36 protein-coding genes and 1 tRNA gene (1 of these 37 only partly in view) are annotated in these 40,820 nt (G+C 71.9%); 16 read left to right on the top strand and 21 right to left on the bottom strand.

Features of this window, described 5'->3' with window-relative positions; genetic code table 11:
• Positions 1-968, bottom strand: a 968-nt coding sequence (locus tag ABZ193_RS13200) for a serine/threonine-protein kinase (protein WP_354710019.1), incomplete at its 3' end; no start/stop codon positions are given.
• Between the two features lie 67 nt (positions 969-1,035).
• Complete coding sequence (locus tag ABZ193_RS13195) at positions 1,036-1,764, bottom strand: TVP38/TMEM64 family protein (protein ID WP_354710018.1); 729 nt, start codon at positions 1,762-1,764, stop codon at positions 1,036-1,038.
• Positions 1,765-1,818: 54 nt separating this feature from the next.
• Here ABZ193_RS13195 and ligD point away from each other — a divergent pair, with 54 nt between their 5' ends.
• The 3 genes from ligD to ABZ193_RS13180 are packed head-to-tail and all read left to right on the top strand — an operon-like array spanning position 1,819 to position 4,944.
• Complete coding sequence (gene ligD / locus ABZ193_RS13190; protein ID WP_354710017.1) at positions 1,819-2,838, top strand: non-homologous end-joining DNA ligase; 1,020 nt, start codon at positions 1,819-1,821, stop codon at positions 2,836-2,838.
• Positions 2,839-2,864: 26 nt separating this feature from the next.
• A complete protein-coding gene (locus ABZ193_RS13185) occupies positions 2,865-3,926 on the top strand; it encodes an AI-2E family transporter (protein ID WP_354710016.1) in 1,062 nt (353 codons plus the stop codon).
• A gap of 7 nt (positions 3,927-3,933) precedes the next feature.
• Entirely contained in the window at positions 3,934-4,944 is a 1,011-nt protein-coding gene (locus tag ABZ193_RS13180) for an LLM class flavin-dependent oxidoreductase (RefSeq protein ID WP_354710014.1), read from the top strand.
• Between the two features lie 274 nt (positions 4,945-5,218).
• Here ABZ193_RS13180 and ABZ193_RS13175 read toward each other — a convergent pair whose 3' ends face one another.
• From ABZ193_RS13175 to ABZ193_RS13155, 5 genes are all read right to left on the bottom strand, one after another.
• On the bottom strand, positions 5,219-6,508 hold the full coding sequence (locus tag ABZ193_RS13175) for a glycosyltransferase 87 family protein (RefSeq protein WP_354710013.1): 1,290 nt from the start codon (positions 6,506-6,508) through the stop codon (positions 5,219-5,221).
• A 68-nt stretch (positions 6,509-6,576) separates the two neighbouring features.
• The gene (locus tag ABZ193_RS13170) at positions 6,577-8,094 is read right to left on the bottom strand and encodes an alpha/beta hydrolase (RefSeq protein ID WP_354710012.1); all 1,518 of its coding nucleotides are present in this window, start codon (positions 8,092-8,094) and stop codon (positions 6,577-6,579) included.
• Positions 8,095-8,177: 83 nt separating this feature from the next.
• On the bottom strand, positions 8,178-8,729 hold the full coding sequence (locus ABZ193_RS13165; RefSeq protein ID WP_354710011.1) for a hypothetical protein: 552 nt from the start codon (positions 8,727-8,729) through the stop codon (positions 8,178-8,180).
• Entirely contained in the window at positions 8,729-9,802 is a 1,074-nt protein-coding gene (locus ABZ193_RS13160; RefSeq protein WP_354710009.1) for an ATP-dependent DNA ligase, read from the bottom strand. Before ABZ193_RS13160 ends, ABZ193_RS13165 begins: the two co-directional genes overlap by 1 nt.
• A gap of 9 nt (positions 9,803-9,811) precedes the next feature.
• Positions 9,812-10,567 (bottom strand): pyrimidine reductase family protein, encoded by a 756-nt coding sequence (locus tag ABZ193_RS13155; RefSeq protein ID WP_020419988.1) that lies wholly within the window; start codon positions 10,565-10,567, stop codon positions 9,812-9,814.
• A gap of 55 nt (positions 10,568-10,622) precedes the next feature.
• Here ABZ193_RS13155 and zapE point away from each other — a divergent pair, with 55 nt between their 5' ends.
• The gene (gene zapE / locus ABZ193_RS13150; RefSeq protein WP_020419987.1) at positions 10,623-11,651 is read left to right on the top strand and encodes a cell division protein ZapE; all 1,029 of its coding nucleotides are present in this window, start codon (positions 10,623-10,625) and stop codon (positions 11,649-11,651) included.
• Here zapE and ABZ193_RS13145 read toward each other — a convergent pair.
• The 7 genes from ABZ193_RS13145 to ABZ193_RS13115 all read right to left on the bottom strand — a co-directional run bounded on the left by ABZ193_RS13145 (position 11,554) and on the right by ABZ193_RS13115 (position 16,921).
• On the bottom strand, positions 11,554-12,189 hold the full coding sequence (locus ABZ193_RS13145) for a phosphatase PAP2 family protein (protein ID WP_354710008.1): 636 nt from the start codon (positions 12,187-12,189) through the stop codon (positions 11,554-11,556). The two genes, zapE and ABZ193_RS13145, sit on opposite strands and share 98 nt — an antisense overlap.
• Positions 12,190-12,192: 3 nt before the next feature.
• A complete protein-coding gene (locus ABZ193_RS13140; RefSeq protein ID WP_237336876.1) occupies positions 12,193-13,566 on the bottom strand; it encodes a DUF2252 domain-containing protein in 1,374 nt (457 codons plus the stop codon).
• Positions 13,567-14,154: 588 nt separating this feature from the next.
• A complete protein-coding gene (gene rocD / locus ABZ193_RS13135; protein ID WP_354710007.1) occupies positions 14,155-15,360 on the bottom strand; it encodes an ornithine--oxo-acid transaminase in 1,206 nt (401 codons plus the stop codon).
• A gap of 106 nt (positions 15,361-15,466) precedes the next feature.
• A complete protein-coding gene (locus tag ABZ193_RS13130; RefSeq protein ID WP_020419982.1) occupies positions 15,467-15,739 on the bottom strand; it encodes a YciI family protein in 273 nt (90 codons plus the stop codon).
• Positions 15,736-16,218, bottom strand: a complete 483-nt coding sequence (locus ABZ193_RS13125; protein ID WP_237336878.1) for an SRPBCC domain-containing protein — start codon at positions 16,216-16,218, stop codon at positions 15,736-15,738. The genes ABZ193_RS13130 and ABZ193_RS13125 overlap by 4 nt, the downstream gene beginning before the upstream one ends.
• Positions 16,215-16,565 (bottom strand): metalloregulator ArsR/SmtB family transcription factor, encoded by a 351-nt coding sequence (locus ABZ193_RS13120; protein ID WP_020419980.1) that lies wholly within the window; start codon positions 16,563-16,565, stop codon positions 16,215-16,217. Before ABZ193_RS13120 ends, ABZ193_RS13125 begins: the two co-directional genes overlap by 4 nt.
• Positions 16,566-16,573: 8 nt before the next feature.
• The gene (locus ABZ193_RS13115) at positions 16,574-16,921 is read right to left on the bottom strand and encodes a VOC family protein (protein WP_354710006.1); all 348 of its coding nucleotides are present in this window, start codon (positions 16,919-16,921) and stop codon (positions 16,574-16,576) included.
• A 102-nt stretch (positions 16,922-17,023) separates the two neighbouring features.
• On the opposite strand from ABZ193_RS13115, the gene ABZ193_RS13110 reads away from it, so the two are divergent.
• The 6 genes from ABZ193_RS13110 (at position 17,024) to ABZ193_RS13085 (ending at position 25,977) form a co-directional block, all read left to right on the top strand.
• A complete protein-coding gene (locus ABZ193_RS13110) occupies positions 17,024-19,108 on the top strand; it encodes a prolyl oligopeptidase family serine peptidase (RefSeq protein ID WP_354710004.1) in 2,085 nt (694 codons plus the stop codon).
• The gene (locus ABZ193_RS13105) at positions 19,105-20,055 is read left to right on the top strand and encodes an LLM class F420-dependent oxidoreductase (protein ID WP_020419977.1); all 951 of its coding nucleotides are present in this window, start codon (positions 19,105-19,107) and stop codon (positions 20,053-20,055) included. Before ABZ193_RS13110 ends, ABZ193_RS13105 begins: the two co-directional genes overlap by 4 nt.
• A 147-nt stretch (positions 20,056-20,202) precedes the next feature.
• Positions 20,203-21,621 (top strand): pyridoxal-dependent decarboxylase, encoded by a 1,419-nt coding sequence (locus tag ABZ193_RS13100; RefSeq protein ID WP_354710002.1) that lies wholly within the window; start codon positions 20,203-20,205, stop codon positions 21,619-21,621.
• Positions 21,618-22,898 carry a SidA/IucD/PvdA family monooxygenase gene (locus ABZ193_RS13095; protein WP_354710001.1) on the top strand — a complete coding sequence of 427 codons (1,281 nt, stop codon included), beginning with the start codon at positions 21,618-21,620 and terminating at the stop codon, positions 22,896-22,898. Before ABZ193_RS13100 ends, ABZ193_RS13095 begins: the two co-directional genes overlap by 4 nt.
• The gene (locus ABZ193_RS13090; protein WP_354709999.1) at positions 22,895-24,655 is read left to right on the top strand and encodes an IucA/IucC family protein; all 1,761 of its coding nucleotides are present in this window, start codon (positions 22,895-22,897) and stop codon (positions 24,653-24,655) included. Before ABZ193_RS13095 ends, ABZ193_RS13090 begins: the two co-directional genes overlap by 4 nt.
• 59 nt (positions 24,656-24,714) lie before the next feature.
• Positions 24,715-25,977: a glutamine synthetase gene (locus ABZ193_RS13085; protein ID WP_354710022.1), complete on the top strand. Its 1,263-nt coding sequence runs from the start codon at positions 24,715-24,717 to the stop codon at positions 25,975-25,977.
• Here the strand turns inward: ABZ193_RS13085 and ABZ193_RS13080 are convergent.
• Together ABZ193_RS13080 and ABZ193_RS13075 are read right to left on the bottom strand one after the other, a co-directional pair.
• Positions 25,937-27,172 carry a glycosyltransferase family 87 protein gene (locus tag ABZ193_RS13080; RefSeq protein ID WP_354709997.1) on the bottom strand — a complete coding sequence of 412 codons (1,236 nt, stop codon included), beginning with the start codon at positions 27,170-27,172 and terminating at the stop codon, positions 25,937-25,939. The two genes, ABZ193_RS13085 and ABZ193_RS13080, sit on opposite strands and share 41 nt — an antisense overlap.
• A gap of 71 nt (positions 27,173-27,243) precedes the next feature.
• Positions 27,244-28,197 (bottom strand): zinc-binding dehydrogenase, encoded by a 954-nt coding sequence (locus tag ABZ193_RS13075; protein WP_354709996.1) that lies wholly within the window; start codon positions 28,195-28,197, stop codon positions 27,244-27,246.
• A 72-nt stretch (positions 28,198-28,269) separates the two neighbouring features.
• Here ABZ193_RS13075 and ABZ193_RS13070 point away from each other — a divergent pair, with 72 nt between their 5' ends.
• Entirely contained in the window at positions 28,270-28,659 is a 390-nt protein-coding gene (locus tag ABZ193_RS13070) for a hypothetical protein (protein WP_354709994.1), read from the top strand.
• A 213-nt stretch (positions 28,660-28,872) separates the two neighbouring features.
• On the opposite strand, the gene ABZ193_RS13065 is transcribed toward ABZ193_RS13070, so the two are convergent.
• A complete protein-coding gene (locus tag ABZ193_RS13065; RefSeq protein ID WP_354710021.1) occupies positions 28,873-29,829 on the bottom strand; it encodes a helix-turn-helix domain-containing protein in 957 nt (318 codons plus the stop codon).
• A 99-nt stretch (positions 29,830-29,928) separates the two neighbouring features.
• Here ABZ193_RS13065 and ABZ193_RS13060 point away from each other — a divergent pair, with 99 nt between their 5' ends.
• The 4 genes from ABZ193_RS13060 (at position 29,929) to ABZ193_RS13045 (ending at position 34,311) form a co-directional block, all read left to right on the top strand.
• Complete coding sequence (locus ABZ193_RS13060; protein ID WP_354709992.1) at positions 29,929-30,621, top strand: DJ-1/PfpI family protein; 693 nt, start codon at positions 29,929-29,931, stop codon at positions 30,619-30,621.
• 357 nt (positions 30,622-30,978) lie between these two features.
• A tRNA-Pro gene (locus ABZ193_RS13055) sits at positions 30,979-31,052 on the top strand.
• Positions 31,053-31,761: 709 nt separating this feature from the next.
• Positions 31,762-32,823, top strand: coding sequence for a hypothetical protein (locus ABZ193_RS13050; protein ID WP_354709991.1), 1,062 nt, complete (start codon positions 31,762-31,764; stop codon positions 32,821-32,823).
• Positions 32,824-33,864: 1,041 nt separating this feature from the next.
• A complete protein-coding gene (locus tag ABZ193_RS13045; RefSeq protein WP_354709989.1) occupies positions 33,865-34,311 on the top strand; it encodes a hypothetical protein in 447 nt (148 codons plus the stop codon).
• A gap of 69 nt (positions 34,312-34,380) precedes the next feature.
• Here ABZ193_RS13045 and ABZ193_RS13040 read toward each other — a convergent pair whose 3' ends face one another.
• The 4 genes from ABZ193_RS13040 to ABZ193_RS13025 form a co-directional block, all read right to left on the bottom strand.
• Complete coding sequence (locus tag ABZ193_RS13040; protein WP_354709988.1) at positions 34,381-35,436, bottom strand: maleylacetate reductase; 1,056 nt, start codon at positions 35,434-35,436, stop codon at positions 34,381-34,383.
• Positions 35,433-36,293 (bottom strand): dioxygenase, encoded by an 861-nt coding sequence (locus ABZ193_RS13035; protein ID WP_354709987.1) that lies wholly within the window; start codon positions 36,291-36,293, stop codon positions 35,433-35,435. The genes ABZ193_RS13040 and ABZ193_RS13035 overlap by 4 nt, the downstream gene beginning before the upstream one ends.
• Positions 36,293-38,977 (bottom strand): bifunctional 3-(3-hydroxy-phenyl)propionate/3-hydroxycinnamic acid hydroxylase, encoded by a 2,685-nt coding sequence (locus ABZ193_RS13030; protein ID WP_354709985.1) that lies wholly within the window; start codon positions 38,975-38,977, stop codon positions 36,293-36,295. Before ABZ193_RS13030 ends, ABZ193_RS13035 begins: the two co-directional genes overlap by 1 nt.
• 126 nt (positions 38,978-39,103) lie before the next feature.
• Positions 39,104-40,096 carry a cyclase family protein gene (locus ABZ193_RS13025; protein WP_354709984.1) on the bottom strand — a complete coding sequence of 331 codons (993 nt, stop codon included), beginning with the start codon at positions 40,094-40,096 and terminating at the stop codon, positions 39,104-39,106.
• 52 nt (positions 40,097-40,148) lie between these two features.
• On the opposite strand from ABZ193_RS13025, the gene ABZ193_RS13020 reads away from it, so the two are divergent.
• A protein-coding gene (locus ABZ193_RS13020; RefSeq protein WP_084022780.1) for a LacI family DNA-binding transcriptional regulator crosses the window boundary here: on the top strand, positions 40,149-40,820 show its 5' portion. 366 nt of this gene lie beyond the right edge of the window; only the first 672 of its 1,038 coding nucleotides appear in the window; the start codon lies at positions 40,149-40,151; its stop codon lies off the right edge, out of view.

Genomic DNA, 40,820 nt, shown 5'->3' with positions numbered 1-40,820 from the left:
AAGGAGCCCGCCACGGCGTGACGTCGAACGCGATCGCGCCCGGGCTCATCGCGACCCCGATGCTGGCGTCCATGGACGACAAGGCGCGGGCGAAGTGGCGGGCGCTCGCCGGGCGGCGCGGGCGGCGGCACGTCGGCCGCCACGGCCGCGGGCTGGCGGCCACCACCGTTGAACAGCGGCGGCGACACCAGCGTGCCGCCCTTGGTGTCCTTCTCGCCGTTGGCCAGCGCGGCCAGCCGGTCGCGGGCCTCCAGCATGGTCGGCCGCTCCTCCGGCTCGACCCGCAGCAGGCTCATCAGCAGCGCGGTCGCCTTGCCGGACTGGCGCGGCGGGATGACCTGCCCGTTCGCCGCCGTGTAGAGCAGGGCCAGCTGGTTGGAGCTGTTGCCGTAGGGCGGCTGGCCCTCCAGCGCGTGGTAGAGCGTCGCGCCGAGGGAGAAGACGTCGGAGGCCGGCGCCGGGTCGGAGCCGCGCGCCAGCTCGGGCGCGAGGTAGGCCGGGGTGCCGCCGATCAGGCCGGTCTGGGTGAGCGTGAGGTCGCCCGCCGCGCGCGAGATGCCGAAGTCGGTGATCTTCGCGGTGCCGTTGTCGTCGATCAGGATGTTCGCGGGCTTGATGTCCCGGTGCACGATGCCGGCCCGGTGCGCCACGACCAGCGCGGAGGCGACCTGGTGCCCGATGCGCGCGACCTCGGCCAGCGGCAGGGTGCCCTGCTCGGCGATCACCGCGGAGAGGCTGCGCGAGGGCAGGTACTCCATGACGAGGCACGGATCCCCGCCGTGTTCGGCGATGTCGAACACCACGATGGCGTTCGGGTGCTGGAAGCGCGCCGCGTTCTTCGCCTCGCGCATCGCACGCTGCCGCATGCTGTTGCGCTCGGCTTCGGACATGCCCGGCTGAGCGAGGATCTGCTTGACCGCCACGGAACGCTCGAGGCGCTCGTCGACCGCGCGCCACACGACCCCCATGGCGCCGCTGCCGATGTGCTCAACGAGGCGATAGTGCCCTGCGATCAGCTGACCGGTGTCGATGGGACTACTCCTCGGAAACTCTCCGCAAGTGCTGGGTTGGCTCAGCGCGAACGATCTCCTCGCGCACCGGGTCGAGTGTAGCGGGCTGCCCGGTGCGCCCGGCGTAAGCAGTCCCGCGGGCGATTCGGGCCAGGCCAAGGGCCCCGGCGAGTGCGAAGGCACCGTAGCAGGCGAGCAGCGCGGGCGGTGTGCCGCCGGTGAGCGCGTCGCCCAGCACGACCACCGCGACCGTGCCGGGCAGGCTGCCGAGGACGGTCCCGGCCAGGTACGGGCGGAACCGCACGGACAGGATTCCGCAGCAGTATCCCAGTGGCGCGAAGGGAACCAGCGGGATCAGCCGCAGCGACGCCACCGCGAGGACGCCACCGTCGGCGAGCCGCTCGTCAACCGCGCGCACCACTTTCCGTTCCAGGTGGCGGGACACGAGGTCGCGGCCGACCAGGCGGGCCAGTCCGAAACCGAGCGCGCCGGACACCGCGGTCGCCGTGACGGCCACCACGATGCCGAGCACGTCCCCCAGCAGCAGTCCCGCCGCGAGGTTGAACACGGTGCGGGGTATGGGCGCGACGGTGAGTACCGAATAGGCGGCCAGGAACACCAGCGCGGTCACCGGACCCGCGCCCGCGGCCCAGTTGCGCAGTTCCGCGGGGCTCGGCACGGGGAGTGTGAACGCCGCCACGACCGCCCCGGCGAGCAGGACGAGCGCGATGATCATCTTCAGGCGGCGGGGCACGACGTCCACGGTAAGGCACGCGCGGAACCGGCCCGGCGGGGCTACGGTGATCCGGTGGCAGGACGTGGCGAGGCGGTCGAGTACCAGGTCGGCGACCGGGTGGTGCGGGTGTCCAATCCGGACAAGGTGTACTTCCCGGAGCGCGGGATCACCAAGCGGCAGGTCGTGGAGTACTACCTCGCGGTCACGGAGCCGTTGCTGCGGGCGGTCGGGGAGCGGCCGACGACGCTGAAACGGTTCCCCGACGGGGTTTCCGGCGAGCCGTTCTACGCCAAACGGGTCCCCAAGGGAGCGCCCGAATGGGTGCAGACCGCGCGGATCACGTTCCCGTCCGGGCGCACCGCGGACGAGGTCTGCCCCACCGAGGCGGCGGTGTTCGCGTGGGCGGCCAACCTCGGCACGCTCGACTTCCACCCGTGGCCCGTCCGGCGGTCCGACGTGGACCACCCGGACGAACTGCGGATCGACGTGGACCCCTCGGACAGCTCCGGGTTCGGCGACGCGGTGCGGGTCGCGCTGGTGGTGCGCGAGGTGTTGGCGGACGCCGGGCTGACCGGGTACCCGAAGACCTCCGGCGGGCGCGGGGTGCACGTGCTGGTCCGGATCCGGCCGGAGTGGGACTTCGTCGACGTGCGGCACGCGGTGATCGCGCTGGGCCGCGAGGTGGAGCGGCGCGTCCCGGACCTCGCCACGATCGCGTGGTGGAAGGAGGAGCGCGGCGGCCGCGTGTTCCTCGACTACAACCAGGCGGCGCGGGACCGGACCGTGGCCTCGTCCTGGTCGGTGCGCGGCACCCCGCGGGCGACGGTGTCGACGCCGCTGACCTGGGAGCAGCTGCCCGAGGCCGACCCGGACGACTTCGACGTGCTCACCGTGCCGGACTGGCTGGCCGGGCACGGCGACCCGCACGCCGCGATCGACGACGAGGCGTTCGGCCTGGAGACGGCGCTGGAGTGGTACGCCCGCGACGAGCGGGACCACGGGCTCGGCGAGATGCCGTACCCGCCGGACTACCCGAAAATGCCAGGTGAACCGAAGCGCGTGCAGCCGAGCAGGGCACGGCCGGAGGGCTGACGGCCGCGCGAGGATGGCGGTGCAGGATGACCGAGAACCCGGCCACGGGCCGGCTGCTCCACCGCTCCGCCGTCGTGTGCGCGCAACTGCTGGTGGTCGCCGCCGCGCTGTGGGTGCTCGTCCGGGTGCTGGCCACGCTCGCCGTCGTGGTGATCCCCGTCGCGCTCGCGCTGCTGCTGGCCGCACTGCTCGCGCCGGTGGTGACCTGGCTGGCGCAGCACCACGTGCCGAGAGCGCTCGCGACGGCGGTGGTCCTGGTCGGCGGGGTGGCCGCGGTCGGCGCCGTGCTGTGGTTCGTGGTCAAAACCGTGGTGGACAGCCTGCCCGACCTGCGCACCCAGCTCGCCGGGAGCTACCAGGAGCTGCGCGGCTGGCTCGCCTCGATCGGGGTGCGCCCGGAGCAGCTGGACCAGGTGGCGGCCCAGGCGCGGGAGTGGGTGGCGGCGAACCAGCAGTCGCTCGCGAGCGGCGCGTGGAACGCGTTCTCCACCGTCGGATCGGTGCTCACCGGGCTGGCGCTGGCGATCTTCGTCCTGGTCTTCGTGCTCTACGACGGCGAGCGGATCTGGCGGTTCCTCACCCTGCCGTTCCGCGGTTCCGCCCGCCGCCGGGTGGACCTCGCGGGCAAGCGGGCCTTCCACGACCTCACGGCGTTCATGTACGCGCTGATCATCGTGTCGGCGGTGGACGCCGTCGGGATCGGCATCGGGCTGTGGGTCACCGGGGTGCCGCTGGTGGTGCCGCTGGCGACGCTGGTGTTCCTCGGCGGGTTCGTGCCGATGATCGGCGCGTTCGTCACCGGCCTGCTCGCCGCGCTCGTCGCGCTGGTCGCCGAGGGGCCGTTCACCGCGCTGCTGGTCGTCCTGATCGTGATCGCCGTGCAGCAGCTGGAGGGCAACGTGCTGGAGCCGATGATCACCAGCAAGGCGGTGCGGCTGCACCCGGTCGCGGTCATCCTGGCGATCGCGGTCGGCGTGCAGCAGGCCGGGGTGATCGGGGCGCTGCTGGCGGTGCCCGCGCTCAGCACGATCCGGGCGGTCGCCGCGACGCTTCTGGAGCCGGAACAGGCGCCGGCGCCGGCGTGTTGACCAAGGTGTGAAGCTGTCCGTGCTCGACCGGTCCCGCACCCGCGAAGGCGGCACCCACGCCCAGGCGCTGCGGGAGACCGTCGCGTTCGCGCGGCAGGCCGAGGCGCTGGGCTACCACCGGTTCTGGGTGTCCGAGCACCACAGCGTGCCGGGCGTGGCCGGGTCGGCGCCCACCGTGCTGGCCGCCGCGGTCGCCGACGCCACCTCGGCCATCCGCGTCGGCACCGGCGGGGTGATGCTGCCCAACCACCAGCCGCTCGTCGTGGCCGAGCAGTTCGGGGTGCTGGAGGCGCTGCACCCGGGCCGGATCGACATGGGGCTGGGCCGGTCGGTCGGGTTCACCGGTGGCGTGCGGCGCGCGCTCGGCCACGACAAGGACGACGCGGACCGGTTCGGCGAGCAGGTGCGGCTGCTGCTCGGCTACCTCGACGGCACGCAGGACGAGTTCCCCGGTGTGCACGCGTTCCCGGCGGAGGGGCAGCCGATCCCGGCGTTCCTGCTGGCCACCGGGGCGGGCGCGGACCTGGCCGCCGAGCTGGGGCTGCCGCTGGTGATCGGCGCCGTGCGCGGTGAGGGGCGCATGATCGAGGCGATCGGCCGCTACCGCGAGTCGTTCGTCCCGTCGGTCCGCTGCCCGGCGCCGTACGTGATCGTCTCGGCGACGATCGCGGTGGCCGGGACGAGGGAGGCCGCGGAGCGGTTGCTGGTGCCGGAGGCGTGGTCGGCGGCGTGGTCGCGCACGCACGGCGTGTTCCCGCCCCTGCGCCCGGCGGCGGAGATCCTGGCGGGCCCGATGACCGACCGGGAGCGCCGCTACTTCGACGACGCCCGGGAGGGGCAGATCGCCGGCACCCCGGCGGAAGCCGCCGCGGCGCTGGAGGGGCTGGTGGAACGCACGGGCGCGGACGAGGTCCTGGTGACCACGAGCACGTACGACCGCGCGGAGATGCTGGAGTCCTACCGGCTGCTGGCGGAGGCGGTTTCCGCGCGCAGTGCCGCTGGGGTGGCTGGCTGGTAGGAGCCGGGCGTCCGGCTCATCGTGGGATGGGCGTGCAGCTCAGCCGGGTTAGGCGGCTCGCGACCGTTTCCGGCGCGACGCGGCTGGACGGTAGGGCGCTGCGTCTGCCGACGGGGCCGATCTCGGCCGCCGGGCTCGTCGTGGGGTTCGGCGGGCAGCCCGGCCGGCGTTGGGCGGCTTCGCGGCCGTTTCCGGGCGCGGTGCGGCCGGGGTGGCCGCACGGTGAGCCGCCCCTGCGTCCGGCGGGCGCAGCCGGTGCCGGTGGGCGTGCAGCTCAGCCGGCAGTACGTGAAGCGTCCGGCTCCGCGGGCAGCGCCGCCGGGGTCTTCGGCGTCCGGTAGTACAGCGCGACCGCCAGGAACACCGCGAACGTCAGCCAGATGTAGGCGTTCTGGAACAGCCACTCCAGCCCCGCCGGCTTGAACGCCAGCACCGTGTCCGCCTCGAAGCCGATCAGCGGCAGCACCCCGCCGGACGTGATGAGCGCGGCGCCGGCCAGCCCGATCCACCCCAGCACCGATCCGCGGAACGCCAGGTTGCCCAGGCAGATCAGCAGCATCGCCAGCCACACCCAGTGGTGCACCCAGCTGTACGGCGACACGGCCGTCGTCGCCAGGCCGCACAGCGTCGCCGCCACCAGTTCCTCGCCTCGCGCGGCCAGCCGTCGCGCCAGCAGCAGGCACACCACGGCGGTCGCGGCCGCGGCGAGCAGCCACACGATCTGCATCCCGCCGGTCACCCCGGTCGCCCGCGCGAAGAACCCGCGCAGCGACTCGTTCGACGGGTTCTCCGGCACGCCGACCCGCGTCGGGTCCATGAACGCGCCGGACCAGAACGTCACCGAGTCGTGCCACAGGAACGCGAACCCGACGGCCACGGTGACCACGAACGTGCCCATCGCGACGATCGCCGCCCGGTACCGCCGCGTCACCAGCAGGTACAGCACGAAGAACGCGGGCGTCAGCTTGATCCCGGCGGCGATGCCGATCAGCGCGCCCTTGACCTTCGACGAGTCCGGCAGCGCCAGGTCGAGCAGCACCAGCGTCATCAGCAGGATGTTGATCTGCCCGAACGCCATCGTCTCCCGCACCGGCTCGCACCACATGAGCAGCGCCGCCACCGGCAGGCTGAACAACACGAGCCGCGCGTCGCGCCGGAACCGCAGCAGCGACAGCGCCGCCCACACGCCGACGGCCAGCATCGCGTAGTCACCGAGCGCGCCCACCCACGTGAAGAGTTCACCCTTCAGTGGCGCCAGCGGCACGAACAGCAGCGCGGCGAACGGGGTGTAGACGAACTCCCACTGCCCGCGGATGTTGCCGAGCAGCGGCGTGTCGTAGACCGACACGCCGTCCAGGACGCGCTCGCCCGCGATCCGGTACACGCCCAGGTCCAGCAGGTGCAGCAGCGCGGGGAGCTGGGCCAGGACCTCTCTGACGTACCAGAAGCCGGCGCCCGCGCCCAGCACGAGGACCGGCCAGACGGCGATCCAGGGAATCGGTCGTCGCGCGCTGTCCCGGGGCGCCGGCGCCACAGCCGGCGTCTCGACCGCGGAAGACGGCACAGTCACTCCCAGTACTCAGTGGTCCGGCGGATGGAGGACAAGCCTAAACGGGGCCCGGGCAGCGTCCCCTAAGCGGGGCAGAGCGTGCCGTCGGCGGGGACCTTCCCGTCGACCAGGAACGCCCGCACCGCCTCGGCCGCGCACGGCGAGCCGAGCGCCCCGTGCCCGGCGCCCTGCCACGCGACGCGCACCGCGCTCGGGATCTGCTGCGCCGCCCGCACCGTGCCGGTTTCCGGCGTGACCGGGTCCGTCAGGGTGCTGGTGACCAGGACCGGCGGCAGCCCGGACGTGCCCAGCGTCGGCAGCGACTCGGTGCGCGCCGGCCACGGCAGGCACCACGCGAGCCGCTGCGTCACCAGCCCGCCGAAGACGGGGTAGCGGCCGCGCAGCTGCGTGGTCAGCCCGGCGATCTGGTCGGCAGGCATCCGCACGACGGTGTCGTTGCACTCGGTGGCCAGCGTGGCGTCGAGGCGGGACGGCGCGACGTCCGAGCCGTTGAGCATCGGCGAGACGAACGCGGCGAGCCCGCGGACGTCGCCAGCCCGGCCGGCGTCCAGCGCGCGGGCCAGCTCGCTCCAGCGGGTGCGGTCGGCGAGCCCGGTGACCACGGCCCGCAGCGCCGTGCCCGCGCCGAACACCGCGCCGCCCGGCAGCACCTGCGGCGCCGCGCGCAGCCGCTCCACCACGGCGTTCACCGTCGCGGCCGCGTCCTGGCCGACGGCGCGGCCGTAGGCGTCCAGGGTGGCCTGCTGCGCGGCGGCCAGGTCGCCGAGCACCGTGACCGTGTCGCTGGACGGGTCCGGGATGCCGTCCATCACGAACCGGCCGACGCGGTCCGGGAACCGGGCGGCGTAGGAGATCAGCACCTGCGAGCCCTCGCCGTGGGCGAGCGCGTGCAGCTTCGGCACGCCCAGCTCACCGCGGATCTCTTCGAGGTCGCCGGCGGTGCGCCAGCTGTCGAAGGCCTGTTGCGCGCCGCCGAGGTCGATCGCGCACTGCTGCCCGGCCTTGCGGGCGGCGTCCAGCAGCGGTTCCAGGTCGTCGTCGGCCGGGTCCTGGTTGAGCAGCTGGCTGCGTGTGTCCTCGGGCACGCACGACAGCGGGTCGGACTCGCCGGTGCCGCGCCGGTCCACCCCGATCAGCGAGAAGCGCTGCAGCAGCGCGGGCGGCAGCGTCGAGGCGAGTCGCGCGGCGTAGAGGGTGCCGGGCTCGCCCGCGACGTCGTTGACCACGACCAGCGGGATCGCGCCGTTGCCCGCCTTGAGCACGGACACGCGCGTCTGCACACGCCCCGGCAGCGCCGGGTCGTCCAGTGTGGACATCACGGTGCCGCAGCTGAACCGCAGGTAGCCGGGCGCCTCGGCGCCGAGGCGGTTGCGGGTCTGGGCGTCGCAGTCAGCCCAGTCGAGCGCGGGCGAACGCGGCTCGGTCAGCGGCGGCAGCGGCACGTCCGGGGCGGAGCTGGCCGGCGCGGAGGACACCGGCTCGTCGTTCTCCACGACCGGCGGCCGTTTCGACGGCCCCGCCGTGCAGCCGGCGAGGAGGGCCGGCAGCAGCACAGCGAGCACGAGACCACGGCGCGGCACGACGTTCCTCTTTCCCTTGGTGCGTGTTCGCCCCCGAGGTTCGCACGAGGCCCGTTTGCCCGTGGTGAGCGGGGTCGGTGCGCTCAGACGCCGTGGACGTTGAACCCGCCCATGCTGAAGCCGCCCGAGCCCGCGGTCCCGGTTCCCCCGGGCGTGTAGTGGCGGGCCGCGGACGTCCGCCGGGACACCGGCGGGGCGGGTTCGGCGGGCAGCCGGTCCAGCACGCGGCGGGCAGCGGCCACCACGTACGGGGCGTCGGGCTCGTGCACCGCGCTCAGCAGCATTTCGCGGAGCTGACGCTGGTCGTAGCGAGCCTCGAGCCCGGGCCGGACGTCCACGAGGGCCAGGATGACCACCCACGGCAGATCCCGCCCGTCCCGGACGTTGCGGTCGCCCTCGGCCGCCATGACCTCCCGCATGGCTTCCCAGATCTTCTCGCGCCGCAGCGGGCTGAGGTGCCACGCGCGCTCCAGCGCGGTGCGCGCCCGGTCGGCCGCCTCGTCGTTCCGGGCCTGGCACATCACCCGCACGAGCGTCTCGGGCGCGCGGCGGTGGCGGCGGCACAGGTGGGCCGCCGCGAGGACGGCCAGCCGTCCCCGGCTCCGCAGCGCGTGACGTTCGATCCGGCCTGCCATCAGCGGGTCCGCTTGACCTCGCCGTGGAAGACGGCGTCCAGGTCGTAGCGGGCGACCTCCTCCAGCTGAGCGTACGTGCACGACTCCGGCTCACGGTCCGGGCGCCACCGGATGAACTGCGCGGTGTGCCGGAACCGCGACGGCTGCCCGCCTTCGGTGTGCTCGTAGGCGACCTCGGCGACCCGCTCGGGCCGCAGCGGCACCCACGGCTGCTCGGTGGAGCGCCACCGCGTGATGCCGCCGGGCAGGCGCTGCCCCTCGGTCGTGCCTTCCAGCCAAGGGTGCCCGCTGCCGTCGGTGATCAGTTCGGCGAACTCGGCCGCCAGCTCCTTGCGCCGCTTCACCGGGAACGACCCCACGACGCCGGGGTGGTGCAGCACGCCGTTGTCGTCGTACAGCCCGAGCAGCAGCGAGCCGACCGCCTCGCCGGGGGTGGAGTCCTTGTGCCACCGCAGCCCGGCCACCACGCAGTCCGCGGTGCGGGAGTGCTTGTACTTGATCATGATCCGCTTGCCCGGCTCGTATCCGGCGTCCAGCGGCTTGCCGATGACCCCGTCCAGCCCGGCGCCCTCGAACAGCTCGAACCAGTGCCGCGCGGTCGCCGGGTCGGTGGTCGCGGGCGTGATGTTCAGGTCTTGCCCGGCGAGCTTCGCCAGGCGCTCCCGCCGCGCGCTGGTCGGCTCGCCGAGGAACGCTTCGTCGCCCAGCGCGAGCAGGTCGAACGCGACGAACGTGGCGGGCGTCTGCTCGGCGAGCAGCCGGATGCGGGACTCGGCCGGGTGGATGCGCTCGGTCAGCGCGTCGAAGTCCAGGTGTCCCTCGCGGCCGACGACCAGCTCGCCGTCCAGCACCACCCGTTCCGGCAGCAGCGGCGGCAGCTGCGCCAGCACCTCCGGGAAGTACCGGTTCAGCGGCTTCCCGGCGCGCGACTGCAGCGTCAGCTCGTCGCCGTCGCGGAAGACGAGGCAGCGGAAGCCGTCCCACTTCGGCTCGAACAGCAGCTCGTCGGAGTCCGGGATCGACTTCGCCGGTTTCGCCAGCATCGGCTGGATCGGCGGGGTCAGCGGCAGCATGCGCCCACTTTATGCGCGACGGCGGTACCGCAGCATCGTGAAACCGTCTTCGACCAGGATCGATGCCAGATCCATGTCCCGGGCCTCGCTCGCCATCCGGCCGATCGCGATGCGGTCCGCGCCGCCGCCGGCCAGCAGCGGCGCGACGGTCAGGCACAGCTGGTCGACCAGGTCCTCGGCGACGAGCTCGCCGAACAGGTGCGGCCCGCCCTCGCAGTTGACCCGGAGCAGCCCGCGGTCGGCGAGCTGGTCGAGCGCGCTGCGCAGGTCGATGGTCTCCACGCCCGCGATCAGGAGGTCCGCGCCCGCGTCGGCGAGCGCCTTCCGCCGGTCCGCGGGGGCGTGCTCGGTGGTGATGACGATCGGCGGCACCTTCGTGTCGGTGAACAGCGGCGCGGCCGGGTCGAGCCGGGCGCTGCCGGTGACCACGGCGATGGGCGGCACCTCGGCGAGCCCGAGCCGGGCCCGGCGCTCGCGACGTTCTGGAGTGGTACGCGCGCCGCGGTAGTTCTCCGCGCGGACGGTTCCGGCGCCGGCCAGCACGACGTCGGCGAGCAGGCGGCCGTGGAAGAAGATCCGCTTGTCCGCGGGCCCGGACAGGCCCTCGGACCGGCCTTCCAGCGTCGAGGCGCCGTCGGCGGAGGAGGTGAAGTTGGCCTGCACGAACGGCCGGTCCAGGTCCGCCGGGTAGCCGTAGATCCGGTCCAGGTCGTCGTCGGTCACGTCGTCGAGGGGTTCGGGCCACAGGCTGCGCACGATCTCCATCACATCACGCGGCCACCGCCAGGGCTGCGCGGCCGGGTCCCGATACCCTCGCAAGATGCCCGCGCACCTCACCGACCGGCAGCCCGAGCTGGGAGCGGACGAGCTGATCGCCGCCCTGGTGCCGCCGCCGCGCTTCGACGCCGTGCGGTTCGCCACCTACGTGCCGAACCCCGACGAGCCGAGCCAGGCGCAGGCGGTGGAGTCGTGCTCGGCGTTCGCGGCGCGCATCGAGAAGGCGGCGCCGAAGAAGTCCAAGCTGCGGTCGCTGTTCGGCGGCGGCTCGGCGCCCGCGCCCGGGAAGCAGGGCCTCTACCTGGACGGCGGGTTCGGTGTCGGCAAGACCCACCTGCTCGCCTCGACCTGGCACGACGCGCCGTCGCCGAAGGCCTACGGCACGTTCGTCGAGCTGACCCACCTGGTCGGCGCGCTCGGCTTCGGCGAGGCGGTGCGGCGGCTGTCCGAGCACCGGCTGCTCGCCATCGACGAGTTCGAGCTGGACGACCCCGGCGACACGATGCTGGTCACCCGCCTGCTGCGGGAGCTGACCGACGCCGGCGTGTACGTCGCGGCGACGTCGAACACGCTGCCGGACAAGCTCGGCGAGGGCCGGTTCGCGGCCGAGGACTTCCTGCGCGAGATCCAGTCGCTGTCGTCGCGGTTCTCGGTGGTGCGGGTGGACGGGCCGGACTACCGGCACCGCGGCCTGCCGGACGCCCCGCCGCCGGTGGACGAGGAGACCCTGCTCGCGTCGGCGGAGAGCCGCGAGGGCGCCACGCTCGACGACTTCGACGCGTTGTGCGAGCACCTGGCGAAGCTGCACCCGTCCCGCTACGGACGTCTCGTCGACGGCGTCTCCGTCGTGCACATCCGGGGTGTGCGGCCGGCGCCGGACCAGAACGTGGCGCTGCGGCTGGTCGCGTTCGCCGACCGGCTCTACGACCGGGCCATCCCGGTGGTCGTCTCCGGCGGATCGCTCGGCGAGCTGTTCACCGAGGAGATGCTGCAGGGGGGCTACCGGAAGAAGTACCTGCGGGCGGTGAGCCGGCTGACCGCGCTGGCGCGAGACGCCGCGTCGGTGAGCTGAGCGCCAGCACCACGGCGACGGCGAAGCACGCGCCGCCCGCCACGTCGGTGGGGTAGTGGTAGCCCAGCCCGACCAGCCCGATGCCCGCGATCACGAGGACCACCGCGCTCACGCCGACCGTGACGGCCCGGGCGATCCCGGGCCGGGCGAGCAGCACCAGCACGGTGAGCGTGGCGACCATGCTGACCGTGTGCCCGCTCGGGTAGGCGAGGTAGTCGTACTTCATCCGGTCGAACAGCGGCTTGAGCACCCACGTGTTGAGCGCGACCGGCACCGCGACGCCCAGCACCGCCAGCGCCACGCCGTCCCAGCGGCGGCCGAGCGCGGAGGCGAGCACCACGATCGCGAGCAGCGGCAGCAGCACGACCGGTTCGGTGGGCAGCACGAACAGGTCCAGCAGCGCGGGCTGCCCGCCGAAGGCGCCGTCGATCCACGCCGTGACCGTCGCGTCGAGGCCGGTGGCGGTGGTGTCCCCGGCGAACGGGACGCCGATCGCCAGTGCGGCCGCCGCGCACACGGCGACGACGGCCCACCTCACGCGTCAGTCCGTAATCGCCGGGAAGCGGCCGTTCTTGACCGCCGTGACCAGCTCGGCGTGGTCGGACTCGGTCTGGTCGGCGTAGCGCACCGCGTAGCGGCCGATGGCCTCGTCGAGCTGGTCGTCACCGTCGAAGTATCCCGCCAGCAGCCGCGGGTGGACCGAGCGGATGTGCGCGCGGGCGAGCAGCGCGCCGGCCAGGCGGCCGTAGTCGTCGAGGTCCTTGCCGCCCAGCTCGGTGGGCTCGATCGCGCCCTTCATGTTGCGGAACTGGCGCACGATGAACGGCCTGCCCTCGATGGTGGTCCAGCCGAGGAGGATGTCCGTCTCGGCCTGCACCAGGCGGGCGCCGTGCACGATGCGCTGGCCCTCGTGCTCGGCGCGGTGCTCCGGCAGGTACGGCGTGAGCGCGGACGGGCGGGCCTCCTTGACCTGCAGCACCAGGTCCTCGTCGGTGTTGCCGTGCAGCAGCACGACGTAGCTGCGCAACCCGACGCTGCCGGTGCCGACGACGCGGAAGGCGACGTCGGCGATGCGGTAGCGGGCGATCAGGTTGCGCCGCGACTCGCGCAGGGTGTGCACATAGGACACCAGCCCGTCGGCGACGGCGTCCGCGGTCGGCTCGTCGACGTGCCGCAGCACCGGCGGGTCCTCGACGAAGCGGTGGTGGCTCAGGCCGGTGGTGTGGTCGTCGATGCGCTCGGTCCACTTGGCCGCGACGCGGGCGCTGGTGTTGCGGCGCGCTTTCTCGGCGGCTTCGCTGAACTCGTCGGCGAGGTCGTGGGCCTTCACCTTGGACAGCGCGTCCGCGTCGGCGAGCGCGTTCCACGAGCGCAGGAACGACGCCTCGCCGAGCTGGCGCACCACGCGCCGGTAGGACTTCACCGCGTCCTCGGCCGCGTCCCGGCAGTCCTCTTCGGACACCCCGCCCTCGCGCCCGGCGAGCACCAGGCTCGCGGCGAGGCGCTTGAGGTCCCACTCCCACGGCCCGCGGATGGTCTCGTCGAAGTCGTTGATGTCCATGACGATCTGGCCGTCCGGCGTGCCGTACAGGCCGAAGTTCGCGGCGTGCGCGTCACCGCAGATCTGGGCGGACAGTCCACTGTGCGGGGTGCCGGCCAGGTCCGCGGCCATCAGCCCGGCCGCGCCGCGGAAGAACGCGAACGGGGAGGCGATCATGCGCCCGATCCGCAGCGGGACGAGGTCGCCGAGGCGGCCGGCGTTGCTGTGCTCGACGAACTCGGCGACCGACGGCCGGTGCTCCCCGGCGGCCGCGTGGTCGTGCGCCGTCGGCGGCGTGCGTTCCCCCAGCTCCCGGCCCCGCGCGTGCAGCTCCTCGGGATCGCTCAGCTCACCCGGCACCAGTGCCCGTTCCATCCCCTGCTCCCTCCGTTGACTGCACAACGTACGGGAGGGGTGGACGGTTTCAGCCGCGCCGCGCGAGTGCCGCGGTGCCGCGCGGCGAGGCGCCCTCGCCCGGCCGCGAGTTGCGCGCTCGCGCGGCGAGGGGCACCTTCGCGCCCGGCGAGGCTCCGCTTCGCTCGGGAGTTGCGCGCTCGCGGTGGCGGGGGCCACGTTTTGTGCCCGGGGCGGCGGGTTGCGTGCTCGCGCCCGGCGAGGCCCCGGCTCCCGCCCGGGAGTTGCACGTTCGCGGTGGCGGGTTCCGCGCCCGCGGTGGCGGGCCCCAACTCGCGCCCTGCGTGGCCCCGCTGCGCTCGCGAGTTGTGCGCTCGCGGTGATGAGGGCCACGTCAGCGCCCAGGCGGCGGGTTCCGCTCCCGCCCGGCGAGGCCCGGCTCCCGCCCGGCGAGAGCCAGAGTTCGCCCCCGGGGGCGAGTCTGCGCTCCCGCCCGGCCGAGGCCCCACTTCCGCCCGGCGAGGCCCCCCGCTCGGCGAGGCCCCGCTCCGGCCCGCGAGTTCGCGCCCGTGAGTGCCACCTGCGCTGCGGCGGGTCCCACGGCAGCGGTCAGCCGGCCAGAACCTCCTCCAGGATGTCCAGCCCCCGGTCCAGATCGGCCTCCGAGATCACCAGCGGTGGCGCCAGCCGCAGCGTCGCGCCGTGTGTTTCCTTCGCCAGCAGCCCCTTCGCTGCCAGGGCCTCGCACGCCTCGCGGCCGGACAGCCCGCCCGGCGTGATGTCGATGCCCGCCCACAGGCCGCGGCCGCGGACCTCGGCCAGTCCGTGCCCGACCAGTTCCCCGAGCCGCGCGTGCATGCGCGCGCCCAGCTCCACCGACCGCTGCTGGAACTCGCCCGTGGACAGCAGCTTGATCACCGCCCGGCCGACCGCGCACGCCAGCGGGTTGCCGCCGAAGGTCGAGCCGTGCTCGCCCGGCTTGAGGACCCCCAGCACGTCCCGGCGGCCGACCACCGCGGACAGCGGCAGGATCCCGCCGCCCAGCGCCTTGCCCAGCGTGTAGAGGTCGGCGCGCACCCCGCTCGGCTCCAGCGCGAGCAGCGTGCCGGTGCGGGCCAGCCCGGACTGGATCTCGTCGGCGATCAGCAGCGTCCCGGTCTCGTCGCACAGCCGGCGCGCCTCCGCCAGGTACCCCTCCGGCGGCACCAGCACCCCGGCCTCGCCCTGGATCGGCTCCAGCAGAACCGCCGCGGTGCGCTCGGTGATCGCGTCGCGCAGTGCCGCCGCGTCGCCGTACTTCACCACCGTGAACCCCGGGGTGTAGGGGCCGAACCCGGCGCGCGCGGTCTCGTCGGTGGAGAACGAGATGATCGTCGTCGTGCGGCCGTGGAAGTTCGACCCGGCGACCACGATCTCGGCCCGCCCGTCCGGCACGCCCTTGACCTCGTAGGCCCACTTGCGGGCGATCTTGAGCGTGGACTCGACCGCCTCCGCGCCGGAGTTCATCGGCAGCACCATCTCGGTGCCGGTCAGCTCGGCCAGCTCGCGGCAGAACGCGCCCAGCTGGTCGTGGTGGAACGCGCGCGAGGTCAGCGTGACCCGCCCGAGCTGCTCCTGCGCCGCCGCGATCAGGGCGGGGTGCCGGTGCCCGAAGTTCAGCGCCGAGTAGGCGGACAGGAAGTCGAGGTACCGGCGGCCCTCGACGTCGGTGACCCAGGCGCCGTCGGCTTCGGCGATCACCACGGGCAGCGGGTGGTAGTTGTGCGTGCTCCAGCGCTCGTCGAGCGCGATGAACTCGGCCGCGGAGGTCGTCATGCCTTCAGGCTAAGGGCACTTCACGCCCGGAATCATCCGCCGATCGTTGCTTCGACGGGCTGATCGTTGCGCACTTGGGCGTGTTTCCGGAGGTTCGTTGCACCGCTCAGGGCGCCAGTACCTCGTTCCACTCCCGGACGTACCAGTTCTTCACCACGCCGTTGCGCACGAACGGGTCGCCCGCCACGAACTCCTCCGCGGCCTCGCGGGTGCGGAACACGCTCAGCGACCCGTTCACCTGCGGGTTCTCCAGGGTGCCGACGAGCAGCAGGTCGCCGCGGGCGTGGAACTCGCGGATCCGCGCCGAGTGGGCGTCCATGTGCGGGGCGCCGCGCTCCAGGACGTTGTCCGCCGGTTCGTAGAACACCAGGTACTTCATGCCGCACGCTCCGCCGCCTCGGTGAGCCGGCCCAGGATCCGCGCCCAGCCCTCGGTGAACGCGCCGCCGGCGTAACCGCCGTCGAGTGCGCAGGACGCCCGCACCTGCTCGTCGCTGAGCGCCTCCCAGCCGCGGTGCTCCACCGCGACCCGGGTGAGCGCGGGGCCAAGCGCCCGGAAGGTCAGCTCGACCTCGGTGGGCGCCGGGGTGACCAGCCAGGTCATGGTGAACCGCTCCGGCGGGTCCCACGCGAGCACCTCGCCCCAGTCGTGCTCGGTGCCGTCGTCCCACGTCTCGTAGACGCGGCCGCCCGTGCGGCGCTCGAAAGTCACGTCCCGCACCCGGTCCCCGCCGCGGGAGAACGGCTCGACCGGCCACCAGACGCCGATCGTGCGGACGAACGTGTCGAAGGTGTGCGCGGCGTCGCTGCGCACGAGGGTCGCCTGCCGCACCGGCGGCCGGCTCAGGATGTCGGTCATGCCGAACCTCTCGCCGTGTCGTCTTCGCCGATCCCCCGCTCAGCTTCGACCAGCCGCCGGGCCGTGTCGAGGGATGAGGCCCACATGTCGTCGAGGAACTGCCGCAGCCCGGCGAGGCCGTCCGGGCGGGCGCGGTAGAGCCGGCGGGTACCGTCGCGCCGCTCGTCGAGCAGTCCCGCGTTCTTCAGGACGGTGAGGTGCTGGCTGACCGCCGTGCGGCTCACGTCGAAGGACTCCGCGATCTCGCCGGCGGCCAGCTCGTCGTGGGCGACCAGCCGGAGGATCGCGCGCCGCCTGGGCTCCGCGAGCGCCCGCAGCGCCTCGTCCGTCCGCTCGTCGTCCGTCATGCCCGCTCCTACGCCCAGAGTCCGACCTGGTTGCCGTCCGGGTCGGCGAAGATGGCGAACCGCCCGAAGTCGCCGGGGAGGTCGGTGGGCGGCACCAGCCGCTTCCCGCCCAACCGCTCCGCCCGGTCCAGGTACGCGTCGAGGTCGTCGACCCGCATGTAGATCTTGACGCCGGTGTCGCCGGGGCCCGTCGAGGGCCCGATCCCGCCGCCGATGCCCCCGCCCGTCTCGACGAGCGCGTAGCCGCCCATCGCCGGGTCGGCGTCGACCTGCCAGTCGAACAGCTCCGCGTAGAACTTCCGCGCCCGTTCGGCGTTCGCGCTGATCACTTCGAAGAACGCGACCTGCTGTCCCATGATCGATCCTTTCTGTCAGTATTAACTGACGTTAGCGAATACTGACAGAGCGAGTCAACTGTCGCTCGCCAAGACCGGGCGTCGTTTGACAGAGTGCGAGGCGTGACCGACGAGCTCTCCTTCCTCCGCCAGCAGGCCCGCACCCAGCGCTTCACCCTCGGCACCCCGCGCGAGTTCCGCGTCGCGCCCGACGGGTCGCGCCTGCTGTTCCTGCGTTCGGAGTCCGGCACCGACCGGCGCAACAGCCTCTGGGAACTCGACCTCACGCGGGGCGGGGAGACCAAGGTCGTGGACGCCGCCGAGCTGCTGCCCGGGGAGGAGGAGCTGCCGCCGGAGGAGCGGGCCCGCCGCGAGCGCATGCGGGAGAGCGCGGGCGGCGTGGTCGGCTACGCCGTGGACGACGAGTTCCGCCTGGCCGCCTTTTCCCTGTCCGGCAAGCTCTACACCGTCGACCTGGGCAGCCGCGAGGTGACCGAACTGGTCGACACCTCCGTCGTCGACCCCCGCCCGAACCCCACCGGCACCCACATCGCCTACGTCCGGGATCGCAAGCTGCGCGTCATCGACCTCGCCACGCGCGAAGACGCTGTGCTGGCCGGCGAGGACGGCGAGGACATCGCGTGGGGCCTGGCCGAGTTCATCGCCGCCGAGGAACTGGGCCGCGCCCGCGGCTACTGGTGGTCGCCCGACGGGCAGACCCTGCTCGTCGAGCGCACCGACCGCGCGGACGTGCCCCGCTGGACCATCTCCGACCCGGCCCACCCCGAGGCCGGCGCGAACACCGTCGCGTACCCGGCGGCGGGCACCACGAACGTCGACGTCTCGCTGGCCTTCTTCGGTCTCGACGGCACCCGGGTGGACGTCGAGCGCGGCGACTGGGAGTACCTGGTCGCGGTGCACTGGTCGGCGGGCGGCCCGCCGCTGCTCGCCGTGCAGCCCCGCGACCAGCGCGAACTCGCGTTCTACGCGGTCGATCCCGCCGACGGCTCCACCAAGCTGCTGCACACCGAGACCGATCCGCACTGGGTCGAGATCGTGCCCGGCGTGCCCGCCTGGACCACCGACGGGCGGCTCGTGCACGTCAGCGCCGCGGACGGCAGCTACCGGCTGGTGGTCGACGGCGAACCGGTCACGGAGCCGGGACTGCAGGTCCGCTCGGTGCTGCACGTCGGCGCCGAGGTCCTGTTCAGCGCGAGCGAAAGCGACCCGACGCAGATCCACGTCTACCGCACCGGCCCGGACGGCGTGACCCGGCTGTCCGACGCCGACGGCGTGCACGTCGGCGCGGGCACCGCGGAGATCACCGTGCTGTCGTCGTGGAGCCTGCGCCGCAGCGGCCCCGAAGTGACCGTGCTGCGCAACGGCCGCCCGCTCGCCGAGGTCCGCTCCTACCCGGTCGACCCGGGCCTGGAACCCGACCCGGAATGGCTCACCGTCGGCGAGCGTGGCCTGCGTGCCGCGCTGCTGCTGCCCACCGGGTACCGGCCCGGGGACGGCAAGCTGCCCGTCCTGCTCGACCCCTACGGCGGCCCGCACGCGCAACGCGTCCTGCAGAGCCGCAACGCCTTCCTCACCTCGCAGTGGCTGGCCGACCAGGGCTTCGCGGTCCTCGTCGCGGACGGCCGCGGCACCCCGGGCCGGGGGCCGGCGTGGGAGAAGGAGATCGTGCGCGAGCTGGCCGAGGTGACGCTCACCGACCAGGTGGACGCCCTGCACGCGGTCGCCGCCGACCACCCGGAGCTCGACCTGTCCCGGGTCGCGATCCGCGGCTGGTCCTACGGCGGGTACCTGTCCGCGCTGGCCGTGCTGCGCCGCCCGGACGTCTTCCACGCGGCGGTCGCGGGCGCGCCGGTCACCGACTGGTCCCTCTACGACACCCACTACACCGAGCGCTACCTCGGCGTGCCGGACGAGGAACCGGAGTCCTACGAGCGCAACTCGCTGATCGCCAGTGCGCCGGAGCTGCGGCGCGCGTTGCTGATCGTGCACGGCCTCGCCGACGACAACGTGTTCGTCGCGCACGCGCTGCGCCTGTCCTCGGCGCTGCTGGCCGCGGGCCGCCCGCACGTGTTCCTGCCGCTGGTCGGCGCGACCCACATGACGCCGCAGGCCGAAGAGGTCGCGGAGAACCTGATGAAGGTCCAGGTGGACTGGATCAAACGAGAGCTGGAGGCTGCTGCGCGATGAAGCGCTGGGGAATCACGATTCCGCTGACCGGGGTGCCGCTGACCGCGCACCGTGAGCTGATCGAGCGGCTGCCCGCGCTCGGTTACACCGACGCGTGGTCGGCCGAAACCGCGGGGACGGACGCGTTCTCGCCGCTGCTGCTGGCTTCGCAGTGGGCGCCGGAGCTGCGGCTGGGCACCGCGATCGTGCCGGTCTACACCCGGGGGCCCGGTCTGCTGGCGATGTCCGCGGCGACTCTGGCGGAGGCCGCGCCCGGCCGGTTCGTGCTCGGCATCGGCGCGTCCTCGCCGGTGATCGTGCAGGGCTGGAACGCCGCCGAGTTCGCCAAACCGTTCGCCCGCACCAGGGACACGCTGCGGTTCCTGCGTGCCGCGCTGGCGGGGGAGAAGGTGACGGCGGAGTACGAAACGTTCTCGGTGAGCAAGTTCCGGCTCGAGCGCGCGCCGGAGCCGGCGCCGCCGATCATGCTCGCCGCGCTGCGGCCCGGCATGCTCAAGCTGGCCGCGAAGGAGGCCGACGGCGCGATCACGAACTGGCTCTCCCCTGCCGACGTCCGTCAGGTGCGCGCCGAGATCGGGCCGGACACCGAGCTGGCGGCGCGGATCTTCGTCTGCCCGACCACCGACCGCGAAGCCGCGCGCGGCCTGGGCCGGATGCTGATCAGCAGCTACCTCACCGTGCCGGTGTACGCGGCGTTCCACGACTGGCTCGGCCGCGGCGAGGCGCTCGCGCCGATGCACGAGGCGTGGCGCGCGGGCGACCGGAAGCGGGCGAACGAGCTGATTCCGGACGAGGTGGTCGACGACCTGGTCGTGCACGGCAGCCCCGAGGAGTGCCGGGAGAAGGTGCAGTCCTATGTGGACAACGGGCTGACCACGCCGGTGATCGCCCTGCTGCCCACCGGCGACGACCCGGTGCGGCAGGTGGAGGCGCTCGCGCCCCGGTGACCCGGCACACGCCGCCGTGACCCCTTTGGCGGCATGACTAACGCTCCCCGGGCGGGCACTTTGGGAGGAACGTGCCCGCCGGGGGTGTGCCTGCGGCGCACGGTGTCCGTATCGTGGCTTAGCGTAGGCATACCTAAGGAGCGGTGAGTGGGCGAATCGATACCGGAGAGCGCCGGGCTGGCCGGTGGCCGCGCGGGACACCGGCGGCTGGCCGAGCTGATCCCGCTGGTCCTCGACGCGATGGGCGCGGGAGCGGCGGAACGCGGCGGACCGGGCCCGGCGGGCGGGCCGGCTGCCGTCGCGGCCGGGGTGGCGGCCCTGACCGGCGCGGAACCGCTGGCCGGGGCCACCGGTGTCGGAGCCGCGCAAGCGCTTTCCGAGATGTCCCGGCTGCTGGCCGCGGGCTCGGTCGACCCCGCCGACCCGGCGTGCGCGGCGCACCTGCACTGTCCGCCGCTCGCCGTCGCGGTGGCCGCCGACGTCGTGGCGAGCGCGCTCAACCCGTCGATGGACTCGTGGGACCAGGCCCCGGTCGCGAGCGAGATCGAACGCGAGCTGGTCACCCTGATCGCGCGGCTCTGCTACCCGGACGCCCCCGCGCCGGACGCCGTCGTCACCACCGGCGGCACCGAGTCGAACCTGCTCGGGCTGCTGCTCGCGCGCGAGCCGGAGCCGGCCGTCCGCCCGGTGTGCGGGCGCAACGCGCACCACAGCGTCGCCCGCGCGGCGTGGCTGCTCGGCCTGCCCGCGCCGGTCCTGGTGGACTGCGACGGCGAACGCATGCGCCCGGCCGCGCTGGAGGAGACCCTGCGCGAACTCGGCTCGCCCGCGGTCGTGGTCGCCACCGCGGGCACCACCGACACCGGCGAGATCGACCCGCTGCGCGAGCTGGCGGCAGTGTGTCGTCGGCACGGCGCGCGCCTGCACGTCGACGCCTCCTACGGCGGACTCGCCCTGTGCAGCGCGAAGCTGAAGCCCCTGCTCGACGGCCTCGGCGAAGCGGACTCCGTCGCGCTGGACGCCCACAAGTTCGGCTGGCAGCCCATTTCCGCGGGCCTGCTCGCGGTGCGCAACGCCGCGGACCTGTCGGCGTTGTCGGTGCGCGCCGAGTACCTCAACGCGGACGACGACACCGAGGCCGGGCTGCCGGACTTGCTCGGCCGTTCGATCCGCACGTCCCGCCGCCCCGACGCATTCCGGATGGCCGTCACCCTGCGGGCGCTCGGCATCGACGGCATGGGCGCGCTCGTCGAGCACTGCTGCGCCACCGCGGCCGAAGTCGCGGCCATGATCGAGCGGCACCCGGGCCTGCGGCTGTGGGGTGCGCCGACGTTGTCCACGGTGCTGTTCAAACCGGTGGACGCCGACGACGAACTGGTCGCCCGGGTGCGCCGCACATTGCTGGAGGCAGGCGCCGCGATCGTCGGCAGGGCAACGATGTCCGACGGCGTGTGGCTCAAGCTGACCCTGCTGCACCCGCACGCGAGCGCCGAGGACTACCGGCCGCTGCTGGAGTCGGTGGTCGCGGCCGCCGCGGCGCAGCCCGCCGAGGTGGTCCTGCGGTGACTCCGGTCGATCTGGCCGGGGTCGGGATCGGCCCGTTCAACCTGTCGCTGGCCGCGCTCGCCGAGCCGGTCGAGGGCCTGACCGTCGCGGTGTACGACCGCTGCCCGGAGTTCCGCTGGCACCCCGGCCTGCTGCTCGACGGCGTGACCCTGCAGGTGCCGTTCCTGGCCGACCTGGTGTCGCTGGCCGATCCGACCAGCGCGCTGTCCTTCCTGAACTACCTGCGCGCCAAGGACCGGCTGTTCCCGTTCTACTTCGCCGAACGCTTCCACATCCCGCGCGCGGAGTACGACGACTACTGCCGCTGGGTGTCGCAGCGGCTGGACAGCTGCCGGTTCGGCACCGACATCACCGGGATCGAGTGGCGCGACGGGCTGTTCCGGCTGCGCTCGTCCGCCGGGGAGATCAGCGCGCGCAACGTCGTGCTCGGCATCGGCACCGAACCCCGCGTCCCGGAACCGTTGCGCGCGCTCGCCGGCGATCCGGACGTGCCGGTGATTCACTCCGCGGAGTACCTGTCCGAGCGGGAACGGCTGCTGGCGCTGCCCGCGGTGACGGTCGTCGGCTCGGGCCAGTCCGGCGCGGAGGTGTTCCTGGACCTCCTGCGGCACCGCAAGCAACCGGACGGGCTGCGGTGGGTGACGCGGACGGTGTCGTTCGCGCCGATGGAGTACTCCAAGCTCGGGCTGGAGCAGTTCACGCCCGACTACACGCGCTTCTTCCACCGGCTGCCGGAGGCCGAGCGCGACCGGCTGCTGCCCGCGCAGTGGCAGCTGTACAAGGGGATCGACGCCGACACCATCGCCGACATCCACGACGAGCTGTACCGCCGCTCGGTCGGCGGCGGCTGGCCGGGCGTCACGCTGACGCTGGGCGTCGAGGTGGTGTCCGCGCGGCGCGACGGCGAGCGGATCGCGCTGGGCCTGCGGCACCGGCAGGAAGGCAGCACCGCGACTTGGGTGACCGACGCGGTCGTCGCCGCCACCGGTTACCGGGAGCGGCCGCTGGACGGGGTGCTCGGGCCGCTGGCGGACGCGGTCGCGCGGGACGGCAGCGGCCGCCCGGTCGTCGAGCGCGACTACCGGCTGCGGCTCGCGCCGGAGATCGGCGGCGCGATCTTCGTGCAGAACGCGGAACGACACACGCACGGGGTCGGTGCGCCGGACCTCGGGCTGGCGGCGTGGCGCGCCGCCTCGATCGTCAACGCGGTCTGCGGCCGCACCGTCTACCGGTTGCCGTCTCGCACGGCGTTCACGCGGTTCGGGTTGGAGGAGTGAGCGTGGAAACTGCCCAGGCGTGGCGCGCGGCCGGCACGCTGGTCGTGCACAAGATGCTCGGCGAACTGTCCTACGAGGGCCTGTTCCGCCCCGAGCCCGCGGACGACGAGGAGCGCAGGCTGTGGCGGCTGAAGCTGCCCGAGGTGACCTACGAGTTCCGGGCCCGGCGCGGCGCGTTCGAGTCGTGGACGGTGGAGCCCGGGTCGGCGTTGCGGGACGGCGAACCGGCGACCGATCCGCGGGTGCTGGTGGTGGACGCCCGCAAGGAGCTGGGCCTGTCCGGGTTGCGGCTGGCGGACGTGCTGGCCGAGCTGACGGCCACGGTGACCAACGAGGCCGCCCGCCTGCGCCGCGCGCCCAGCGCCGCGGAACTGTCCACGATGGACTACAACCTCGCCGACGGGCACCTGACCGGGCATCCGCGGCTGGTGCTCAACAAGGGCCGGGTCGGGTTCTCCGCGGACGACCGCGCCCGGTACGCGCCGGAGGCCGGGGCCGACGTGCGGCTGCGGTGGTTCGCCGTGCACCGGGACCACGCGCGGTTCCGCTGCGTCGAAGAGCTCTCGGCCGACCGGTTGTTCGCCGGGGAGCTGGACGACGACCAGCGCGCCGAGTTCACCCGCATCGCCGATCCGGCGGAGTACGTGTGGGTGCCCGTGCACCCGTGGCAGGCGGACCAGGTCCTCGGCACGCTCTACGCCGGTGAACTCGCGACCGGGGTCGTGATCGAACTGGGCGAGTCGCGGGACGCTTACCGTCCACATCAGACGGTTCGGACGCTGGCGAACGTGTCCCGGCCGGACCGGCACGACGTCAAGACCGCGGTCTCGGTGCGCAACACGCTGGTCTACCGCGGGCTCGCGTCCGGCGCGACGCTCGCCGGGCCCGCGGTGACGAGCTGGCTCAAGCGGGTCGGCGCGGCGGATCCGCTGCTCACCGAAAAGTACCGGTTCGAGCTGCTCGGCGAGGTCGCGAGCGTGTCGGTCGAGCACCCGCTGTTCGGCGCCATCGACGAGCTGCCGTACCGGTTCCACGAAACCCTCGGCGCGCTGTGGCGCGAACCGCTGCTGTCGCGGCTGGCCGAGGGGGAGCAGGCGATCTCGTTCGCCGCACTGCCCTACCGCGACCCGGACGGCGCGTCGGTCGTCACGGGGCTGATCGAGCGCTCCGGCTGGGACGCGGAACGCTGGCTCGGCACCGTGTTCGACCTGCTGCTCACCCCGCTGCTGCAGTGGCTGCTGCGCTACGGCGTCGGATTCTGCCCGCACGGCCAGAACCTGATCCTGATCGTCGACGAGCACGGGCGGCCGCTGCGCGTGGCGATCAAGGACTTCGCGCAGGGCGTCGACCTGCTCGACGAGGACCTCGACTGCTACCGGCTGCTCGCGCCGGAGGCCGCCGACGAGATGCTGCGCTGGCCGGCGCACCTGCTCGCGCAGTCGCTGTTCAGCTCGGTGTTCTCCGGGCAGCTGCGGTTCTGGGCCGAGATCCTGCTCGACGACCTGGCCTTTCCGCGGGCGCGGTTCTGGGAGCTGGTGCGCGAGGTCGTCGGCCGCTACCGCGCGGAGAACCCGGACGTGGCCGAGCGGTTCGACCGGTGCCTGCTGTTCGCGCCGGACGTCGAGCGGGTCACGCTGAACCGGGAACACCTGGCCGGGCAGGGGTTCGACAAGGTCGACCGCGACGACGAGTTCGACGTGCGGTGGGGCCGCGTGCCGAACCCGCTGCACGCCCCGGACCCGGCGGGGGCGTGGTGAGAGCGCCGCGCCCGGTCGGGCCGCGCACGCTCGCCGAGCGGGAGGCGGCCGCGCGGGGCATGCGCGCGGCGCTGGACCGGGGCGACGTGCCGCGGGTGCTGCTGCTGGTGCCCGACCCGCACGCCCGGTTCGCCGCGGTCGAGCTGTCCGGGCGGTTCGTGACCGAGGAGGTGCTCACCGGCGGCTACGGGATCTGCACGTATGTCTTCGCCTGGGACGTCGAGCGGGAGGCGCTGCCGCTCGGCGCGGACAGCCCGCTGGCCCGCTACGTCGACGGCTACGGCGACCTGCGGATGCGGCCCGATCTGGCGACGATCACCGCGTTGCCGGACGGGGTGTGCGGCATCGTGTGCGACGTCGAGTGGCCGGACGGCGAACCGGCGCGGGCAGCTCCGCGCCGGGTCCTGACCGAGCAGCTGACGGCGCTGGAATCGCTCGGGTACGTGCCGTCCGCGGGGCTCGAGCACGAGGTCGTGTTCAGCGACGCCGACGGGCCGCTGAGCACGCACGGGGTGGACTACGCCGTCGGTGGGACCGAGCGGATGCGGCCGCTGCTGCGCGATCTCCGGGTGGCGCTGGAGCGGTCCGGGCTGGGCGTGGAGTCCGCGCGTGCCGAGTGCCATCCCGGGCAGTACGAAATCGTGTTGCGGCACCGGGATGCGCTCGCCGCGTGTGACGACGCCTTGTTGCAGCAGTTGATCGTGCGGTCGGTGGCCGCGGAGCACGGGGTGTCCGCGGCCTATCTGGCGGCGCCGGAGCCGGGGCAGGGGTGTTCGTGCCACGTGCACCTGTCGCTGTCTTCCGTCGCGGGTGAGCCGGCGTCGGGGGACGGGACCGCGTTGTCGCCGGTGATGGCGTCGTTCCTCGCCGGGGTGCTGCGGGACGCGGCGGCGCTCGCGCCGGTGTGGGCGCCCACCTGGAACAGCTACGTGCGGTTGCGGACGGCGCCGTTCTCGCCGCGGGAGCTGCGGTGGGGTGTCGACGACCGGACGGCGTCGGTGCGCATGGCCGGGCGGGACGCGTCGCTCCGGCTGGAGTTCCGGTTCGCCGGCGCCGACGCGCAACCGCACCTGGTGGTCGCGGCGCTGCTCGCGGCGGGCCGGGCGGGCATCGAGGAGGCGCTGCCGCTGCCGCCCCCGGGGGAGGTGCTGGGCGCGCTGCCGGAGGCGCCGTGGGAGGCGCTGTCCGGGCTGGACCGCGTGGCGAAGCTGCTGGGTGACGAGGTCGCGGCTCAGCAGGAGGCGTTGCTGCGGGCCGAACTGGCGGCCGGTTGTGGGGCGGTCACCGATTGGCAGCGCCGGCGGGGCGCCTTGCGGGCGTGACCGGCATCGACAGCTCGCGGTCCTTCTGGCGGGGGATCGCGAAGGCCAGCAGCAGGGCGACGCCGACCAGGACGTAGGTGGCGGCGGACAGCTGCTCGGGGAACGTCCAATCCCGGTGCACGACCGGGAAGTCGGTCTCCGGCAGGTTGTGGAACGGCGCCCAGACGAAGAACACCGCGGTCAGCGCGCCCCAGGCGAACCAGGCCACGGCGAGCCAGGAGCGGTCCAGCGCGCGGCGCACGGTGACACCGAGCACCACGACCAGTGCCGGGACCACCCACACGTAGTAGTGCGACCACGAGGTGGGGGAGACGAGCAGGGCCAGGCCGGCGTTGGCCATCAACGCGAGTGCGGGCTCGGCGCGGCGCATCGCGTTCGCGACCAGCGCCAGCAGGGCGAGCACCAGGACGATCCACACGGCCTTCTCGGCCGCGCCGGTCAGCCCGGTGCGCACGATGACCGCCTCGATGGCCTGGTTGGTGGCGAACGCGGTGCCGCTGACACCGCCGCCGCTCAGGCCGCCCTGGAACCAGTAGTGGATGGAGCCGCCGAAGTCCGCGACGAACCCGATCACGGTGGCGACGCCGAACGTGATGGCCGAGGTGATGGCCGACCGGTAGTCGCGGCGGATCAGGAAGAACAACACGAACGCGGCCGGGGTGAGCTTGAGGGCCGCCGCCAGCCCGATGCCGAAGCCGCGCGGCCAGAGGGTGCGCCCGGCCAGGCAGTCGATCGTGACCAGGGCCATCATGATGATGCTGACCTGCCCGAAGCCGAACGTCTGGCTCACCGGCTCGAGGAAGACGGTCAGCGGGAGGACGACCGACGCGACGGCGACGCCCCCGTCCCGCCCGAGCTGCGGCCGGACCGCGCGGGCGACCAGGTAGACGGTGACGAACATGCTGAGGCCGTTGAGGATGTACAGGGTCACCACGGAGGCGTCCCACGGCAGCATCGCCAGCGGCGACAGCAGCAGCGCGGCGAACGGCGGGTAGACGAACGGCAGTTCCGCGCCGTTGGCGACCTCCGGCAGCGTGCCGTACATGTCGCGGCCGTCCCACCAGGCCTGCACGCCGTAGCGGTAGACCTCGAGGTCGATCTGGGGGCGGGTGGGCAGGTAGTGCATCATGCCCTGCACCGCGAAGAAGAGCCAGACCGCACAGGGCACCGGGACCAGCCACAGGTATTTGCGCATCAGGCCCTACTGTAGAGATTCGGTAACGCCCGCTCGCGGCGTGGTGCCCGCTCCCGGCGGGTGAGAGATCGTCAGGGCAGCAGGATGATCTTGCCGAACTTGCCCGGCTGGGCGAGGCGGGCGTAGGCGTCGGCGAACTGGCCGAGCGGGAAGGCAGCGTCGACGGGCACCCGCAGGCGCCCCTCGGCCAGCAGGGGCAGCACCGACGTGCGCACGGTGGCGGCGAGGAGAGCCTTCTCGGCGGGTGAGCGCCCGCGGATGGTGGTGCCGATCAGCTGGGCGCGCGCGAGCATGAGGTCGAACATCCGCAGCGGCGCCGTGCTCCCGGCCTGGACCCCGACGACGAGAACCTTGCCGCGGCTGCGGAGCAGGCCGATCCGCCGCAGGCAGTCGTCGCCGCCGACCAGTTCGACGATCACGTCGTACGGCGCGTGGGCGGCCTCCTGGTCCGGGGTCACGACGCCGATCCGCCCGTCCGGAGCGAGCGCCCGCACGCGGTGGTGGAGTTCCGGACGGCGCACGCTGGCGACGGTGTGGGCGCCGGAGATCGCGGCGACCTGCACCATGGCCGTGCCCACCCCGCCCGCCGCGCCGGTGATCAGCACCCGGTCGCCTGCCCGGATCCGCGCCTGGGTGACCAGGGCGTCCCACGCGGTGCTGAACGCCTCGGGGAATCCGGCGGCCTCCTCCCACGGCAGGCCATCCGGCACGGGCAGCAGCAGATCGGCGGGGACCGCGATCCGCTCGGCGTGGCCACCACCGCCGACCAGCGCCATGACGCGGTCCCCTGGCGCGATGTCCGTGATCCCGGGCCCGACCTGCTCGACCTCGCCGGCGACCTCCAGGCCGGGCACGTCGGCCGGCCATCCCGGCGGTGCCGGGTAGTCACCCCGCGCCTGCTGCAGATCAGCGGCGTTGAGGCCGGCGGCGCGCACCCGGACCACCACGCTCCCCGGCGCCGCGACCGGTTCCGGACGCCGCTCCAAGCCGAAGCTTCCGTGGGAGTCGATCACTACGGCCCGCATGAGCCCAATCTAGGCCCGCCGGCATCGGTGTTGATCATCGTGTTGCTCACCCCGCCATTCGGGAGCTGCCGCGTGACCATCGTCGGCGCCGGGCTGGGCGGCTGGCCCTCGCGCGGGGCCTGCACGGCGTCGCCGTGTACGAGCGCGACCCGCACCCGTTCGCCCCCGGTCAGGGCTACCGGATCCACCTCGATCCGGAGGCCGACCACCTCCTGCGGGACTGCCTGCCCCCGCCTGTACCGGGAGACCAGCGGACTGCCCGGCGGCCCGCCGCTGCTGATGACCGAACAGCTCACCTTCCGCCAGGTGCTCACCGCCGGGCTCGGCCGGATCATCCACTACGGCATGCGCCGCAGCATGGCCTTGGGGTGGCAGGAATTCCGCGACGACCCGGACCGGGCGGACGGCCCTGCTGGCGGTCGCGCGCGAGCAGAGCCGGGACTGGCGCCCGGTGCTCGGTGAGATCATCGCGGGCGTCTGGGTGCCGTCGCTGGTCTTCCTGCCCCTGCGGACGTCCCTTCCGCACGCTGCTGGCCCGCGAGACCGGTGTCGCTGCTCGGCGACGTCGCGCACGCGATGTTCCCCGCGGGCAGTGGCACGCTGGCAGCGCTGCGGGACGCGAGCCTGCTGTTGGCGGCGTTGCGGGGTGCGAATGGCTCCGTGACGTAGCGGGGTTCAGGCGGCTCCGGCCCGCTGGTGCACCCGCCGGTACGCCGACGGCGGTGTCCCGCACAGCTCCACGAACGCCTGCCGCAGCGTCTCGGCCGAGCTGAACCCGCACCGCCGCGCGACGGCGGTCAGCGGCAGGTCCGTGGTGGCCAGCAACTGCGACGCGGCCTCGGTCCGGGCGCGTCTGACGAACCGGCCCGGCGGCGTTCCGAGGTGCTCCTGGAACAGCCTCGTCAGCTGCCGCTCGCTCAGCCCCGCCCGTTCCGCCAGCGTCCGGGGCGACAAATCGCCGTCCGGGTGCGCGGTGATGTGGGCCGCCAGGTCGGCCACCAGGCGGTGCTCGGGCGGCGGCGCGGCGAGGAACATGCTCACCTGCGCCTGGTTGCCCGGCCGCTGCAGGTACGTGACCAGCCCGCGCGCCACCTCGCGCGCCAGGCTGGGCCCGTGATCGGCCTCGACGAACGACAGCGTCAGGTCCAGGCCGCTCGTCACGCCCGCGGCGGTGTGCACGTTGCCGTCCTGGATGAACAGCGGCGCTGGGTCGATGGTGACGTCGGGGTACTGCCGGGCGAGCATGCCGGCCCACATCCAGTGCGTGGTCGCGCGCCGCCCGTTGAGCAGGCCCGCCGCGGCGAGCACCGAGGTCCCCGTGCAGACCGACGCGACCCGCCTGGCCGACGCGGCGACCCGGCGCACGTGGGTGGTCAGCTTGACGTCCGCGGCGGCTTTCGCGTGCCCCGTGCCGCCCGCGACGATCAGGGTGTCGACCGGGCCGCGGAGCCGGTCGAGCCGGGCCTGGGCGGCCAGCGTGAGGGTGTTCTGGCAGCGGATCGGGCGGCCGTCGAGGCTGGCCAGGGTGATGTCGTAGGCCGGGGTGGCGCCGTAGCGGTTGGCGGCGTCGAGGACGTCCGCCGGGCACGCGATGTCCAGCAGGGCGGCTTCCTCGTACCCGACGATGACCATCCGGCGCATGGCGCAAGGGTAGCCGTCCGTGCGACGACGATCCCAGGTTTTCGGACATCCGGGCTTATCGGGGTCGTCGGGCGGGCCACGCTGCGACGCATGAAGACGATCGCTTTCCTGCTGTACCCCGGGCTCACGCCCCTCGACCTGATCGGCCCGCTCCAGGTCCTGTCCTCGTTGCGGCAGGCCGACCCGTCGTTCGAGACCGCGGTGGTGGCCGAGACGCTGGAACCGGTCGCCACGGACGCGGTCGTGTCGCTGGGCGCGGACCGCACTTTTGATGACGTGCCGGCGCCGTACGCCCTGGTGGTGCCCGGTGGGCAGGCCGGCACGCTGCGGGCGCTGACGAACGAGCGGCTGCTGGAGTACGTCCGCTCGGCGAGTGCGCAGGCGACCGTGACGGCGTCGGTCTGCACGGGCGCGCTGATCCTGGGCGCGGCCGGCCTGTTGGAGGGCCGGGAGGCCACCACGCACTGGTCGTTCCTGGAGGCGCTGCGCGAGTTCGGCGCGACACCCGTGAAGCGCCGCTGGGTCGACGAGGGCGCGGTACTGACCGCGGCGGGCGTGTCCGCGGGGATCGACATGGCCCTGCACCTGGCGGCGCGCTTCAGCAACGAGGACGTCGCGAAGATCCTCCAGTTCGGAGTCGAGTACGACCCCGAGCCGCCCTTTGGGCCGCTCGACTGGTCGGCCGCGCCGAGGGAGCTGTTCACGGGCCTGGCGGCGACCTGGGTGCAGGAGGCGCTGGCCGAGGCGCCGGATCTCCAGAAGCGGCTGGCCGCACACGTCTGAGGCGCTGATTCTTGGGCGGGCGGGGCCGCGGGTCCTCCTGGGTTCGTCCCCGGCCGGGGCGGCCCTCGGGGTGTGGGACACGTCGTGGGGTGTGGCCGTGCACGAGTGGGGACGCGGGCTGGTCCATGGCCGGGGCGGCTCTCGGGGTGTGGGACCGTCCTGGGGTGCGGCCGGGACGTGGGTTCGTCCGCGGTTTGGGGCACGTGGGCGCCCCTCGGCTGAGGGGACGTGGGACCGTCCTGGGGGTGCGGTCCCGCGGATCCTCGCAGGCCAGCGACTTGAGGGCACCCCGCTACCGGGCTGTGTGCGGTCCGTAATAAGCTATCCCCCGTCGCCGCCCCTCGGGGAGACGACGGCCGGGCTGTGGCGCAGTTTGGTAGCGCACTTGACTGGGGGTCAAGGGGTCGCAGGTTCAAATCCTGTCAGCCCGACCGGCAGCGGTCCGTTTACGCAGGTAGACGGGCCGCTTTCGCTTTTTCTACACAAGAACCGCCCCGGGGCATGCCACATTCATGCCACACGGGGCGGTTCTCGTTGTTCGCCGTTGTCAGGCTGCCCGCTTGTCCAGTGCGGCGGTCCGCCGGAGGTCTAGAACGTCGGCAGTGCTCGGCGACCTTCACTCCGGTCTACGAGCTTCCGCCTGTTGGTTCGACCTGTCCGGCCGGTTGGTGAGCACGCGTGTTCAGAGTTTCCTTACTTGTTCAAGGCGGCCCCTCCGGGGCCGCTGGCCTCAGCGCCTTTGCCCGCAGCCCAAGCGGAGGCATGCGGCCTGGCGGCCGGTCCTCCGCGGGCTGCGGGGGCGTGAGGAGGCCAGCGGCTCTATCCCGAAGGGGCCGCCAGTGCAACGCTGAAAGATGCCCTCGCCGGGCAGGCAGGCTCCAGGATGACCAGGGGAGTGCAGGCCCGGTTGCGCTGGCAGGGTGGGCGCTTGGTGGTCATCCCGTCGCCTGACCTGATGGCTATCACGCCGCGCTGGGGCCGCAAGGTTGGCAAGTTCGGCCGGCGGATGAGCACGGAGGTTGCGGCCCCAGCGCGGCGTGATCGAGACGCCATCAGGCGACGGGATGACCACCAAGCGCAGGTCTTGCAGGGGCGGGACAGCCTCGTAACGCGGAACGCCTATCTTGCGAGATAGTACGCATGAGTTCAAGAAAAGAGCCAGTTCCGATCCTGCGCGACTACCTATATCTAGATGTCGACAAAGTGAAGTCAATCGCCGGACAGCTTGAGTGGGGCGTCCCAGAAGATACCAGTTTGTCCGAGAAGACCGGTGGCAAGAGGAACTTGGGGTGGGATAAAGCGATCGGTCTCGGCGCAGAAAATAGCCGAGAAGTCATTACGCAACGGTCCGTGCTGGACAGTCTTTTCCCCGATCTTGAAGCCGTCCTAGAAGGCGCTTGGCTACAAGATGTTAGTGAATCGTTCCGAGCTGACAACCCTGGGTTGCACGACGAACTAAAAAAGAAACATCCGGAGGGATCTTTAGTTCGCCTCACCGCTGATTGTTACTTGTTGGACAGTCAGTACCTGACGGAATCTTTTCTCAACCTTTCGCTCACGATCAACGGCGTGCAGTGGTTCGGATCGGAGGTCCTCGCGGCCGCGATGCGCGCCTTGCCTGACACCTCTGAGCAGGCGATTGAAGAGGCGATATTGCAAATTCGCGGCCCCAAAGGCGCCGAGATTCCCGACCTCGGCGCCGCTGATGTCGAATCGCGGATGTACGACTTCGGATCTGACATTGGCATTTCTACGGATTACGTCCGTGCCCTAATGCGCACAATCCGGGGAATTGTACCTCCTGGCTTGAATATGTATGCATTTAGTAGCGGCGGCGATGGATCCGTCTCTATGGCTGCCCGACTTCAACGAGAACGGCGATACCTCGATGCCGATCCGGACGTCGTCGCGGCGAATTTTGGCCTGGACAGTCAGCCCTGGACTATCGTTGGCACGATAGGCCACTATTCTAGTGGTGGAAGTGTTCAAACCGCGGAAGAAACGCCGGAGCAGCAGTTCGAAAATTTCATGCAAGGGACTGCTGAAAAGTTTAATCGCGGGAACTTTATTAGACAAATGAGCACAACTCTCTCGCAGTTCGGGCGTCTAGGATTTCTCAACATCCCGCAGCATCCAGGCTTCACCATTGTTCCTATCGCTGTCTATCGAGCGGTAGCGCCAGTGGATACGGAGTCGCTCTGAGGAGTTCGTGTGGCGGTCGCTGGGGATACCACATTCATGCCACACGACACATCCAGGGCATGACAGGCACCGGCAAGCGTTGAGAGGAAAAACCGCAGGTCAGCGGCCATCGAAGGAGTCAGCGCCAGGCCGGGAGAGGGGCGAATAAGGTCAAGGGGTCGCAGGTTCAAATCCTGTCAGCCCGACGGTCTGTGGGAGCCCCCTGGCTCTGGGTGAAAGCCCAGGTCAGCGGGCTTTTTCGTGTTTCATTCGTGGTCGCTCAGCCTCGTCGATTTCAAGATCAGCAGGCGCGTGCAGGAGCGATTCTGGAGTGGATCATGCTTCCGGTGGCAAGTGGGGTCGCCTAACGGCTCCCGCTCGGCTGCTTCTTGGCCAACTGATTTGAATCGAAGACGCAACCATGCAAACACGTTCGCGTTTGTCTGACATGCGCTCATCGGGGGGAAAGCCCTACGAATGGCGCCACGACTTCCAGGACCTGGGCCTGGTCTACCAACAGCGAGCCCAAGCCGCTGTCCGCCCTCACGTCAGGGGCCCCGGCGCGGCCGTGGACTGGACACCCAGCGGCACAAACTCCAGGTCGTGTGCACACCTCAGATCGACTTGCGCAGCGCCTGACGAGCCCCCGAGATCTCCGCGAGATCCAGAGCTCGATGGTGCGGGCTGGACCGTGATCGCTGGTGCGGACGGCCACCGGGCCGACAAAGGACATGTAGGTGGCCAAGCTCGATCGGTGATGCACACAGCTGCCACGGTCCGCCGGCGCGGTGCCCTGCTGGGGTCGCCGGGGCAGGATGGGGGTCATGAGTGGCGAGGTTTGCGTGACGGTTGGTGCGGCGAGCCTATTGCGTGGGCGCGAGTTGGCGATCCCGTGACGGGGCGGGAGTGGACTGAGCATGGCTGGGTGACCGTTACTGACCGGTTGTTCCCGGCTGAGGCGGTTCGCAAGTACGGTCCCATCACTGAGCTGGTGGTTGGTTTTGAGTCCGTCACCTACGGTGAGACCAAATTCGTTGCCAGGCTGCGCCCGGCGAGCAGTGTGTGAACAAGAATCAGCAGCCGTGCGGAACGCACAGCAAGCGGTCTCAGGGGCGCTCGCGATGGGAGATCGAGCGGGCTGACGCGGCGGCCCGAAAGGCACGCGAGGAAGCGGAGGCTGCTGAACAGTGGCAGTGCGAGATGACCACGTCGCCAGCTCTCGGCGCGGTGCTGGAAGTCAAGCGCTGGATGCTTGTTGATGACACGGTGCCCGATGTTGTCGACCGTTACACCGTCGAGCGCACCTACGCCAACCGGACGGTCCAGGCCACTGCGGACAGCGGGGACCGAGTGTTCCTCGCCCGCAACGAGTACACCGGCGGTTGGCACCTCATCTGCGGCCAGCCGACGTCTATGCGGCTGCCATGCCGAGGCGGCGGTGCTGGCGTGCCGTGCAGGGTGCGACACAAGCCAGGGTTGCAGCTGCGTGAGGACTCGTCGTGGACCTGACGCGGCAAGGCATGTCACCCGAGTTGGTTGAGGTCGATGGCTCAGGTAGTGGTTCGTCCGCACTCTCGATCAGGCGGAGTTGCCGGACCAGGCTGCTTCGAGGAGGTCGGTGAGGTCCCGAAGGTCGGCCGGGCGGGGGTTGGCGTAGGGCGCGGTCAGTGTTTCTTCAGCGATTGCGCGGAGCTGAGCCCGGCTGACCCCGAGCTCAGCGAGGCTGGTGGGGGCGCCCAGTTCGGTGACCAGCTTGTGCAGGGCGGCTACGGCGACGGGTGCGTCGAGTGCTCGCGTCACAGCCGCAGCCGCGTGTGGTGCTGCGGGCAGGTTGAACGCGGCGACGTGCGGCAGCATCACGGCGTGCGTCTCGGCGTGGGGCAGGTCGAGCATGCCGCCGAGCACGTGGCAGAGCTTGTGGTGGAGGCCCATCGTCGTCGCGCCGAGGCAGGCTCCGCACAGCCACGCGCCCTCCAGTGCGGTCGCCCGTGCGGCACCGTCGGATGCGCCGGTACGGAGAACTGGTAGCGCCTCGGCGAGGTCGCGGATTCCGCGTTCCGCCATGGCCGCTACTGGCGGGGAACTGTCCGGTGCGTACAGCGCTTCCACCGCGTGGGCGATCGCGTTGAGTCCACTGGTGGCGGCGACGGCGGCGGGTACCGTCGCCGTCAGTTCCGGGTCGTAGATCACGGCCCGGGGCAGAACCGAACGATCCCGTCCGGTCTGTTTGCGGGAGTCCTCGGTGATTCCCCAGACCGGGGTCATCTCGGATCCCGCGTAGGTCGTCGGCAACGCGACGTAGGGCAGGCCGGCGCGCAGGGACAGGGCCTTGGCCAAGCCGATCGTCGAGCCGCCGCCGGCGGCGACGCAGCCGTCGGCCCCCAGTTCGGTGGCGACCTCGACGGCGTCGATGACCGTAGCCAGTGGGACGTGCATCCGTGCCCGTTGAAAGACGCCGACGGCGCGGTCTCCCAGGATGGCCGTCGCACGTCTGGCGAGATCGTGCTGAGTGGGCGTGGACAGCACGAGGATTCGGCGCAGGCCGACGTGGTTTGTCTCTTCGGCCAGCCGGGCGACTGAGCCCGCGCCGAAGACGACGCGTGCCGGCAGAGTCTCGTAGACCGCAGCGCTCACGTGACGGCCCGCCTCAGCCGGATGTCGAACCGTGCCCGGCGGAAGGGCGTGGTGACTCCGAACCGCTCGGCCTCTGCTGGGTCGGTCACCTCGGTGAAGTCGGTGACCAAACTCGAACGAACCGCGAAGACCGCGTCGCTGTCCACATAGGGTCCATTCGCGACGAACATGTGCGTGGTCAGCGGTTCGTGGCCGGCGGCATCGGCGATCACGTGGATGTGCGCGGGCCGGTAGGGGTGCCGGGCGGTTGCGGCGAGCAGTGCGCCGACGGGCCCGTCGGTCGGGATCGGGTAGTGGCTCGGCACGACCGTGCGGAACCAGAACTCGCCGTGTTCGTCGGTGTGGAAGAACCCGCGACCGTTGCCGGCGGGCTGGCTGTCGGGCTGCTGGACGTCGTAGAAACCGTTCTCGTCGCATTGCCAGACGTCGATCGTGGCCCCGCCCAGGGGCCTGCCGTCGAGGTCGGCCACCGATCCTGTGATCACACAGGGCGTGCCCGTCCCGATCAGGTCGATGGAGTCGCCGAGCTTCCGGAGAGGGGAGTCGACCATGTGGAAGGGGCCCAGAACCGTCGACTCGGTGCCCAGGTCGCCGCCGTTGATCGTCTCGACGAGCATCGAGATGCCGAGAACGTCGGACAGCAGTACGAACTCCTGCCGCGTCTCGTCGGTCTTGTGCCCGACCGCGGTCAGGAACTCGATGGCCTGTTCCCATTCCCGGTTCGTGAGCCGCAGTTCCCGGACCGCGGCATGGATGTGGCGGGTGATCGTTTCGAGAATCGCTTTCAGCCGTGGGTCCGGGGTGTCGGCGAAGCTGGTCAGGACCGCGCCGAGGACGGTTTCGTCGTTGAGATCCATCAAGCACCTCGCTTGCGGTCGGCGAGCTTGGCTGTGAACCAGTCCGCGACGAGGGCGCTGCGTTCGCTCGAGTGGTTGTAGATCGTGTGCTCGCCGTCGTCCCACACCCTCAGGGTGACGTCGCCGTGATGAGTAGCGGCATCGAGGAACGGCTGTTGTTCGTCGAGGCTGACGAGGGGGTCCTGCCCGCCGTGCAGGACCAGCACGGGGCAGTCGATGCGATCTTCGGACCGTAGTGCGATCCGGTCGAAGTTGTTCTGGATCGAAGCCTGGTCGCCCGTGCCGAGCATTGCGGCAGCCTGCTCGAGGTATGTGCGGAAGGTGAGCAGCCGTGGCCGGGCCGGAGCACCGTTGACGCACACAGCCGCGACGCGCGGGTCGGACGCGGCCGTGGTGGCGGCATACAACCCGCCGTTGCTGTTGCCCCACAGGCCGACGGGGCCGAGGTCCTCGCGCTCGACGAGGTGATCGACGAAGGTCCGGTACGCGGCGCGCACGTCGGCGTCCAGCAGGACTCCTCCCTCGAGCCGTGTCCGGCCCTGCCCCGGCCCCTCGGCCAGAAGCGCCGCGAGACCGCGGCGGTTCAGGGCGTCGGCTTGCCGGAGGTACGCCGGGCCCCATCCACTTTGGCCGCCGAAGACGACGACCGTGCCCAGCACCGGGCCGCGCGGCAGCAGCAGCCAGCCGAACATCCGGCCGTCCGCGAAGGGAATCTCCACCTCCTGGCAGCGCGGCGGCCGCAACGCTCCGGTCTTCCGCGTCTCGGCGGCGGACAAGGCCGCGGCTCTCGCGGAGACGGTAGCCGTCAGCCGGGAGTAGAGCGCACGCTTGCGGTCACTGTCGGAGTTGAACGCCATCTGGGCGAACACCAGGCAGGCGACCGCCGCTCGGTACGCCTCGTCCGCGCTCACCGTCCAGCCATCCCGGGCGGCGTCGGCCGCGCGCCGAAGGTGGCGGTCGGCAAGTCCCTCGGCTGCGGCATCCCAAGCCGTTCCGGCGGAGGTGAGGCGCTGAAGTTCGAGCACGTCGCCGAAGTCCATGCCGTAGTCGAGCATCCGCGTCGGCGGCATCGCCCGCCAGAGCACCTCGGCCGGAGGGAGTTCGGCCGTGGTGGTCCGGCCGTCGCCGAGCCAGTGCAGGCGGGTCCGGAGGTCGTCGACAGCCGCCGGGAGGTCGGCGAGGGCACCAGCCCAGAACAGGTGGAAGTCCGGCCGTCCGATGAACGCCTCCACCTCGTTGTCCCGCAGGAACGCGGCGTAGGTGCCATCCACGTCGTCGACATCCGTACCGGGTACCGCGATGACGACGCCGAGGCGGTCGAGGAAGCCCCGGTGGGCCGGGGACAGCACCGGCCGCGGGTCGGTCGCGCTGACCAGGCTGAATCCCCGTCCTACGACGTCGTCGAACCGGCCCTTCACCCCGTCCTTGCTCACGATTCCCTGGGGAGCCAGGGTCCCGGCCAGCGGGGCCGGTCGCCCGTCCGGTCCGTGGTGGACGACTCCGGCATCGAGCGTCGGGAACGGCGGCGGTGGCGGTGCGGTGCCGTCACGGAACGCCTGGTCGCGAGCGGCCGCGGCGGCGGGGTCGTGAGTGTTCGCCACGCGCCCCAGCGCGCTGGAGATCTCCGTGATCGCGGTGGCGTGGGGGCGGCGCTCGGCTTCGTAGGTGTCCAGCAGCTCATCGCCGGCGAGGCCGCTTAGGACGAGGTCCAGCTTCCAGCCCAGGGTGAGCCCGTCTCGCATTCCGGAGCAGGCGCCTTGCCCCATGTAGGGCGGGGTGGTGTGCGCCGCGTCGCCGATCAGGAACACCCGGCCGTGCCGCCAGGTCTCGGCGATCCTGCCCTCGAAGGTGTACACCACCTGGCGCAGGATCCGGACGTCATCCGGCCCGAGGCCGTGGGTCTCCCGCAGCCACGCCCAGGCGAACTCGGGGCGTTCGAACTCGGCGGCGTCCTCACCACGCAGGACCGCCAGCTCGAACCGTTGCCGGCTCTTTCCGATCGGCATGTGCATTGAGCCGCGGACCGGGTCGCAGTACTGGGTGAGGCTCATGAATCGGTCGGGCAGCGGCCGCAGCCGCTCGGTGTCGAGGTTGAGCCACCGGTCGTCGACACCGTTGTCGGTGCGCTCGATGCCGAGCGAGGCGCGGACGAAGCTGTTGGCGCCATCCGCGCCCACCAGGTATTTCGCGGTGACGCCCCGTTCCTCGCCGCCATGCGACCACTGACCGGTGCGGGACTGGGTCCACGGCCGCGCGGCCAGTTCGACGCCGTCGTCGTGGGGCCGGACAGCGACCACCGCCCAGCCCTGGTTGACCTCGACGTGGCCCGACGCCCGCACGTGGGAGTCGATCGCGTCCTCGATGTCGGGCTGGTAGATCGACAGGTGCGCGGGATGACCGCATGAGCTGCCACTCCAATCCAGTTCGAGGAGCAGTTCGCCCGAACCGTTGAGGTACCGGTAGCTCGACAGGGGAAGCGCGTCCCGGAGGGCGTGGTCGAGGTCACCGACGGCCTGGACGATGCGCGCGGTCTCGCCGTCGATGTGCGTCAGGCGCGGCAGACCGTACAGCGCGGGCCAGCGCTCGAACACCACCACCGAATGCCCGGCCTTGCCCAGGACGGATGCCAGAACGAGCCCGGAGGGGCCGTATCCGACGACCGCAACGTCGTAGTCGTGGTTCACGATGAGTTCTCCCGTCGGCCCGGAGCGGTTGCGCTCCTTCGAATCGACGTGGACGGTAGGCCGGAAGCCGGGGTGTGCCGATCCGTTTCGCGCCGGCCCGATCCACCTCGCGACGCGAGTTCCCGGCTAGACGGTTGCGACGCCGCTGACCGGAGAGCCGACGGCACCGGGGAGCCGAAGCGGGGGCGCCGTCAGCAGGAAGCGGGCCCGCTCGTGCTGCCGCAGCCATCGAGCGAGGTCCGCCAGATACCACATCTCGCCCAGCGGTATTCCCTGCTTGAAGAGGCAGTGGGTGTGCAGCGGGAGCACGGACTCAGCCCCAGGGGCCGGGTTCAGGCTGAAGGGCTCCACCGCGACGTTGTCGGCCACGATCGCCGAGAGCCCGCAGTCGGTGATCCACTGCAGCAGGCGGTGGTCCTGGCTGTCCAGTACGGCACAGGTGCCGTCCAGCGTCTCCTGTGTCAGGTCGTCGCCGAGGTCGAGCATGATCGCGGTGAGTCCGGTGTGGAGGCACAGGATGTCACCGGCCTCGACGGTCACGTCCTGCGCTTCCATGATCTCCATGAGCATCTCGTAGCCGACGGCGACGCGCTGATGGCCGACCGCCTGTTCCAGGTCGATCAGCACACCTCGGCCCTGAACCCCGGTCTGGGCGATGGTTTCGATGCCGAGCGCGCCGGCGTGCGGTGGCACTGAGCCGTCCGGGGCGCCGACCACGTCGATGTCCGCCCGGTAACCGTTGTAGTAGCAGATCGCAGGCTCGCCGGTGCCGTCGAGATCGAAGACGGCCCCGTGGTGGGCGAAGGAGTCCCACTGGGTCGAGTACTGCAGGTGGAGGACTGCGAGGTCGTCGCTGACGACGTCGGGCACGGTGGGTAGGAAGCGGTGGTTGTGGCCGAGCGGGGTGCTGCTGAGCACCGGTGGCTTGCGCGGCCCAGCGGCGTACTCGCCACGAGGGAAGTCGAGCGGGAGGCTGAGCGGGAAGGCGATCCCTTCCCGAACCTCCCGGGTGGCGGCGAGGCGCCGTTCGGCTGTGATCAGGTTCAGGCGGCCGAGCTGGTCGTCGTCACCGAACTCGCCCCAGTTCGAGCCTTCCGGGCGTTGTGTCCATCGCGTCATGGGTTTCCTCCTGGTTTGTCTGGCCGCCTGAGGCGGCCCGTACGATGTGCGCATGGGGCAGACGAGGCCGGGTCTCAAGGACGTCGCGGAACGCGCAGGTGTCGGTGTCTCTTCCGTTTCCCGCGTTCTTTCGGGTCACCCGGACGTGAGCGTGAAAATGCGTGACCGGGTCATGGCGGCGGTCGACGAGATCGGCTACCGGCCGGACATCTTCGCGCGTGGACTTCGTGGTGGGCCCACGATGTCGGTCGGGCTGGTGATCGGTGACATCTCCAATCCACTGTTGTCCGAGATCAGTCTCGGCGCGGAGAGCGAGCTCCGCCGTGCCGGCTACTCCCTCCTGTTCGTGAACTCGATGAACGATCCCGAACTCGAGGCGCAGAACATCCTGCTTTTCCAGGACCGGCACGTGGACGGACTGCTCCTGTCGCTCAGCGCGGAGGACGATGCCGGCGTACTGGCGGCTCTTCGGACCATCCAGGCGCCGTTGGTGCTGATCGACCGGGAGCTCGACGATTCGGGCGAGCAGCTCATGCCGAGCGCGGTGCTGTGCGACCACCGCGGGGGGATGCGTGCGGCCATCGCCCATCTGCTCGATCTCGGACACCGGCGGATCGGGTGCATCCTGGGCGGGCACGCGCGATTCGCGCGCATGCGGCGGCAAGGCGTGGAGGAGGCGTACGCCGAGCGGGGCCTGCCTCCCACCTACAACATCGTCCAGGGC

It is taken from the genome of Amycolatopsis sp. NPDC006125 (assembly GCF_040614195.1).
GTDB classification, from domain to species: domain Bacteria; phylum Actinomycetota; class Actinomycetes; order Mycobacteriales; family Pseudonocardiaceae; genus Amycolatopsis_E; species Amycolatopsis_E tucumanensis.
Note: the sequence above shows the minus strand (reverse complement) of the source record. Positions and strands in the feature narration are given on the sequence as shown.

Coding starts and splice junctions, on each gene's coding strand:
- zapE (WP_020419987.1), top strand. CDS start 10,623: ATGCCCGCGCACCTCACCGACCGGCAGCCCGAGCTGGGAGCGGACGAG.
- ABZ193_RS13160 (WP_354710009.1), bottom strand. CDS start 9,802: ATGCTGCCGCTGACCCCGCCGATCCAGCCGATGCTGGCGAAACCGGCG.
- ABZ193_RS13085 (WP_354710022.1), top strand. CDS start 24,715: ATGCGCGCGGCGCTGGACCGGGGCGACGTGCCGCGGGTGCTGCTGCTG.
- ABZ193_RS13115 (WP_354710006.1), bottom strand. CDS start 16,921: ATGGGACAGCAGGTCGCGTTCTTCGAAGTGATCAGCGCGAACGCCGAA.
- ABZ193_RS13125 (WP_237336878.1), bottom strand. CDS start 16,218: ATGACCGACATCCTGAGCCGGCCGCCGGTGCGGCAGGCGACCCTCGTG.
- ABZ193_RS13155 (WP_020419988.1), bottom strand. CDS start 10,567: ATGGAGATCGTGCGCAGCCTGTGGCCCGAACCCCTCGACGACGTGACC.
- ABZ193_RS13120 (WP_020419980.1), bottom strand. CDS start 16,565: ATGACGGACGACGAGCGGACGGACGAGGCGCTGCGGGCGCTCGCGGAG.
- ABZ193_RS13060 (WP_354709992.1), top strand. CDS start 29,929: ATGAAGACGATCGCTTTCCTGCTGTACCCCGGGCTCACGCCCCTCGAC.
- ABZ193_RS13035 (WP_354709987.1), bottom strand. CDS start 36,293: ATGGATCTCAACGACGAAACCGTCCTCGGCGCGGTCCTGACCAGCTTC.
- ABZ193_RS13025 (WP_354709984.1), bottom strand. CDS start 40,096: ATGACGCGATGGACACAACGCCCGGAAGGCTCGAACTGGGGCGAGTTC.
- rocD (WP_354710007.1), bottom strand. CDS start 15,360: ATGACGACCTCCGCGGCCGAGTTCATCGCGCTCGACGAGCGCTGGAGC.
- ABZ193_RS13080 (WP_354709997.1), bottom strand. CDS start 27,172: ATGCGCAAATACCTGTGGCTGGTCCCGGTGCCCTGTGCGGTCTGGCTC.
- ABZ193_RS13075 (WP_354709996.1), bottom strand. CDS start 28,197: ATGCGGGCCGTAGTGATCGACTCCCACGGAAGCTTCGGCTTGGAGCGG.
- ABZ193_RS13105 (WP_020419977.1), top strand. CDS start 19,105: ATGAAGCGCTGGGGAATCACGATTCCGCTGACCGGGGTGCCGCTGACC.
- ABZ193_RS13165 (WP_354710011.1), bottom strand. CDS start 8,729: ATGGCAGGCCGGATCGAACGTCACGCGCTGCGGAGCCGGGGACGGCTG.
- ABZ193_RS13130 (WP_020419982.1), bottom strand. CDS start 15,739: ATGAAGTACCTGGTGTTCTACGAACCGGCGGACAACGTCCTGGAGCGC.
- ABZ193_RS13185 (WP_354710016.1), top strand. CDS start 2,865: ATGACCGAGAACCCGGCCACGGGCCGGCTGCTCCACCGCTCCGCCGTC.
- ABZ193_RS13065 (WP_354710021.1), bottom strand. CDS start 29,829: ATGGTCATCGTCGGGTACGAGGAAGCCGCCCTGCTGGACATCGCGTGC.
- ABZ193_RS13140 (WP_237336876.1), bottom strand. CDS start 13,566: ATGGAACGGGCACTGGTGCCGGGTGAGCTGAGCGATCCCGAGGAGCTG.
- ABZ193_RS13050 (WP_354709991.1), top strand. CDS start 31,762: ATGAGTTCAAGAAAAGAGCCAGTTCCGATCCTGCGCGACTACCTATAT.